Source organism: Micromonospora costi, assembly GCF_003626655.1.
GTDB lineage: Bacteria > Actinomycetota > Actinomycetes > Mycobacteriales > Micromonosporaceae > Micromonospora > Micromonospora costi.
The window spans coordinates 514,270-571,163 of the sequence record NZ_RBAN01000004.1 but is presented as its reverse complement, the minus strand read 5'-3'; the positions used below and the strand labels follow the sequence as shown (position 1 = coordinate 571,163).

Below are 56,894 nucleotides of genomic sequence, written 5' to 3'. Positions count from 1 at the left end.
CAACTATGATCGGACAGGCAGCTCCTCACCCTGAGGCCCTTCGCGCAACCCGTTCAGGAGGGGCGTATGACATCGCGTACCGATCTCATCGAAGATCTCATGGGACGCTTTCCTCACGTGCCGCGCGAGGCGGTGATCAAGGAGGACCTGCTCCGCGGCGGCCTCGCCTTCGACGACTCGGCGCTGACCGACAACGAGAGTGGCGACGTCAAGCCCAAGTCGTACTTCATCTTCTCGTTCGACCACCGGACGCTTCCTGAGCTGGGCGAGGCCGCGCTGCGCCGCCCGCCGGAGGAGATCGTGCTCACCGGCGGCCCGTACGAGCTTCGCCGCACGGTCGTGTCGGTGCGCACCAACCCGGACTCGCCGTACCGGGTGAGGCCCGACGACGAGGGGCGGCTCATGCTCTTCCTCGACGGACGGGCGATCGCCGAGGTGGGCCTGCCCCCGATGCCGGACTACTACCGGCACACGCTGGCCAACGGCAAGTCGGTGATGGAGGTCGCGCCCACCATCCAGTGGGGCTACCTCATCTACCTGACCGCGTTCCGGGTCTGCCAGTACTTCGGCGCCAAGGAGGAGTGCCAGTACTGCGACATCAACCACAACTGGCGCCAGCACAAGGCGGCCGGCCGCCCGTACACCGGTGTCAAGCCGGTGGACGAGGTCCTCGAAGCGCTGGCGATCATCGACAAGTACGACACCGCCCGTACGTCGCAGGCGTACACGCTGACCGGCGGCAGCATCACCTCGAAGGTCGACGGGCTGGCTGAGGCCGACTTCTACGGCCGCTACGCCCAGGCGATCGAGGAGCGGTTCCCGGGGCGGTGGATCGGCAAGGTGGTGGCCCAGGCCCTGCCGCGCGCCGACGTGCAGCGCTTCCACGACTACGGCATCCGGATCTACCACCCGAACTACGAGGTGTGGGACAAGCGGCTGTTCGAGCTCTACTGCCCGGGCAAGGAGCGGTACGTGGGCCGCGAGGAGTGGCACCGGCGCATCCTCGACTCCGCCGAGGTCTTCGGGCCGCGCAACGTCATCCCGAACTTCGTGGCCGGCGTCGAGATGGCCGCGCCGCACGGCTTCGCCAGCGTGGACGAGGCGATCGACTCGACCGCCGAGGGCCTGCAGTACTTCATGTCCCGCGGGATCACCCCGCGGTTCACCACGTGGTGCCCCGAGCCGACCACGCCCCTCGGCCGGGCCAACCCGCAGGGCGCGCCGCTGGAGTACCACATCCGGCTGCTGGAGGTCTACCGGTCGATCATGGAGGCCAACGGCCTGTCCAGCCCGCCCGGGTACGGCCCCGCCGGCGCCGGCCGCGCGGTCTTCTCGGTCAGTTCGTTCATGGACAGCCTGCCCGCCGAGCCCGCCGCGGCGCACAGCTGAGGGGAGGCGGCGCCGCGGACCGCGGCGCCGCCTCGGTCAGCTTCGCAGGAAGGCGAGCAGGTCGTTGTTGACCTGGTCCTGGAGCGTGGACGTGATGCCGTGCGGCGCGCCCGGGTAGTAGATGTCCTTGGCGTTCGCGATCAGCTTGGCGGTCTTCCGCGCCGAGTCCTTCACGGGGACGATCTGGTCGTCCTCGCCGTGCAGCACCAGCGTGGGGACGTCGAACTTGGCCAGATCGTCGCGGAAATCCGTCTCGGAGAAGGCCTTGATGCTCTCGTAGGCGTTCAGCAGGCCGGCCTGCATGCTCCACAGCCAGAACTGGTCGAGGATTCCCTTCGAGACCGTCGCGCCCTGCCGGTTCGCGCCGTAGAACATCTGCGCCAGGTCCTGGTAGAACTGCGACCGGTCCTTCATGAGGTTGGCGCGCATCTCGTCGAAGACGGTGATGGGCAGGCCCTCGGGGTTGTCCGACGACTGCACCATGATCGGCGGCACGGCGGAGATGAGGACGGCCTTGGCGACTCGGCCCGTACCGTGGCGGCCGATGTAGCGCGCGACCTCGCCACCGCCGGTCGAGTGCCCGACCAGCGTGGCGTCGGTGAGGTCCAGCGCCTCGATCACCGCCGCCAGGTCGTCGGCGTAGCCGTTCATGTCGTTGCCGCCCGAGGCCTGGCTCGACCGGCCGTGACCGCGTCGGTCGTGGGCCACGACCCGGTAGCCGTTCTGGACGAGGAAGAGCATCTGGCCGTCCCACGCGTCCGCGCTCAACGGCCAGCCGTGGGAGAAGGTGACGACCGGACCCGCACCCCAGTCCTTGTAATAGATCTTGGTGCCGTCCTTGGCGGTGATGTAGCTCATGCCGCTGTCCTTCCGGTTCGTCACGCGCGGCACGCCGGCCGGGCGGGCCGGTACCGCAGGAACGCCGAGACGTCGCGAGACGGCTCAGGACGCGCGCCCGCAATGTCGGTTTCACCCGATGTTAGAAGGCGGTGCGGAAGCCGTGCGGCCGGACGGGCAAACGCGGGGGAGCAGCCGGTGCCAGGTGGCGCTTGGGTAGCGTGCCGAGCGTGATCGAGCTTGTCGAGCGGCACACCGTCCTCGCGGTCGTGGTCGGCTCCCGGGCGTACGGGCTGCACGGCCCGGGGTCCGACTACGACCGGCGCGGTGTGTACGCGGCGCCGACCCGGGCGTTCTGGCACCTGGACAAGCCACCCACCCACGTCGACGGACCGGCGGCCGAGCAGTTCTCCTGGGAGTTCGAACGCTTCTGCGTGCTCGCCCTGCAGGGCAACCCCACGGTGCTGGAGGTGCTCTGGTCACCGCTGGTCGAGACGATCACCGAGGACGGGGAACGGCTGCGCGCGGCGCGGCACGCGTTCCTGTCGCAACGGCTGGCGCAGACGTACGGCAACTACGCCCGGGACCAGCTCGACCGGGTGGCGGCCCGCCGCGAGCGCACCGGCGAGACGAACCACAAGCAGGCCATGCACATGATCCGGCTGCTGGCCGCCGGCGCCCACGTGCTGCGTACCGGGGAGGTCCTGGTCGACGTTCGGCACCTGCGCGACCGGCTGCTCGCGGTGCGGCGCGGAGAGCTGCCCTGGAACGAGGTCACCGCCTGGACGGCGGACCTGCAAGCCGATCTCGACGATGCCGCCGCCGGCACCGAGCTGCCAGCGGAGCCGGACCGGGCCGCCGTGGACCGGCTGCTCACCGAGGTACGCGAAAGGAACCTGCGGTGACCATCGAGGTGCCGCACTGGGCCGCGGAGGCCGCACGCGCCTTGCCCCGTCCGCTGCTGTTCCACGACCGTCCGGGCAGCTAGCTGGCCCGCGGGGCGTACATGATGACGGCGACGCCGACGAGGCAGATGGCTGCGCCGACGACGTCGTAGCGGTCCGGGCGGAACTTGTCGACGACCATGCCCCACACGAGGGAGCCGACGACGAAGATGCCGCCGTACGCGGCCAGGATCCGGCCGAAGTTGGCGTCGGGCTGGAAGGTGGCGACGAAACCGTAGATCCCCAGCGCGATGACCCCGGCCGCGATCCACAGCAGCCCCCGGTTCTCCCGCCAGCCCTGCCACACCAGCCAGGCCCCGCCGATCTCGGCGAGCGCGGCGATGACGAACAGCAGGATCGAGCGGACAACCGTCATACGCGGGACCCTATCGCCACCGTTGCCGCCTGTTCGCGCTGGTCATCCCGCCCGCAGGAGCAGCTCGCACGCCTGGCGCTCGTTCTGCCCCGGTGGCGGGTTGGTGATCGACTCGGGTTCCTGGAAGTCGGGCTGTCCGGCCGTGGCGGATACCGCGAGTTCAAGGAAGCGGAGTCGATCACCAGCCGGGCGGCCCATGATCCACACTAGATCGCCGATGTCGCGGTAACGGCGGCCCATTGACCCCGCCATATCGCCGATCTGGAGTCGATCTCGCCCGTGAGGGGCGAAGCTCGCCCGGTCATCGCCGCATCCGGGCTGCGGTGGCCCGCCGGGTGAGGGCGTCGAGCACGTCGGCGTGCGCCGCCGGTACCCGCACGTCGAGCGTCAGCGTGTCCAGGTCGGATCGTGCGATGTCGAACGTGAAGAACGCGCAGCAGGACGACTCACGGGAGACCAGGTCCCGGGCCGTCGACTCGGTCTGGTGCGCGCCGTCGAGATGCAGCCGCAGATGCTGTGCGGACAGCCGGTCGACGCCCCGGACCGCGTCGCGGAAGAACTGGTCGAACTCCGCGAGCCGCAGCGGCTGTTCGACCGTCGGCAGGGTGCACGCGTCCGGAACCCAGGAGTCATCCGTCGTGACGTGTCCGTCGCTCATGTCACGACGGTAAGCCCGTACCCGGGTACCGGATGCAAGGGGAGCGGGCGTTGGTTTCGGGGTTCGCGGCGGAGGGGAGTGGTCGGAACCGGATCAGGAACGTCTCTGGAGGCACGGCTCTCCGCCGGCCCGCCCGGCCGGCAGCCGTCCACGTCCTGACCGCGACGGTGCCGAGCCGTCGCGGGATCAGGCGGCCGGTGACGTGTCCGACTCCGGCCGGGGCTCCAGCACCACCACGGCCGTCTCGGACGACCGCAGCGCCGCGAACGCGTCGAGTTGCGTGTCGATCTCACGCCAACGGGCCCACAGCCGCCGCCGCTCGTCACCGGTCGCGGCGCGACCGCGCACCAGCCGCCGCCCGTCGACCAGGTCGACGGTCGCCTCGGGATGCGCCCGCAGGTTGAGCCACCAGGCGGGCTCACCCTCACCCCAGCCGTTCATCGCCAGCGTGAACAGGTTCGGCCCGTCCTCCAGGTACGCCACGATGACGCTGCGCTCCTGGCCGGTGCGCCGTCCCGTGGTGGTCAGCCGCAACGTGCCCCACCGGGTGGCACGTGGCCGCCACACGACCCGGCCGCCGAGAACCCGGTACAGGCCCCGGTGCACCCTCCAGGCCAGATGGATGAACCAACGCGGCGGAAGCTTCGGTTTCTTCGCTCGGTTATCGACGGACATGACGACCTCCCACAGCTATGAGGCCACGACACGGACCGGAGGCCAATCGCAGCTTCGGCCGGACCGTCGGCGCCGAACGGACGTTCATGGGCGGTCATCGGCTGCCCGGTGGCGCTGACACCGCACGGTTCGCGGCCCAGGCCCACCGGGCGCTGCTCCCCGCCGGGAAAGCCGGTGCGCCGGGCGTCCCTGACGCCCGGCGCACCATTGCCAGCCGCGGCCGGCGACCTCCTGATGTGTACGGTCAGCAACCGGTCCAGCGCACCGGTGTGACCTGACCGAAGGAGTTGCGGAACCCGACGATGACGCCGTTGTCGGCGATCGCCCGGGTGCCGACGCTCGTGCGCTCCCCGCTGCCCGGCAGGACCCGGGACGTCGCGCCGGCGGTGACGCGGTCGGCGCCGACGGCCACGCCGCGGGCGTTGACGTCCTCCAGCCAGGGCACGTCGGCCGAGAGCCGGGTGTACGACCCGGTGCGGAGGTTCCACCGGACGTTGGTCGTGCTCGTGCCACCGAGGTCGGCATGGCCCACGGCCCACCGGCCGGCGGCGGCCACGGCCACCGTGATCCGGGCGCCCGGCACGCTCAACGGCTGGACCGTGCCGCCGGGCCGCCGCAGCCACGTGGTCCACTGGTCGAAGGCCCCCGCAGTGCCCACGATGGTGCCGTCGTCGTTGATCCCCTCCGCCACGGCGTCGACGGGGGCGTCGAGCACCTCCACGGTGCCGGGCCGGGCGGCCGGCCACAGCAGCGCCACGCTCTCGCCCGTCTGCGGGTCCTGGCTGGAGCCGACGATGTCACCGGCCTGGTTGATCGCGGTGGCGTGGGCACCGCCGGACGGGGGCAGCGGCAGGGGCTCGACCGTCCCGCCGCGGTACCGCCAGGGCAGCCCGGTCCCGTCGCCGTAGCCGTTGCCGATCACCACGCCGGAGGCGTTGACGTCGGCGACGGTGTCGACGATGGGGGATTCGACAGTGGTGAGCGCGCCCCGGGCCCAGATCAGCAGCAGCGGCTGGTTGCCGGTGTCGGTGACCCGAAGGCCGGAACCGGCGACGAACTGGCCGGTCGGGTCGATCGCGTCCGCCGTGGCGCGGTACGCGTCGACCGGGTAGGGCAGGGTGCTGATCGTGCAGCCCCGTGTGGCGGTGCCGGCCGTGGCCGTGGCCGGTGCCGTGGCGGCGACCGCGGTCGCCAGCAGGCCGGTCACGACGGTGGCCGTGAGGCCGCGTCGAGCGATGCTGTGCATGGTGTGTCTCCCCGTGTAGGCCGGTTGCCCGGCGTGGACGTGCCGGTGACACGCCCCGGGCGAGATCCCGGTTGCGCCCTGTCGGGTTCACGCCAATCGGACCTCCGGCGGACGCGGACATGGTGAGGACGCCGCCGGGCTGCGGCCCGCGTCCGTCCGGGCTGCTGCATAGGGTGGTGGGGTGGTCGACCAGCGCCAGGTGATGGCCTTCCGCGTCCAGGCCCAACAGCTCGACCGTGCCGAGGGCACGCTCGACGACACCGCCGTGCTCGACATCGGTGTGCAGGACACCGGTCCGGACGGCGGCAGGTGGGCCCTGGCCGTGCGTGGCGTCGACGTGGCGGCGTCCTCCGTGCAGGACCTGATCCTGCTGTGGACCGTGCGCGGTGCTCCGCACCTCTACCGCCGCACCGACGTGGGCAAGGTGGCGGCGGCGGTCGAGCCGTTCTCCGACGCGGACGCGGGCAAGCGCATCTACGACGCCGCCAGGCCGTTGAAGGCGGCGGGCATCGCGAACCTCGCCGCCCTCGACGAGGTGGCCGCCCAGATGCGGGCCATCGTGACCACGCCGACGGTCAAGGGGGAGGTGTCCGGCCGCCTGGCCGCGGTGATGCCCGAGCCGTACCTGCGGTTCTGCCGGCCCTGCGACGCCACCCACCTCTACGAGATGCCGTTCCGGCTGGCCGCCGTGCGGGCCGGGCTGGAGTTGCGCCCCGGCACGTCGCCACCGGTCCTGCAACGCATTCCGCGGTTCCGGAAGGCCGCCGCCTCCGGTGAGAGGTTCGACGTCGTCCGCGCGTACCTCCGCCTGCTGGGTCCGGCCACTCCGAAGCACGTGGCCGAGTACCTCGACGCGCCTGTGAAGGAGGTGAAGGCGCACTGGCCTGAGGACGTGATCGAGGTGACGGTCGACGGCGAGACCCGCTCGCTCCTGGCCGCCGACGAACCGGCCCTGCGCTCGGCCGACGCTTCGGCGACCCGGCTGCTCGGCCCGTTCGACCTCCTGCTGCAGGCCAGAGACCGCGCCACCGTGGTGCCGAGCCCGGCCCACGCCAAGGAGTTGTGGCCGGTGCTGGGTCGCCCCGGCGGCGTCCTGGTCGACGGTCGGCTGGTCGGCACCTGGCGTCCCCGCACGTCCGGCAGGAAGCTCACGGTCGCGGTCCAGCCGTGGCAGAGCCTGCCCGTTAGGGCGCGCGCCACCGTCACCGAGCAGGCCGAGCGCCTCGCCGCGTACCGCGGTGTGGCCCTCGCCGGCGTGGACGTCGCCGACGTGTGAGCGGGCGGGCCGGTCCGGGGCCGGTGGTCACCCGCGCCCGGAGCTGCCGGATCAGCCGGTGGTGACCGGCAGTGTGGCGTGGCCGCGCAGCACCAGGCGGTCGCGGCGCTCGCCGGGGCCCGCCAGGCTCAGGCCGGGCAGCATGCTGAGCAGGAGCGGGAACGCGACCTGCGCCTCCAGCCGGGCCAGTGGTGCGCCCAGGCAGTAGTGGGCGCCGCCGCCGAACGAGACCGGCTGGATGTTCGGGCGGTCCGGGTCGAACCGGTGCGGGTCGGGATAGCGTGCCGGGTCCCGGTTGGCGGAGCCGAGCAGCATGGTCAGCTGCGCCCCGGCGTCGAGCCGCAACCCGTCGTCCAGGTCGAGCGGGCTGGCCACGAACCGGCTGGTGAGCTGTACGGGGGAGTCGTACCGGAGGATCTCCTCGACGAACGCGGGCGCGAGGTGCGGGTCGCCGCGTAGCCGGTCGGCCTGCTCGGGCCGCGTCAGCAGGATCTCGATGCCGGTGCCGAGCAGGTTGGTGGTGGTCTCGAAGCCGGCGACCAGGAGCAGCACGAGGTTGGCGAGCATCTCCTCGCCCGTCATCCCGGGGCCGGCGGTGTCGTCGTGCACGGCGACGAGCGCGCTGGTCAGGTCCTCCCGCGGGGCACGCCGGCGCTCGGCGATCAGGTCGGTGAAGTAGCCCTCGAGGTCCCGGCCGGCCACGTCGGCGAGCCGCATCTCCTCCTCGGTGCTGATCGGTTCCAGCACCACGGTCAGGTCGGCCGCCCGTTGCCGGAACCACGCGCGGTCCGACTCGGGGACGCCGAGCAGCGCGCAGATCACGCCGATCGGCAGCGGGTACGCGAACGCGCTCATGAAGTCCGTGCTCGACGGCATCGCCTTGACCAGGTCCTCGGCCTGGCGGGCGATGACGTCGCGCAGCGCGGCGACCCGGCGGGCGGTGAAGGTGGCCGCGGCCGCCCGGCGCAGCCGGGTGTGGTCCGGCGGATTGGTCTGCAGCATCGACAACACGATGGAGGCGACTCCGCGGTTCCGGCGCCAGTCCGGCCAGAAGCCGTCGTAGTCGGCGGCGTCGGCGACGCGCAGGTGCGGATCGCGTAACAGCCGGCTGGTGAGGGCGTGCGTGGTGACGAACCACCGGCCGTCGAGCGCCTGGAAGATCGGTGAGTGTGCCCGGATCACGTCGTAGGCCGGGTACGGGTCGAGGCGTCCCTCCGGCAGGAACAGCGACGCCAGCGCCGTCTGGTGATCCATCCGTCTGCCTCCCCTGTAACCCGGTCTGCTGTCTCGCATCATGCCCGGCGCCGTCCAGACGACGTGGCGGCGCCGGCTGTCGTACGCGAAGCGCCGCCGGCGAGGGAGGTGGGGGAGAGGGGCGCCGCCGGATGATCGTCTTCGACGGTGGTCTCGGCCGCCGTACCGCCAAAGAGGCCTGACCACTCTTCCTTCGGTGCGGTCCGCGCGGGTGTAGTGATCATCGGCCGTCCGGTCGGCGGTGGATCGACCGCCGGGAGGGCGCCCGCTGGTCTTGGCCCGGCATTTCCCCCAAGGCGTTCCTGAGCTGCGGCGATATCGAGATTTCAGGTAACGGTCAGGTCACGGGGTATTCCGCATGCGTTTATCTCTCGATTAGCCTCGCCGTCACGAGGTCAGACCTCATTCCTCATACCTCTTACCCCTGACGAGGTGAGTCGACGAGTGCAGGAAGCCGCTCCCCGCTACACCGGATACCGCTCCTTCGACTACTTGACCCCCCACACCGACTACAAGGTCTTCGACCTCGCGCCGCAGCTCGGCCGGGTGCCCGAACACGACCTCGGCCTGAGCGACGAGCATCGCGCACGGGTGACCCGCCTCCTCGGCGAGCACATCGCCATCTCGCTGCACGAACACCCGAAGATCCTGCCGGCGGACGTCTCGCAGCTGCGCGACTACAACCGCACCGGCCGCAACGCGTTCGGATTCGAGGGAATGGCCCGCTCCGGCCTCACCGCGGTCTTCGACAACTTCATGAACGGCACCGGCTGCGTGACCAGCGAGCACGCCTGGAAGTGGGACGACGTCGTCTACGACATCGGGCTGCGCTTCGCCGACGTCGCCAAGCAGGACCACGTGGTCGTCGCGACCACACTCGACCAGATCGTCGAGGCCAAGCGCAACGGCCAGATCGCCCTGGTGGCGGGCCTGGAAGCGGCCACGATGATCGAGAACGAGCTGGACCGGATCGACATCCTCTACGGCTTCGGCGTACGCCAGATGGGCATCGCGTACAGCCAGGCCAACATGCTCGGATCCGGCCTCTCGGAGTCCCGCGACGGCGGGCTCACGCACTTCGGTCGGCGTGCGGTGGACCGGATGAACAAGCTGGGCATCGCCATCGACATCTCGCACTCCGGCGATCAGACCTCGCTGGATGTGATCGAGGCCAGTCGGGTTCCGGTGTTCATCACCCACGCCGGTGCCCGCACGGTCTGGAACACCCCTCGGATGAAGCCGGACGAGGTGATCCGGGCCTGCGCCGAGCGCGGTGGCGTGATCGGCATCGAAGCCGCTCCACACACCACCCTCTCGGCGGACCACCCGCACCACTCGATCGAGTCGGTGATGGACCACTTCACGTACTGCGTGGACCTGGTCGGCATCGACCACGTGGCGTTCGGCCCGGACACCAACTTCGGTGACCACGTCGGGCTGCACGACAGCTTCACCCAGCACCTGGCGATCGGAAAGGCCCACGGAGTGGTGGACCACCCCCGGGTCCCGTACGTGAGCGGCATGGAGAACCCGGCGGAGTGCTTCAGCAACATCGTCGGCTGGCTCGTCACGCACGGCTACTCCGACGACGAGATCGCCAAGGTCATCGGCGGCAACATCATCCGGGTTCTTCAGGAGGTTTGGTGAGAAAGACGGTCAAGGGTCGGTGGCGGCTCGCCGTCGCGCTCGGCGCGGCGCTCAGCCTGGGCATCTCCGGCTGCAGCCTGAACGAGGGCAACGGATCCTCCAGCGGATCGACGGACTCCTCGGTGCTGCGGATCGGCACCACCACCGACGTGAGCAACTTCAACCCGCTGCAATCGCTGAGCAAGACCGACTCGTGGATCCTCAACGCGATGTACCCGCACCTGCTGCGGATCGACGAGAACGCGAAGAAGGCGCCGGAGCTGGCCAAGGAGTACCGCTACGAGGACGGCGGCAAGACCGCGGTGTTCGTGCTGCGGGACGACTTCAAGTGGACCGACGGCCAACCGGTGGTCGCGGACGACGTGAAGTTCAGCGCCGAAATGATCATGAAGTACAAGCTCGGCAACGTCGCCGCCAAGCTGACGTGGGTCGAGTCCATCGAGGCGCCCGACGCGACGACGGTGAAGTTCAAGCTCTCCCAGCCGTACGCGCCGTTCGCCGAGGGCGTCGGCTTCTGGATGTCGATCGTGCCGAAGCACGTCTTCGAGAAGGCCGGCGACCTGTCCAAGTTCCCGAACGACTCGAACTGGGTCGGTGCGGGTCCGTTCGTGCTGGACAGCATGACCAAGGGCCAGCGCTACGTCATGAAGCGCAACGACAACTACCCCCTCGCGCCGGGTGGCAAGGCCGCGGTCAGCCAGGTCGAGTACCGCGTCTACCCGGACGTGAACACGATGATGCTGGCGCTGCGCAACGGCGACATCGACCTCATGGGCACCCCGGTGCCGGTGTCGGCGGCGAAGACCTTCGAGGGCGACTCGAAGATCAAGATGGTGAAGGTGGGCGCGCTCGGTTTCGCGCACCTGACATACAACATGAAGAACAAGTACCTGGCCGACCAGGACGTCCGGCAGGCGCTGTCGATGGCGGTCGACACCAAGTCGATCATCTCGGCGGTGTTGCAGGGTGACGGCCAGCAGATGGCCGGGCCGATCTCGCCGATCTTCTCCGACTACGACAACACCGAGATCCAGCCGTACCCGTTCGACCCGGCCGGGGCGAAGACGAAGCTGACCGCCGCCGGCTACAAGGACGGCAACGGCGATGGCTTCTTCGACGAGCTGAGCTTCGGTGTGGCGTGCGACCAGTCGAACGCCAACATCACCCGCGTGGTGCAGCTCTTCCGCGAGAGCGCGGCGAAGGCCGGCATCAAGCTGGAGAACGAGTGCGTCGAGCGGAACACGTTCCTGTCCCGCACGAAGAACGGCGAGTACGACATCGACGCGTCCCAGTGGGGTGTCTTCGACAACCCGATGGACCAGCTGCGCAGCACCTACCTGTCCAGCAACCCGGGCGGCATCAACTACAACCTGCTCGAGTCGCCGGAGATGGACCAGCTGATCAACGACGCCGCCGGCACCACCGACGCCGAGGCGTTCAAGGTCAAGATCAAGAACATCGACAAGGTCGTGCACGACCAGGCGTACCTGACCCCGCTGTACGTGGAGAACTTCCAGTTCGCCTACAACGCCAGCAAGTTCACCGGCTTCGTCCCGTCGCCGTCGGACCTGCTCGGCATGGTCACCGCGTACTCGCTGGCCCAGGTCACCCCGGTCAAGTAGCCGAAGCCAGGAGAGGAGGGGTCCCCCGTGGCGCGTTTCGTGCTCAGTCGGGCACTGAAGGCCGTCCTGACCGTGTGGATTGCGATCACTTCGACGTTCTTCCTGCTCCGGCTGCTGCCGGGGGACCCCACGACCCTGATGGTCGAGGGGGACATGACGCCGGAGATGCAGGCGGCGCTGCTCAAGACGTACGGCCTCGACCGTCCCCTGTGGGAGCAGTACGTCTCGTACCTGCGTGAGTTGCTGCACGGCAACCTGGGCATCTCGTTCCGGCAGATCCAACCGGTCGCCGACATCATCGTCGACCGGCTGCCCTGGACGTTGCTGCTCGCCGGCAGCGCGTTCGTCATCACCATCGCCGTCGGCATCCCGATCGGCGTCTCCGCCGCCGTGCACCGGGGCCGGTGGCTCGACCGTACGCTCCAGGCCCTCGGCATCGGCGGGCACGCGCTCTTCGTGCCCAGCGTCGCCATGCTGCTGCTCGTCTTCCTCGGGGCCCGGCTCGGCTGGTTCCCGATCGGCGGCGCCATCGACCCGGACACCCGTGGCGCGGCCGCCTACCTGAGCCTCGTCCACCACCTGGTGCTCCCCGTGCTGTCGCTGGTGCTGGTGCAGCTCGGCCCGTACGCGCTGACGCTGCGGACCAACATGATCGAGGTGCTCGGCGAGGACTACATCCGGGCCGCCCAGGCCCGGGGCCTCTCGGCGCGGCGCCGCGTCTGGAAGCACGGCCTGCGCAACGCCATCCTGCCGGCACTGACCCTGATGGGTCTGCAACTGGGCACCCTGGTCGGCGGCGCCGTTCTCACCGAGACGGTGTTCGCCTACCCCGGAGTCGGCCGGCTCATCTACGAGGCCGTCGGGCAGCAGGACTACCCCGTGCTGCAGGGCGCCTTCATCATGCTCGCCGTCACCGTGGTGATCGCCAACGCGCTGACCGACATGTTCTACGCGGTCCTCAACCCCCGGATCCGCCTGTGAACGCGCCGACCCCCGCGCCTCGCCCCAACCCGTCCGCCGCTACTCCCGAAGGGAGGGTGCCGTGAGCGCCCCCGTGCTGACCGAGCAGGCGGTGCCGCCGGTCGTCCCGGTCGCCACCGGGCGGTCCTGGTACGGCTACCTGCGCCAACCCTCCGCGGCACTGTCCGTGCTGGTGCTGGTCGTGATGGTGGTGATGGCGGTCTTCGCGCCGCTGATCGCCGCCGAGCCCGCCGGCGCCGGACCGGACGTGCTGCAGTCCCCGTCCGGCGCCCACTGGTTCGGCACCGACGACCTCGGGCAGGACATCTTCGCCCAGGTCGTCTGGGGCACCCGCACCAGCCTGGTGATCGGTCTGGCCGCCTCGCTGATCGCGATCGTGCTCGGTACCGCGATCGGCCTGGCCTCGGCCTACTTCCGGCCGATCGACGCCGTCGCCACCGTGATCACCGACGTCATGCTGGCGCTGCCCACCCTGCCGTTGATGATCATGCTGGCCGCGGTGGTCAACCCGAGCGTCTGGACGCTGACCCTGATCATCGGATTCTTCGCCTGGCCCGAGGTCGCCCGGCTCATCCGGTCGCAGGGCCTGGTGGTCAGCGCCATGCCGTACATCGACGGCGCCCGGGTGCTCGGCGCGTCCGGTTGGCGCATCGTCACCCGCGAGATCCTGCCCGCGGTCGTCTCGCTGGTGATCGTCAGCGTGCTGCTCACGGCCTCCCGGGCGGTGATCTCCGAGGCCGGTCTGAGCTTCCTCGGCCTCGGCGACCCGGACGCCTGGTCCTGGGGACGGATCCTGCTCAACGCCCAACGCAGCGGCGTCATCGCCATCGCCTGGTGGCAGACGCTCTTCCCGTCCCTGGCGATCCTGCTGCTCGTCCTCGCGGCGACCGTCGCCGGCATGCGGTTCAACGACACCCGCGACCCCCGCCGCAACGGAGGCTGACCATGCGACTGCCCGAGAGCTTCTACACCAGTGTGCGGACCCGGCTCGCCGAGGCGCTCGACGAGCGTGGCCTGGACGGGTTCCTGGCCACGTCACCGGCCGACGTCGCGTTCCTCAGCGGCTTCTTCTACATCGCCACCGAACGGCCCGTCTACCTCTGGATGCCACGCGACGGCGAGCCGCTGCTGGTCATCCCCCGGCTCGACGAGGAGTACGCCGCCCAGCAGGGCGTCCGGGTGCCGATCGTCAGCTACTTCGAGTACCCGGGGGTCGTCACCGCCGAGCAGACCCTCGCCTCGGCGCTGCCCCGGCCCGGCGGCCGTACCCGCCGGATCGGCTTGAGCGCCGGCGTGTCGGTGGGCACGTACCGCTTGCTGTTGCAGGCCATCGCGGGCGCCACCCTGGAGACCACCGACGCGGTGGCCCGGCTGCGGCTGCGCAAGTTCCCGGAGGAGATTCCGTTCCACGAGGCGGCCGCGCGGATCTGCGACGAGATGCTGGCCGCCGGCCGGTCGCTCATCGAGGACGCGCTGGCCGGCGGGGGACCGCTGCCGCGCGAGGACGAGATCGCACGCCACGTGATCGGGTACGGCACCGACCGGATGTACGCCGAGTACGACCTCGTCGTCTACACCACGAAACTGGCGGGCGGACTGGTCTACGCCGGCCCGAACTCGGCGCTGCCGCACGGGGTGCCGACCCGCCGGCGTGTCCAACCCGGAGACACCCTGATCCTCTCGCTCGGCGCGGCCGTGGCCAGCCGGTTCGTGGAGAGCGAGCGCACCTTCATCATCGGCGAGCCGACGGCCGAGCAGGTGCGGTACTACGAGGCCGACCGCGAGGCGCAGCAGGTCGGCACCGAGGCGCTGATCGCCGGCCGTACCTGCGCCGAGGTCAACCGGATCTGCCTGGACGTGCTCCGGGAGCACGGACTCGCCGACTACATCCGGCACCGGCAGGGGCACGGCATCGGTCTGCAGAACCACGAGGCGCCCTGGGTCGAGGACGGCGACGACACCGTGCTCGCTCCCGGGATGCTGCTCTCCAGCGAGCCCGGCGTGTACGTACCCGGCCACGCCGGCTACCGCATCTCCGACACGGTCCTGGTGGAGGAAGCCGGCCCGCGCCGGCTCACCCGCTACCCGCGCGACCTGGCATCGAACGTCATCGAAGGGGTCCGATGAAAATCAACGGGGCAGAACTCGTCGTCGAGGCCTTCGGCCCGACCGACGCACCGGCGATGATCGTGCATCACGGCGCGCCCGGCCTGGGCTCCCGCAATGAGCCGAAGCGCTCGTTCGGCCCGTTCGCCGACCGGCTGCGCGTCATCGTCTTCGACGCCCGTGGGTCCGGTGAGTCCAGCGACGACGAGCCGTTCACCCACGAGCAGTGGGTGGCCGACGTCGACGCCATCCGGGAGCACTTCGGGTACGAGAAGATCGTCATGGCCGGCGGCTCGTACGGCGGGTTCATCGCCATGGAGTACGCCGTCGCGCACCCCGACCGCGTCTCCGCGCTCGTGCTGCGCGACACCGCGGCCGACACCGCTCACGACCACCTCGCGGTCGACCGGGCCCGCAGCACCGACCGCACGGTGATCCCGGAGTGGGTCATCGAGCGCATCGGCACCGGCCGCTTCGAGAGCAACCAGCAGCTGCGGGAGTACTGGCGGGCCATCCTGCCGCTCTACGACCACCAGCACGACCCGGCCAAGGACGAGGCGAAGCTGGCCGCCACCCGGTTCCACTACCGCACCCACAACGCGGCCTTCGGGCAGAACATGCCCCGCTACGACCTCAAGCCGAAGCTGCCGTCGATCACCTGCCCGACCCTGGTCACCGTGGGCCGGCACGACTGGCGTACGCCGGTGGCCGCCTCGCAGGTCATCGCGGACCTCGTCCCGGACAGCCGGCTGGTGGTCTTCGAGAAGTCCGGGCACTCGCCGCAGCTGGAGGAGCCGGAGCTGTTCCAGCAGGTGGTGCGCGACTTCCTCGCCGAGGCCGGAGTGCTGCGATGACCCTGTTGGAGATCGCCGACCTGCGGGTGGCCTTCCCCGGCCCGACCGGCCCGGTCAACGCGGTCAACGGCGTGTCGCTCGAGGTCGAGGCCGGACGCACCCTGGCGATCCTCGGTGAGTCCGGCTCCGGCAAGAGCGTCACCGCGCAGGCCGTGATGGGCATCCTCGACGCGCCGCCGGCGCGGATCGACGGCGCGGTGCGGCTGCGCGGCCGGGAACTGCTCACCCTGCCCCGCAAGCAGCGTGACCGGATCAGCGGCGAGGAGATCGCCATGGTCTTCCAGGACGCCATGGCCGCGCTCAACCCGGTCTACACCGTCGGGCACCAGATCATGGAGGTGCTGCGGGTCCGCCGCGGAATGTCCAAGGCCGACGCCCGGCGGCGGGCCGTCGAGCTCGTCGACCGGGTGCGGATCCCGGCCGCCAAGGACCGGATCCGCGACTACCCGCACCAGTTCTCCGGCGGCATGCGGCAACGCATCATGATCGCGCTGGCCATCTCCCTGGAACCGGACCTGCTCATCGCCGACGAGCCCACCACGGCTCTGGACGTGACCGTGCAGGCCCAGGTGATGGAGCTGCTCGCGGAGATCCAGCGGGACAGCGGCATGGGCCTGATGCTGATCACCCACGACCTCGGGGTGGTGGCCGAGGTCGCCGACGACGTCGCGGTGATGTACGCCGGCCGGATCGTCGAGCGCGGCACGGTCGGGCAGATCTTCGACGGCCCGGCGCACCCGTACACCGAGGGACTGCTCGCCTCGATGCCACGCGTGGACCGGCGCGACGACGTCCTCTACGCCATCCCAGGCGCCCCACCCAACCCGGCCCAGCTCCCCACCGGCTGCCCGTTCCACCTGCGCTGCCCCCGGGCCACCGACGAGTGCCGGGTGACCCTGCCGCCGCTGGCGGCGCTGCCCGCCGGCCGGGAGAGCGCCTGCCACCACTACGAGGAGGTGCTCGGTGCCCGGCGATGATGTGGTGCTGCGGGTCGAGAACCTGGTCAAGCACTTCCCTCTCAAGGGAAGGATCCCGTTCACCAGCGGCGGTGTGGTCAAGGCCGTCGACGGCGTCTCCTTCGACCTGCGCCGCGGCGAGACCCTCGGCGTGGTCGGCGAATCCGGCTGCGGCAAGAGCACCCTCGCCCGGATGCTGGTCGGGCTGGAACAGCCCACCTCCGGCGCGGTCCGCTTCGGCACCTCTATCGTGCACCAGGCCAGGGGCCGGGACCTGCGAGCCCTGCGCCGGCGCATCCAGATCGTGCTGCAGGACCCGTACACCTCGCTGAACCCGCGACGCACGATCCGGGAGATCCTGCTCCAACCCTTCGAGATCCACCCCGAGGTGCTGGACCGGGGACGGCGGCTGGACCGCGTCCGCGAGCTGCTCGAACTGGTCGGCCTCGACCCCCACCTGCACCTGGACCGGTATCCCCACCAGTTCTCCGGCGGGCAGCGCCAGCGCATCGGCATCGCCCGGGCGCTCGCGCTGCAACCCGACGTGATCGTTTGCGACGAGCCGGTCTCCGCGCTGGACGTCTCGGTCCAGGCCCAGGTCGTCAACCTCCTGGAGCGGCTCCAGGACGAGCTCGGCGTCGCGTACGTCTTCATCGCCCACGACCTGTCCGTGGTGCGGCACATCTCCGACCGGGTCGCCGTGATGTATCTCGGCAAGCTGGTGGAGACCGGTCCCGAGGCGAGCCTGTACGACACGCCCCGGCACCCGTACACCCGGGCTCTGCTGTCGGCCGTGCCGGTGCCCGAGCCGGCCGTACGCGGGGAACGCCAGCGGATCCTGCTGCCCGGCGACCCGCCCAGCCCGGTCGACCCGCCGTCGGGTTGCCGTTTCCGGACCCGCTGCTGGCAGGCGACCGAGACCTGCGCCACGACCGAACCACCGCTGGCTGCCGGGGCGCATCCGGTCGCCTGCCACTACCCGCTGGCCGCGTAGCGACCAGCAACCGTTTTCGAAGGAGAAGGTGTCTTGCTGCAAGAACCCGCCCCCCGGTACCAGGGGCACAGGTCGTACTCGTACCTGGAACCGCACCTCGACTACCGGGTGTTCGCGCTGGCGCAGGAGGTCGGCCGGGTGCCCGAGCACGACCTCGGCCTGACCGACGCCCAGCGGGAGCGGGTGACCCGGCTGCTCGCCGAGCACGTCGCGATCTCCCTGCACGAGCACCCGGTGATCCTGCCCGAGGACGTCCGCGAGCTGCGCGCCTACAACCGCACCGCCCGCCAGCGCACGGGGTACGAGGGCCTCGCGCGTTCCGGCCTGACCGCGGTCTTCGACAACTTCATGGCCGGCGCGTCCTGCGTGACCAGCGAGAACGGCTGGAAGTGGAACGACCTCATCTACGCCCTCGGCATGCGGATGAGTGACCTCTACAAGCAGGACCACATCTTCCTCGCCACATCAGTGGAGGACATCCGCGCCGCGAAGCGGGATGGCCGGCTCGCGCTCGTCGCGGGGCTGGAGTGCTCCACCCCGATCGAGAACGAACTGGACCGCATCGACATCCTCTACGGCTTCGGCGTACGCCAGCTCGGCATCGCCTACAGCCAGGCCAACATGCTCGGTGGTGGCCTCTCCGAGCGCACCGACGGGGGGCTGACGCACTTCGGTCGGCGTGCGGTGGACCGGATGAACAAGCTGGGCATCGCCATCGACATCTCGCACTCCGGCGACCAGACCTCGCTGGATGTGATCGAGGCCAGTCGGGTTCCGGTGTTCATCACCCACGCCGGCGCCCGGTCGGTGTGGAAGACGTCCCGGATGAAGCCGGACGAGGTGATCCGGGCCTGCGCCGAGCGCGGTGGCGTGATCGGGATCGAGGCGGCCCCGCACACCACGCTCTCGGCCGAGCACCCGGAGCACTCGATCGAGTCGGTGATGGACCACTTCACGTACTGCGTGGACCTGGTCGGCATCGACCACGTCACGTTCGGCCCGGACACGATGTTCGGCGACCACGTCGGAGTGCACAACACCTACGCGGGCAACTACGCCCACGATTCCGACGAGCGACCCGAGCACCCGCGCGTGGAGTACGTGTCCGGGGTGGAGAACCCGGGCGAGGCGTTCGGCAACATCGTCGGCTGGCTCGTCACGCACGGCTACTCGGACGACGAGATCGCCAAGGTCATCGGCGGCAACACGCTGCGGGTGCTCGAGCAGGTGTGGTAGCGCCCCACCGGACGATTCACCGGTTGGGGACCGACAAACTACACTCCGTACGCCGCCAACGGCGGCGGCAGGAGCGATGAGGTGGGACTGGATGGCTCGGCGCGAGACTGCGCTGCAGACCGCACGCGGTCGGCTTCAGGAGCTTATCGGTAGTGAGTTCCGATCGGGCGACAAGCTGCCCAACGAGCGGGACCTGGCCGAGCGGCTGAAGGTGAGCCGGGCCACGGTGCGTGAGGTGCTGGGTCAACTGGCCAGCGAGGGAGTGGTGACCCGCACCTGGGGCATCGGCACCTTCGTACACGACGGCGTCGAGCGGGTGCCGGTGTCGATCGGCGACGTCACGGCGCTGCGGGACCGGATCACCGCCTCGGGCCACCGCCCCACCCTTCAGGACGCCGCGGTCAGCCGGGCGAAATGCCCGGCTGACTGCGCGGCGGTCCTGGGGCTGGAGCCGGACTCACCGGTGTGGCGCGTCGACCGCCTCTTCGCCGTGGACGGGGTCGCGGCCGCCTGGATCCGGGACCACCTCCCGCTGCGCTTCGACGGCCGGGAACTCGACCCGTCCGGGCTGGTCAGCATCGACCTCGACATGTTCGAGTTCCTGGCCAGCGCCACCGGCATGCCGGTACGGCGGGCCGAGATCGAACTCGCCGCGGTGCTCGCCGACGAGGAGGCGAACGCCCGGCTCGGGGTGGCGGTCGGGCATCCGCTCGTCACGGCGACGCAGATCGGCTACGGCGCGAACGGCGCGCCACTGTTCCACGGCCACATCACGGTACGCACCGACGTCCTGACCCTGCGCATCAGCCGCGGCGGCGACACCCCGCCGGCCGGCTGACTGCCGACGCCGATCCACCGCACCCCTCGCGGCGGCGTGAACCATCGGCAGGCATCATGTCGGCGTGAGTTCGACCGTCGCCGCTCTGCTCGGCTCCGCGATCACCGCCGTCGCATCGCTGTTCGTGGTCATGCTGCAGAGCCGGCTGAGGCGACGGCAGCGGAAACGGGCCAGCCTCCAGCAGGCGTACATCCTCATGCTCTCCGGTGCCCTTCGCCTCGCGCACAAGGCCGAGGCGCTGCGGCAGGCCCGCTACTGGCGCTCCGGCCTGCGCGAGGTGAGCGACGACCTGCTCGGCGGGCACAAGCCGCTGGATCCCATGGTGCTGCACGACTGGCTGGCCCGGGACCTGACCACGGTGGAGACTGCCTGGTCGCAGATCTGGACCAGCGGCGACCAGGACGGCATCGCCCTGGCGAACGGGCTCATGACCGCGTACAACGGGGTGATGGACGCCGCCATGAGGTCCAGCGGCGCCGAGGCGTTCGACGCCGCCGACGAGATGCTCGTCGCGAGCCGCCGCCTGGCGGAGGCGCGGGGGCAGCTCGCCCTGCACGCCCGCCGCATCGCCAAGCTGGGACCGCGTGACGTGGACCTGTTCACCGAGCGCGAATACGGCGTACCGGCGGCCTGACGACGCCGCGACGCGACACCGGGTCAGCCGCGACGCGACACCGGGTCAGCGTGGTGCGGCGCAGCAGGAACAGCCCGGCTGGCAACCGCACGAGTCGCTCCCGGCGATGGCGCTGCCGGCGCTACCGGAGTTGCCGGCGGTGACCCCGGTGAGCGCCGGGGCGCAGCAGGCGTCGCCTCGCCACGCCTCGCGACCCTCCTTGACGGCCACCGCGGCGATGACGAGCGCCGCGAGGGGATCGGCCCACGCCTAGCCGAACAGGCTGTTGAGGCCGAGACCGACGAGCAGCACCGCCGAGAGGTACGTGCACAGCAGGGTCTGTTTGGAGTCCGCCACCGCCGAGCGTGAGCCCAGCTCCCGGCCGGCCCGCCGTTGCGCGGCGGACAGCACAGGCATGATCAGCAGTGACAGTGCCGCGAGCGCGATGCCGATGCCGGAGTGTTCCGCCTCGGCGCCACCGACGAGCGCCCCTACGGACTCGACGGTGACGTAGGCGGCCAGGGCGAAGAACGACACCGCGATGACCCGGAGCGCGACCTTCTCGCGCGCCTCGGGGTCGGGGCCGGCGAACTGCCAGGCCACCGCGGCGGCCGAGGACACCTCGATGACCGAGTCGAGGCCGAACCCGACCAGTGCCGTGGAGGAGGCGTGGGTACCGGCGGTGATCGCGACCACGGCTTCGATCACGTTGTAGGTGATGGTGGCGACGACGAACAGCCGGATCCGGCGGGCGAGCACCGCCCGGCGGGCCGGGTTCGGGCCGAGCAGCGGTAGCTGGCCCGCCGGTGAGGCCATCAGCAGCAGCCCTTGCTCTCCGCGTCCGGGCAGGCGGCCGGATCGACGGCGAGGACGAGACCGAGCAGGTCGCCGAGGGTGTGGGCGAGGCGGGCGTCGGCGAGCTCGTAGCGGGTCCGTCGGCCCTCCGGCGTGGCGACGACCAGCCCGCAGCCGCGCAGGCAGGCGAGGTGGTTGGACAGGTTCTGCCGGGTGGTGCCGAGCAGGTCGGCGAGGTCGGCCGGGTAGCCCGGGCCTTCCGTGAGCGCCAGCAGCAACCGCGCGCGGATCGGGTCGGACAGGGCGTGGCCGAAGCGGGCGAGGACCTGGCCGTGCGTCAACGTCTCCACCCGCTCATAGTACATCGTATGATGTACTGAGCCCGGCCGCTTCTCCAGACGGCCCCCGTCCGCAGGTGGGACCACGCAGGCGGCGCCAACGCCGGCCCACGGCGGTGAGCTAGGTTTCTGCGGGCACGAGAAACACAGGGGGACCACCATGACCGCAACCGCCGACCGGGCAGCGGCGGCGTACTTCGACGCCATCGAGACGATCTGCGGGGTGACCCCGAAGGGTTGGTACGCCGAGCAGGGCACGGCCCGCGCGGCGGTGACCCACACCGACATCGCCACCCTGAACGTGGCCTACGACATCACGGCGGAACCGGATCTCGCGTCGCTCGACGAGATGGCGACCGCGGTCGGCAGGCAGGCCACGCGCTGGTCGATCATGGTCCGCGGCGAGGCGGGCGAGGAGGTGGCCGCACTCGCGGCCCGGCACGGGCTGCTCGACCGCGGTGATCTGCCGTTGCTGGCCTGCGCCGCGGGTGACATCGCCCTCCGGGCGGCCACGGCGCAGCGGGGGGCGGTACGACAGGTCGGCGCGACCGAGAGCGACCTCTACACCGACACGCTCACCCGGGGCTTCGAGGCGCCCGAGGGCACGTTCGGCTCGTTGATGGGCGGTGGCGTGCTCGACGCCGACCCCATCACCGGCTACCTGGCCGAGGAGGCGGGGAAGCCCGCCGGCACCGGGCTCGGGTTGCGGACCGGCGGCGTGGTCGGCGTGTTCAACATCGCCGTCGTCCCGACCGCACGGGGCCGTGGCCTGGGCCGGGCGATCACCGAAACCGTGCTGCGGGACGGCGTCGCGGCGGGCGCGGACGCCGCCTACCTGCACTCCAGCGACATGGGCCGGCCGCTCTACGAGTCGATGGGCTTCCGTCTCGTGGAGACCTGGACCGTGTTCCGGACCCGCTGACGCACGAGGCGGACGGGACACGTCGACCAACCACACCCGGGAAAGGACCCCATGAGCTTCAGCGAGGACGTACGCGCGGCGTTCCGGCGCGGTGAGACCGACGCCGTGGTGCGCATGAGCGAGGCCGAGATCGTACGGGCGCAGGCGGCCGGCGACGCGGCGGGCGAGGTGGAGGCCCGGTACAGCCTGGCCCGCGTCGCGATCCGCCGCGGTGACCTGTCGGGCGGCGCGGCCCGAGCCCGGGAGGCACTGGAGATCGCGCTGCGCTCCGGGGACCGCGGCCTCGAGGAACGGCCGCGACACGTGCTGGCCGGCGTGGCGCGCATGTCCGGCGACTTCGTGCGCGCCCGCGACCTGTACCGGGAGAGCATCGCTCTCAACGAGGCGCTCGACCAGCCCAAGATGGTCAACTCGGAGTACCACAACCTCGCGTTCTGCGAGCTGGGCCTGGGCAACCTCGACGTGGCCCGGACACTGTTCGCCGACAGCCGCGAGCGGGTGTTCCACAACGGCTGGACGGACTTCGTGCCGTACGTCTGCGTGGCGGACGCCGCGCTCGCCTCAGCCGAGGCCGACCACCCGCGGGCGGCCCGAATGATCGGTGTCGCGGACGCGGCGTTCGCGTCGATCGGCCAGGTGCCGGACCCCGACGACGCGGCCGACCTCGCCAGGGTGCGCGCCGCGGCCGTCGAGGCGCTCGGCCAGGCCGCCTTCGACGAGCAGTACGCCGAAGGCCGCCTCCTCGATCCGCAGGCGGCCTTCGGCGACGACCGCCGCTGACGGGCTCGCGGGGGTGCCGCCCGGTGTCAGGTCAGCGGGTGCCGGCGGCCAGGAACAGGGGGACGGCGACCAGCAGCCGGCCGGTGGCGGCACGGCGGTTCTGCTCGCCGATCCACGCCTCGGCCTGCTCGTCGCTGACGGCGCCGGTCCGGCGGGCGGCGTCGACGTGCCCGGCGAGCAGCGGCTGCACCGTGGCGTCGGTGAACATCGCGGTGTGCACCTCGACCTCGACGTCGCGGAAGCCGCCGTCGCGCAGCAGGTTGCGGTAGGCGCGGGCGATGCGGGGGTGGGGGAGGGTGGCGGCCCGGGCACCCACGATACGGAGGGTCAGGTCGGGCTGGTCCGAGTCGATGATCATGGCGTCCCAGTCCTGCCCGACCAGCACGACGCGCCCGCCGGGTGCGAGGACCCGACGGGCCTCGGCCAGGGCGGCGGGCGGGTCGGGCAGCACGTGGTACACCTTGTCGGCCCGGTAACCCTGGGCCTGCCCGTCCTCCAGCGGCAGGTCGGTGGCGTCGGCGGCGCGTACGTCGATGCCCGGGAACCGGCCGCGCGCGGCGGCCAGCATCGCCGGGTCGAGATCCACGCCGACGGCGTGCGCACCGAGGTCGGCGAGTTCGGCGACCGCGCGACCGGCGCCGCAGCCGACGTCGATCACGGTCGCGCCGGGGCGCAGCCTCAGCAGCTCGTAGCTGCGCGCGCGTAGCGTGGCGGCATCGGGCCGGGCTTCCGCGACGTCGAGCATCCGGATGAGCCGGTCGGAGTCGGTGTAGGCGGTGTGCGTGTCGGACATGCGCCCCAGGGTGCGACTTCAGGTCGACCTGAAGTCAACAACCTGAGATTGGTAGGATGGTCGATGGAGTACTCGATCGGGGAGCTGGCGGCCCGCTTCGGTCTGGCCACGCACGTCCTGCGGCACTGGGAGGACGTGGGACTGCTGTCGCCGGCGCGGCGGGCGGCGGGCCGGCGCGTGTACGGCACGGCGCACGTGACGCGGGTGGCGGAGATCCTGCTGGGCAAGGAGGCGGGGTTCAGCCTGGACGAGTTGCGGGAGCTGTTCGTCGCTCCGGACCGGGCGCGGCGGCGGGACCTGCTGCGTGGCCAGTTGACCCAGGTGCAGGCGCGCATCGCCCGGCTCCAGCTGTCGCAGACGCTGCTGGAGCACGCGCTGCGCTGCCGGCACGAGGACTACCAGTCGTGCCCGCACTTCCAGGCCATGGTGCTCGCGCGACTGGACGGGATCGACACGGCCGAGGCCCTGGACCACCCCTGACCCGGCCCGCGCCGGCGGACTACGCGAGGAAGTCGCGCAACTGTCGTACGGTCTCGTCGGGCGCCTCCTCGGGGATGAAGTGGCCCACCGGCACCGGACCGCCGCGGACGTCGCCGGCCCAGTCCCGCCAGATCGCGAGCGGGTCGTCGTAGAGCTTCGCGACCGCACCGTGCTGACCCCACAGGACGAGCAGGGGGCAGGTGATCCTCCGCCTGCCACGGTCGGCCTCGTCGTGCTGGCGGTCGAGTGTCGCGGCCGCCCGGAACTCCTCGCAGATCGCGTGGACGCTGGCCGGGTCGGTGAACTGCGCGAGGTACGCGGCGCGCACCTCGGCGGGGAACGCGTCCTTCACCGTCGGCCAGGTGTCGAGCATGAAGTCGACCAGCACGGCCGGGGCGGCGCCGATGAACCGCTCCGGCACCGGCTCCGGTGCGGCCAGGAAGGACCAGACCCAGTACTCGAGGGTGAACGCCGCGTCGGCGCGGTTCCACGCGTCGCCGCCGGGGATGACGTCCAGGACGGCCAGTCGTACGACGGCGTCCGGTTCGTCGAGGGCGAGCCGGTAGGCGCAGCGCGCTCCCCGGTCGTGCCCGACGAGCCGGAACCGGTCGTAGCCCAGGCTCCGCATGACCTCGAACTGGTCGCGGGCCGCCGCCCGCTTGCTGTAGGGCGCGTGGTCGGGGGTGCTGGGTGGTGCGCCGCTGTCGCCGTACCCACGCAGGTCGGTGGCGACCACGGTGTACCGCTCGGCCAGGCGGGGTGCCACCCGGTGCCACATGAGATGCGTCTCCGGGATGCCGTGCAGGAGAAGCAGGGGAGGCCCATCGCCGCCACGGCGCCCGTGGATCGTCGTGCCCGTCGTGCTGATGTCGAATTCCTCGAATCCGTCGAACACGAGCAACGCCCTCCGGCGCTCGACAACGCTTCCGGTCCCGGAGGGGTTCGGCGGGCGCTCCGGCCCCGGAGCCCGCGCTCCGCGGGCACAACGGCCGCCTGCCCGCCCCGTGGACTCGACCGTACCAACACTGGAAGCCGACGACGGGTCTTCTCGCGCAGCTCACCACCGCGGTGCGCCGGCGGACGTCGCAGCCAGGGCAGGAAGCCGTAGGTACCGCTACCCACAACGTACGGTTGTGGCTCGCCGTCGGTGCGGTTGTTTGATCCGGCCTGCCGGCCTCGCTTTGATCACCGTGGTCAGCGGTGGGTCGGGCGGGACGGGGGTGCGGGCTGTGGCGAGTGGACGATCGCTGGGCCGGCGGTTCGGATGGTTGTGGGCGGCCTACGCGGTCAGCGCGTACGGCTCCGGGGTGGGTTTCGGCGCGTTGCCGCTGATCGCCGTGCTGGTGCTGGACGCCAGCCCCGCTCAGGTGTCCGCGTTGTCCGCAGTGGGGCCGGCGGTGGGCGCGCTGATCGCGCTGCCGCTCGGGCCGTGGGTGGAGTTCCGCCGGAAGCGGCCGGTGATGATAGCCATGGACCTGACCCGGTTCGCGGTCGTGATGACGATCCCAGTCGCGTATGCCGTGGGCCGGCTCGGTTTCGTCCAGTTGCTGGTCGTCTCGGCCGTGGTCGCCGCGGCGAAGATCGCCTTCAGCGCGGCGAGCGGCGCCTACCTCAGGGGCCTCGTGCGGCCGGACGACCTGCTCGTGGCCAACGCGCGGTTCGAGTCAACCACCTGGAGCTCGATCGCTGTCGGGCCGCCGCTGGGCGGCGCGGCCATCGGCGTGTTCGGACCCGTGACCACCGTGGTCGCCGACGCGCTCAGCTACCTGCTCTCCGCGCTGGGCATCACGGCGATCCGCGACCGCGAGGAGCGCCCGCGGCGCGACGGCAGGAGCCGGATGCGGGCCGGCGAACTGCTCGACGGCTGGCGGCACCTCCTGACCCACCCCGGCCTGCGGGGGCTCTACCTCAACAACCTGCTCGTCAGCGGGCTCATCATGGCGACCGAGCCGCTGCTGGCCGTGCTCCTGCTCCGCCAGTTGGGATTCCCGCCGTGGCAGTACGGCCTCGCCTTCGCCGCCCCCTGCCTCGGCGGGCTCGTCGGCTCCCGCCTCGCCCGCCAGGTCGTGGCGCGGTACGGCCAACACCGGATTCTCCGCACGGTCGGCACCCTGCGCGCGGTCTGGCTGATCGGCCTCGCCTTCGTCCAGCCTGGAGTCGCCGGCCTCGCGACGGTGATCGCGGTCGAGCTCGCGATCATCATCAGCATGAGCCTGTACAACCCGGTGCTCGCCACCTACCGGCTCGAACACACACCCCGGGACCGCATCGCCCGCACCCTGACGGCCTGGTCGATCAGCAGCAGTGCCGCCATCGCCGTCCTCAGCGCGCTCGGCGGGCTGCTCGCGGCCGCCACCAGCCCACGCACGGCGATCATCGTGGCGGGACTGCTGATCCTCGCCAGCCCGCTCCTGCTGCCGCGCCGCGAGGACGCCGTCCGCGCGCCCGACCGCGAGCTGGTGCCCGTTTCGGCCCATCCGCCGGCGGCGGAGGATCCGCGGTAAGCCATCCGATGTGACCCAGGTCACTCCGACTGAACTTTTACCCGCCTTTCACGTCCGGAGCACCCGGACACCTCTCGCGTTCACCTAGGGAGAAAGATGCGGTCAGTTCGTACGTTATCGGCGCTGGCACTACTCGTGCTGGGCGCCTCGGCGGCGGCTCCGGGCGGAACCCCGGCGTCGGCGCAGCCCCGCGCCACGAAACCGGCCACCACACCGGCGGTCGCGTCCCAGCCCCGGACGGTCACTCTCATCACCGGCGACACCGTCCACGTCAGCACCGTCGACGGCCAGACGGCCGTCGACGTCGTACCGGGCAAGGGACGGGAAGGGATCCCGTTCATCACGCACAGCGCCGGCGAGGACGTGCGGGTCATCCCCGCCGACGCCGTCGGCCTGCTCAACCGGGGCAAGCTGGACTCCCGGCTCTTCGACATCTCGACGCTTGTCGACTTCGGCTACGACGACGGCCGGGCCACCCTGCCGCTCATCGTCGACCACGGCGCCACCGCCCCCACCGGCCTCACCGGCGCCCGGACCACCCGCGACCTCTCCGGCCTGAGCGCCGTCGAGGAGAGCCGGGCCGACGCGGTGTCCTTCTGGAACACCGTCACCTCCACGGGCAGCGGCAGCGAGCGGCGGTTGCGGCCCGGGTTCGACAAGATCTGGCTCGACGGGCTGCGCCAGCCCACTCTCGACGTCAGCGTCCCGATGACCGGCGCGCCGCAGGCCTGGCAGGCCGGGTTCGACGGAACGGGAGTGAAGGTCGGTGTCATCGACAGCGGCGTCGACCAGACCCACCCCGACCTCGCCGACCGGGTCGCCGCCGCGGAGAACTTCACCGCCGACCCGGACACCGTCGACCGGGTAGGCCACGGCACGCACGTCGCCTCCACCATCGCCGGCACGGCGGCCGCCTCGCAGGGCCGCTACAAGGGAATGGCACCCGGCGCGACCCTCTACAGCGCCAAGGTGTGCGTCCAGGAGGGCTGCCCCGAGTCGGCGATCCTGGCCGGCATGACCTGGGTGGCCCAGCAGGGCGTCAAGGTCGCCAACATGAGCCTCGGCGGCCTGGACAGCCCGGAGACCGACCCGATCGAGGCGGCGCTGGCCGACCTCACCCACCGCTACGGCGTGCTCTTCGTGGTCGCCGCCGGCAACGACGGACTGGCCGGCGAGTCCACCGTGAACTCGCCCGGCGGCGTCGCCGAGGCGCTCACCGTCGGCGCCGTGACCAAGACCGGTGAGCTGGCCGAGTTCTCCAGCCGCGGCCCGCGCGCGGGCGACGCCGGCATCAAGCCCGAGATCACCGCGCCCGGCGTCGGCATCGTCGCCGCCCGTAGCGCGACGTCCGAGCTGTGGCCGTACGACGAGAACCCGCAGTACGCCAGCCTCAACGGCACCTCGATGGCGACCCCGCACGTCGCCGGCGCGGCGGCGATCCTGGCCGAGCAGCACCCGGACTGGGCGCCCGAGCGGATCAAGTCCACGCTGATGGCAGCCGCGAAGCCGAACGCCGCCATCGGTGTCTACGAGCAGGGCGCGGGCTTCCTCGACGTCGCCCGGGCGACCCGGCAGACCGTCACCGCGAACCCGACCAGCGTCGCCTTCGAGCGGACCGGCACCGCACAGACCCGTACGGTGACGTACGCGAACAGCGGCTCCTCCCCGGTCACCCTGGCGGTGTCCCTCGACGCGAAGGGCGCCGACGGCGCCCCGGCGCCGGCCGGCCTGTTCGGCCTCAGCGCCTCCACGGTGACCGTCCCGGCCGGCGGCACGGCCAGCGTGACCGTCACCGTGCGGGCCGGCACCGACCTGCCCGACCACTACTTCGGCGGTGAGGTGACCGCCACCGGCGACGGCACGCAGGTGCAGACCCCGGTCGCGCTCGACATCGCCCGCCACGAACTGGCCCTCACGCTCGTCGGGCCGGACGGCGGCGCCCCCACGCCCGACCAGGGCTGGCTGACCGTCCTGACCGACCTGGACCGGCAGACCGTCCAGGTGTTCGAGGTCCCCGCCGCCCGGTACCGCGTCCGCGCGGGCCGCTACCTGGTGCAGACCTACCTGCTGACCGGCGACCCGTTCCTCCCGGACATCACGACCATGGTGCGTCCTAGCCTCGACCTGACCCGGGACCAGGCGCTCACCGTGGACACCCGCCTCGCGAAGCCGATCGCGGTCTCGGTGCCGAACCCGAAGGCCACCGAGGTCCACGCGGAGGCCGGCTGGACGATCCGGACCGAGCAGCCGCAGATCTGGGGCAGCAACGACCCGTTCGGGGTCCTCATGGGCCTCCCCTTCGACCACCTGCGGACCGCGCCGCTCGGGACCGCCAAGACGCCCGGCTTCGTCTCCTACGTCAACGGGATGTGGGGTCAGGTGGCCCAGGACGGCAGCCTGCACAACAGCCCGTACGTCTACCGGGTCTACTTCTACGAGCCGGAGCGGATGATGGCCGGGCTGACCCGCAAGCTGCGCGCGGGCGACTTCGCGACGGTCCGCTCCCGGGTCAGCGCGGACGTGGCCGACGTGCCGGTCTCCCGGGCCGCGGTCGCGCACGCGCCCGGCAACTCGCCGGTCTACCGCGACGAGCGCAACGCGCCCCCGACCTTCACGTACGACGTGCCCAGCACCATCACGGAGTACTACAACCAGGACAAGTCGGCGGTGTGGCAGTCCACCTCGGCCCAGCTGCGGCACACGTACTACGAGTCGGCGTGGACCAGCTTCAAGCCCGGGCACACGTACGACGTGAAGTGGGCCAACGCGGTGGTCGGACCGGTCTTCCCGGAGCCGAACTTCGGTCAGCAGTACGCGACTCGCTACTGGGGTGACACCATCGGCGGGCCCGGGCCGCTGCACGGCGACGGTGCCGGACACATGGGCTTCCGGTTCGTCCGCGACGGCAACGTCGACGTGAACCTCTACCGCAACGGGGTCAAGATCGGGGAGGCGAACCAGACGCCCTGGACGTGGGACGTGCCCGCGCAGAAGGGTGACTACCGCCTGACGGCCAGCTTCCACAGCGACCCCGCCTTCACCCTGTCGACCGTGGTCGACGCGGAGTGGACCTTCACGTCCGCCCACGTGGGCGACGGGGAGCTGGTGAAGCTCCCGTTGACGGCGATCCGGTTCACCCCGGACCTCGACATCGACAACCGCGCCCCGGCCGGTCGGCTGTTCCCGATCCCGCTCTCGCTCGACCGCCAGGTCGGTGCCGCGCCGGGTCGCACCAGGACGCTGACCGTCGAGGCGTCCTTCGACGACGGCGGCACCTGGCGGACGCTGCCCGTCCTGCGGACCGGCGAGAAGGGCGTCGCCTGGGTGCACAACCCGGCCGGCAGCGGTTTCGTCTCGCTGCGGGCCAACGCGACGGACAGCAGCGGAAACACGGTCAAGCAGACCATCATCCGCGCCTACCGGTACTGACGGCGCACCCCGGACGCGACGCCCACCGGCGCCGCGTCCGGGGTCTCACCGGTGCCAGAGCAGGCGGTCGCGGATCCGCCGCGCCATCGGCGAGTCCGTCCCGTCGAGCTCGGCGAGGGCCTCGCTCCACGCCCGCCGCGCCAGGACCGGATCGCCGTTGGCCGAGTGGAAATCGCCCACGGAGACCAGGACCTCTGCCGTGTGGTGGGGAGCGCGAGCGTCCCGGAACGTCGCGATCGCCTCCTGCCAGGTCGCCATCGCGTGCGGCAGGTCGTCGATCATCGAGTACGTGTGCGCCAGCCACGCCTGCGTCGTACCCACCCCGTGCAGGTCACCGAGGGACTCGAACTGCCGCCGCGCCTCCACGAACATGCCCAACGCCGCGGCGTGCCGGCCGAGCCAGCCCTGCGCCCGCGCGATGGCCAGCAGGGCGTTGGTGGCGCCGCGCACGTTGCCCTCGGCACGAAACAGCGCCCGCGCGGCCTCGGCGTGCCGGATCGCCTCGTGGTAGCGCCGCTGGTCCAGGCGGATCTCCGCTATGTTGTTCTCCACATGGCCCTGCTCGGTGCGCCGGCCCAGCCGCTCGAACAGCGCCCGGGCCTGCTGCAGGTGCGACAGCCCCCGGTCCAGGTCGGCGAGGAAGTAGCAGGCGCCGGCGAGGCTGCGGTGCAGCAGCGCCCGGGCCGTCACGTCGTCTCCGGCCGCGGCGAGGCCCGCGCCCACCGTGGCCGCCCACTGCCGGAACTGGGCGGTGTCCTGGAAGAAGTTCTGCATCGCCAACGCGATCTGCCACGCCGTGCGGTTCCGGCCACGCTCCCCGGCCCGCGCCACGATGTCGGTCAGCACCCGCTGTTCGGCGGCGAACCAGGCCATCGCCTCGGCCCGCCCGGTGAAGTCCCGGCCCGTGACGCCGTGCGCGGACGGCGCCGGCTCCGGCAGCGGCACCTGCGGCAGCAGCGGCAGATGCGCCGCGTGGGCGCTGCGTTCGTAGTAGTCGTGGACCCGCTCGACGGCGGCGTCGCGATCGGCCGCCGCGTCGTGCTCCTCCCCGAGGTCCACGGCGTAGGCGTGCAGCAGGTCGTGCATCCGCCACCGGCCGTCGCCGGGCTGGACCAGCAGCTGCGCAGCGAGCTCGGCGAGCAGGCCGCGCGCGGCGCGCACGGGCACACCGCCGAGGGCGGCCGCCGCCTCCGTGGCGAACTCCCGGTCCGGGTGCAGGGGCAGCAGCCGGAAGAGCCGGGCCGCCTCGGGGGTCAGGGCCCGGTAGGACCAGGAGAAGATGGCCTCCAGGTCGGCGTACGCGTCCCCGAAGCCCGTGAGCCGACCGTCGGCCTCCGCCAGCTCACCGGCCACCGCCGGGAGGGTGAGCCCGGGCCGGCCGACGCTACGGGTGGCGACCAGCGCCAGGGCCAACGGCAGCCGACCGCACCGCGCGACGATCTCGTCGACCGCGGCCGGGTCGGCGGCCGCCGCCTCGCCGAGACGCCGCGTGAGCAGCTCGCGGGCCTCGCCGTCGGTCAGCAGGTCGAGGTGCAGGGGATGGGCGCCCCCCGGGCCGGTCGTGCCGGTGATCCGCCGACGGCTGGTGGCGATGACGAGGCTGCCGCCGGTGCCGGGCAGCAGGTGCCGGATCTGGTCCCAGTCACGGCAGTTGTCGAGCAGGATCAGCATCCGGCGCTCGGCGAGGATGCTGCGGTAGAGGCCGGCCTGGGCGTGCAGCTCGGCCGGGATGGCGGCCGGCGCGACACCGAGGGACCACAGGAACCCCCGCAGCGCCTCCGCCGGTGTCATCACCGACTCGCCGGAGTCGAAACCGCGCAGGTCCGCGTGCAACTGCCCGTCCGGGTAACGGGCGGCGAGCCGGTGCGCCAGGTGCACCGCGAGGGTGGTCTTGCCGACGCCGGGCATCCCGTCGATGACCAACGCGGTGGGCCGATCGTCCCCGGCCACCAGCTTGTGGGCGGCGGCTATGACATCCCCCCGGCCGGTGAAGTACGGCTGGTCGGGCGGCAGCTGCGCGGGCGGTTGTGCCCGCGACACGTCCAGCGCCGCGCGGCCGACGCCGCGCGGCGACCGGGCGCCGGCGGCCGGGGCGTCGTGGTCGAGCAGGCTGTCCCGGGCCGCCCGCAGCTCGGCCCCCGGCTGGATGCCCAGCTCGTCGGCGAGCCGGTGCTCGATGTCGGCGTAGGCCGCGAGGGCCTCGGCCCGCCGGCCGTCCGCCGCGAGGGCGAGCAGGAGCCGCGCCTGCAACGCCTCGTCCAGTGGCTCGTACTCGGCGGCCAGCCGGATCGCGGGCAGCACCGCGCGGACGGACCCGGTTCGCAGGGCGGCGTCGGCCGCGGCCCGGACCGCCGCGAACCGTTCGCCGTCGACGGCGACGAACTCGGGATGCGCCCGGCCGCCGTGCAGGCCCGAGGCGCACCGGTCACGCCACAGCGCCAGCGCCTCCCGGTACAGCGCGACGGCCGGCTCACCGGAGCTGCCGGCGGCCCGGGCGACCAGACGCCGGAATCGCAGCAGGTCGAGGGATTCCTCGTCGATCCGCAGCCGGTACTCGGCGCCGTCGCGCACCAACACCGAGCCCGCCGCCCGCGTCGGCAGGCCCGGCTCGAAGCGCCGCCGGAGCATCCCGACGTGCCGGTGCACCACGTTGACCGCGCTCGGTGGCGGGTCGGACTCCCACAGCAGGTCGACGAACTCGGCGACGCTGACCGCGCCGCCGCCGCGGGCGAGCAGCAACGCCAGGATCAGCCGCTGCTGACGGGTGCCGAGGTCGATCTCGGACCGGCCGCGCCAGGCCCGCACCGGACCGAGGACGGCGAACGACAGCGGGCCGGTCATCCTGGGCCGATCCGTAGGCCAGGGCGTGTTTCATAAGGGCGGTCGAGCCGAGGCGGAGTCCAGGCGGCGGTCCGGCAAGGCGCGGTTTCGTTCGGATACCGGTGTTGTATCCGGACGAAACCGCAACGCCGCCGGCCGTCGCCTGGGCCCGCCGCAGGCCGGCCGGTTCTTATGAAACACGCCCTAGGTGCCACGGCGCCGAAGCGTTGCAGGACCCGCGCCGTGGAACGGGCCCGCTCCGCGGCACTGTGAACTACGACTCAACGCCGGCTGACCGCCCGGCGGTGCAGACCCTAGGCGGCCTCGAGACCGGTGCGCAGGGCACGCAGCGCGTAGTGCGTCCGGGACTTCACCGTGCCGATGGGCACGCCCAGCCGGCCCGCGACCTCCTCCGCCGACCGTCCGACGAGGTACACCTCGGTCAGCAGACGGCGCTGCGCCGGGCTCAGCCGGCCGAGCGCGCGCCGGATGGCGTGCGACGCCAGCGCGCTGCCGGTCGTGTCCTCACCGCCGGGGATCCAGGTCATGTCGACGAGGTGGACCTCGGCGGGACGGCCCCGCCGCAACCGGACACCGTCGATGACGAGCCGCCGTGCGACGGCCACGAGCCACCGGCGGGCGGCGTCGGGCTCGGCCGGCACGGAGTCGAGGTGCCGCCAGGCCCGCAGCATCGTCTCCTGGAGCAGATCCTCGGCGGTCTGCCGCTGGTGGTGGGTCAGCACGAGCAGGAGGCGCAGCACGGCGCGGGCATGGTCCCCGTGCAACGCCGTCATGCGCTCGGCCCGGCCGGCCGGTGATTCGTCGGGTGCCCGCAACATGGTCGTTCCCCCAACGGACAGGAGCAACGGTGGATGAGGCACGAGCCTAGGGACGATGGATGCGTTTGGACTGACGCGCGAGTGCGGATCGAGTGCCGTCGCCGACCGCTGTCGGCCACGGACCCGGCGTGAGCACGCCCCGCCGGTCGGGGCGCGCCGGGTGACCGGGCGCCGGTGCCGTCAGGCCCGCGGGCAGGGCAGCTCCGCTCGGGGGCGGGCGCCGTCGACCTCCTCGCTGAGTTCCCTGGCGTACGCCAGCAGCAGCTCGTGGGTACGGTAGCGACCCGGCTGGTCCTCGCAGACCAGGTGCGCGCGGCTCAGCTCGGCGATCAGCGTCCGCCCGGTGCGCAGCGGCACACCGGCCAGATCCGCGGCCTCGGCGGTCGAGATGTCCGGGCCCGGATGCGTCGGCAGGAGCCGGAACAGCCGGGCGGCCGGCGCGGAGAGCGCCCGGTAGGACCAGGAGAAGGCGGCCCGCAGGCCCGTGGCCGGGTCGTCCCCGTCGAAGCTGTCCAGGCTGTCCGGCGACCGGGCCAGCTCCGCGGCGATCCGCTCCAGCGGCGTCCGCGGCAGGCTCACCGCGCGGGAGGCCACCACGGCCAGCGCGAGCGGCAGCCGCCCGCAGGCCGCGACGATCGTGTCGATCGCGGCCGGGTCGGCCGGCCCGTGGCCGGCGCCGAGCAGCCGAAGGAACGTGCCCCGGGCCTCGCCGACGCTCGGCAGGCCGACCGGCACCGGATGGGCGCCCGCCGTGGTGAGCAGGGTGCTGAGCCGGGTGCGGCTGGTCACGATGACCAGGCATCCGGGGCTGCCCGGCAGCAGGTGCCGGATCTGCTCGGTGTCGCGGCAGTTGTCGAGCACGATCAGCATCCGCCGGCCGGCGAGCCGGCTGCGGTACAGGCCCGCCTGGGCGTGCAGCTCGGCGGGAATGCCCTCCTGCGGCACGCCGAGTGAGCCGAGGAAGCCGCGCAGCGCCTCGGCGGGACTCATCACCGGCTCCCGCCCGTCGTACCCGCGCAGGTCGACGTACAGCTGCCCGTCCGGGTAGCCGGCGGCGAACCCATGTGCGAGGTGCACGGCGAGGGCGGTCTTGCCGGCCCCCGGCATGCCGTCGATCGCGAGCACCGCCGGCCCGCCCGGACGCGCCACCGCCGTGCGGGCCTCGGCGACGAGGTCGTCCCGACCGTGGAAGAAGGGCACGTCCGGCGGCAGCTGCGCGGGCCGGGGGAGTGGCGCGGGCGCGTCGGCGTGCGCTGGCCGGGTGCGCTGGTGCAGCAACCGGTCGTACGCCTCCCGCAGCTCCTCGCCCGGGTCGACGCCCAGGTCGTCGGCGAGCCGGCGGCGCACCGTCCGGTACGTCTCGACGGCCTCCGCCTGCCGGCCGTCGGCGGCGAGCGCGAGCAGCAACCGGCTCTGCAGCGACTCGTCGAGGGGATGCTGCTCCGCGGCCTGCCGCAACGGCGTCAGCACCGCGGCGAGCCGGCCGCACCGCTCGGCGGCGTCGGCGGCCTCACGGACGGCCTGGGCGCGTTCGGCCTCCACGGCGAGGAACGCGGGATGCAGGCGGGAAGCCGGCTCCAGACCTGCGGCGCACCGACCGCGCCACAGCCGCAGCCCGTCGAGCGAGTGCCGCAGCGCCGACTCCGCGTCGCCGTCGCGCAGGCTCCGGGAGGCCCGCCGGCTCAGCGACCGGAACTTCAGCAGGTCGAGGGACGCCTCGTCGGCGCGCAGCCGGTAGCCCGCCAGCTCCCGCAGGATGTGCCGGCCGGTCGACCGCGTCGGCAGGCCGGGTTCGAGCAGCCGCCGGAGCATCCCCACGTGCCGGTGCACCACGTTGGCGGCGCTGCGCGGAGGGTCCTCGTCCCAGAGCAGGTCGACGAGTTCGGCCAACGAGACCGGCGTACCGGCCCGGGCCAGCAGCAACGCGAGCACCAGGCGCTGCTGGCGGGCGCCCAGGTGCAGTTCGGCGCCCGCGCGGACGACCCGGACCGAGCCGAGTACGGCGAAGCCGATCGCCCCGCCCGCCTCCGCCCGCACAGCGGCAACGGTAGCGGGGTCGTCCGCCACGTCGAGCCGCGGCCGGGACGCCGACGCGTGACCAGGGGCCTCGGCCCGGTCAGTGGTCGACGCGGCGGACGCGTACGTCGGAGTCGGCGTAGTCGGACTGGCGGCGTAGCCAGTCCGCGCGGCGGTTCGCGGCACGGAACGTGAAGTGGCGGCTGACGGGGATCGGGGCGTCACCGGGCTGACGGACGGTGACCATGTAGCGGCGGATGCCCCAGCGGGCCCGGGTGCGTCCACCGTCGCCCGTCACGCCATCCTCCTCACCAGGCCATATAGCCATCCCCTGATATCTACCCCGCGCCACTTCGCCGCACACGCCGTGGCCGGGTCCCGTCGCCGTGCGAAAGCACGTCTGACCAGCGGTTGCGTGCGGCCAGGGATGCCCACCGGTCGCCTCCGGCGTCGTGGACGCGTGGCCCTCCACGGTGCCGGCGGCGGGCACCAAGGATAAGCGCCGGGTGGGAAACCCCGCTGCCTCGACGCGCAACCTAGCCGGTGGGCGCGTCCCGGATGGCCAGCGCGGCCTGGACGAGCGCGGCGTGGGTCAGCGTCTGCGGGTAGTTGCCCAGGTGCGCGCCGGTCGCGGGGTCCATCTCCTCGGCGTAGAGGCCGAGCGGGCTGGCGTGGTCGAGCATGCTTCGGAACAGCTCCACCGCCTCGGCGCGGCGCCCGGTGCGGGCGAGGGCCTGGACGAGCCAGAACGAGCAGGGCAGGAACGCGCCTTCACCGCCGGGGAAGCCGTCGACCCCCGGTGGATAGCGGTAGAGGAGCGGCCCACCGGCCGAGAGCCGGTCGCGGACGGCGTCGACGGTGCCGCGTACCCGGGGCGAGTCGTCGGGATCCATCTCCAGCAGCGGCAGGACGAGCAGGGCCGCGTCGAGGTGCGCGGAGCCGTAGCTGCGGACGTAGCTGCCCATCGTCGCGTCGAAGCCGAGGGTCCGGACCTCGGTGGCCAGGGCGTCCCGTGCCTCCCGCCAGCGCCGGCGCTGGCGGCCGGGCAGGGGATGGGTGTCGGCGATGCGCAGGGCCCGGTCCAGCGCGAGCCAGCCCATGAGCTTCGAATGCACGTGCTGGGCCGGTTCCCGGACCTCCCAGATGCCGGCGTCGGGCTCTCCCCAGCAGCCGGCGACCACGTCCGCGAACCCGCGGACCGCCCGCCAGGTCTCCGAGTGGAGGAGATGCCCCGCCTGCGCGAACGCCCAGGCCGCGTCGATCACCCAGCCGTAGCCGTCGAGCTGGTGCTGATCGGCGGCCCCGTTGCCGACCCGCACGGGAACGCTGCCGAGGTAGCCGGGCCAGCCGGGCAGTTCCCGTTCCCGGGGCACGTACCGTCCGTACAGGGTGAGCAGGGCCGGCAGCCGTGGCCGCTGCAGGCGGCTGGCGTGCAGCAGCCACGCGAGGAAGCCGCGGGCCTCGTCGGGCTTGCCGACGCTGAGGAAGGCGCTGACGCCGATGCTGGCGTCGCGGGGCCAGACGTAGCGGTAGTCCCAGTTGCGCATCCCGCCCGGGTCCTCGGGCAGCGACGTCGTGGGCGCGGCCACCGGGGCCCGCGAGGGCGAGTAGGTGAGCAGCCGCATGGTCAGCAGGCTCCGTACGACATGGTCCCGGAACGGCAGCTCCTCGTCGATGCCGGCGGCCCATACCCGCCACCGCTCCTCGTCCTCGACGAGCAGGTCCCAGGCCGCCTCCGGCTCCACGTGGACGAGCGGTTCGCGATGGGCCACCGCCAGCACGAGGGTGACCGGGCGGCCCGGGCTGACCGTGAGCGGGGCGGGCCGGCCCGGTTCGACGGTCAGGTCCGCCGTGCTGCCGAGCGAGACCGCGAGTGAGCCCCACTGGCACACCAGGGCCCGGCGCCGGCGGTGGACCCGGGGCCGCCGGTGTCGCACGCCCAGTCGAGGGTCGAACTCGACGACGGCCTCGACCGTGGCGTCCTCGGCCGACAGGCGTCGCACGATCAGTGTCGTGGGTAGCAGCCGGCCCCTGACCTCGGCCACCATGGCCTCGGTGAGGGTGAGCCGGCCGTCGCCCACCGCCCAGGTCGTCTCCACGGTGGCAGTGTGCGGCCGGTAGCGCCGTTCGACGACCGGGGCAGGCCGGGCCGGACCGACCCGGAACATTCCGGCGTCCGGCCCCCCGACGAGCCTGCCGAACAGGGGCTCGCCGTCGAAGCGGGGCACGCAGAGCCAGTCGATCCCACCGTCGGCGGCGACCAGGGCGGCGGTGCGCGTGTCACCCAGCAGCCCGTAGTCGCTGATCGGCGCCGGGAGCCGGGCACCCGTACGGTCGGACCCACCGTTCACGGAGATCACCTCCTCACGAGCGGCGCGCGGCGGGTCAACCGGCCCGGAGGAGCACGCCGAGGACCACCCCGTAGACGACGTGGACGACACCCACGACCGCGGGAGTCGGGATGCCGTAGTTGAGGGCGAACAGACCGGGAGGTTCGAGCACCGCCGTGCTGGCCGGGCCCGCCCGCTGCGAGGCCATGCGCGGGTGGACGCCCGGGAGCAGCGGCAGGAGCACCGTGAGGGCGATCGCGACGTGGAGCGCGCCGAGCAGCGCGCCGATCCACCAGGTGGCCCGGTCCAGCAGGGCGAACGTGGCTGCGTAGCCGAGGGCGAAGCCCTGACCGGCGCACAGGTGCATGAAGAACCCGACGATCCGGGCCCGGTCCGGGTCCTCCGTGACGAGGGTCCCGAGCAGCAGAGGGAAGTCGACCCGGGTGAGGCCGGCCAGCTGGGCGGTGATCAGCGCCGCGGTGAGCGCCGTGGTGGCGACCAACCCGAACAGCGCCCATCCGGCCCAGTCCATCTCAGCGGTGCCGGGCCCGGTCCCGGGCCGCCGGGAGGCGGCACCGCGGCGATCTCTCGGTCATCGGTCGTCCTTCGGCTGGGTGACGTGTCGGTCCACGGCCCTGATCGGGACGCCCGCGTCGCACCGACACCGGACGAAGTGGCCGCGCCGGTTCCTCACCCTAGGTCACAGAACCGGCGCGTGCGGCCTGCTCGGCGAGATACAGGCCGACGGCCAGGCGCACGCGAGACCGATGATCACCGCGACGGGGCGCCGCTCAGGACAGCCCCGCCACGAGCGCGGCGACCTCCTCGGCGCAGCCGTAGGACAGCGTGACCCCGGCGCCACCGTGGCCGTAGCAGTGCACCACCGGGCCGTGGTCGACGACCTCGGTCTCCAGCCGCACGACGGGGCGTCCCGGGCGCAGACCCACCCGGCGGTCGAGAACGTCCGCCCCGCGGAGCGCGGGCACGAGCCGGCTGCACCGCTCCAGGATGTCCGCGGTCGTTCCCGGCCGGACGCGCAGATCCTCGTCGCGCTCCTCGGCGGTGCCGCCCAGCAGCACGGTGTCACCCCTGGGTACGACGTAGACCAGGTGTTCGGGGTCGGTCTGGTCGAGGAACCATTCGGTCAGGCCGAACTGGGCGACGACGATCACCTGCCCCCGCACCGGGGTGAGCGTGCCGTCCTGGACCAACTCCCGGGCGCCCAGACCGGTGCAGTTCACCACGACGTCGACGCCCTCGAACGCCTCGGCGAGGTCGCCCAGCCGCCCGGTCCGAAGCGGGACGCCCGCCGATTCCAGCCGCCCGCGCAGCCACGGCAGGTGCACGGCCATGTCCACCACGGGGACGCTCAGCTCGTAACCGTCGACGTAGCCCGCCGGCAGCCGGTCGCCGGCGACCCGACCCAGCTCGGGCACCGCCTCCCGCCACCACGGGTCCGGGGTGTGCTCGCGGAACAGCTCCCGTCCCCGGCGTATCCGCACGCCGGCGGACGGGTCGGAGGTCAGGCCGCGCAGCACCCGGTAGGTGGTCGCCGACCACCGGGTCACGTCCGCCTCGGGGTACGCGCGATAGGGGTACCACAGCGCGGCAGCGACCGACGACGTCGTGCCGTGCCCGACCGCCGCCGCGACGACGTCCGCCTCGTGACCGGCCTGCGCGAGCCGCAGCGCGCTGGTCAAGCCCACCACACCGGCGCCGACGACCCTGACCCTCATGCCTGGTGATCACACCACATCGGAGGGCCGCCGTCGATGTCGTGGCCACCCGGCGTCCGTCCGGTCAGGCGCCGGCCGCCAGCCACTGATCGAAGGTCTGCGTGCCTCGCGGACCGGGCCTGGCCGGCAGCAGGCCGCCGCCGGCCATGGCCCGACCGGTGGCTCCCGGAAGGCGGACCGGCAGGACGACCCGGCGACGTCCACGGGCCCGCAGCAGACGGCGGACCATGTCCGGCATCCGCAGTTGCTGTGGGCCGGCGATCTCCGGCGCCAGGCCGACCGGATCCCTCAGGGCGAGTTCGACCAGGCAGCGGGCGACCTCGTGGGCCGCGATCGGCTGGGTGAGCATCTGCGGCACCAGCGCGACCGGCCGGCGGTTCGCGACCATCTGCGCGGCGAACTCGTGGAACTGCGTCGAGCGGAGCACCGTCGCGGGCACCCCGCCGGTCACGACCAGCGCCTCCTGACGGCGTTTGCCCGCGTAGTAGCCGAACTCCACCCGGTCGACGCCGACGATCGACAGCGCGACGTGGTGGCGCACCCCGAGGCGTCGGCCGGCGGAGAGCAGGTTGCCGGTGGCCGCGCCGAAGAACATCTCCGATTTCTTCCGGCTGGCCGTCGACATGTTGCTGACGTCGATCACGACCGGTACGCCGGCCAGCGCCTCGTCGAGCCCCGAGCCGCGGACCAGGTCCACGCCGGTGGAGCGGGCGAGGACGACGGGCTCGTGGCCGGCGGCCCGTACGGCGTCGACGACCCGTCTTCCGACCCGGCCGGTTCCGCCGGCTACCGCGATCCGCACCCGGACCACCTCCCGAATCCGCGTCCACCCTGACGCCGTCGTGGTGCCGCGCCCGTCCCGGTCGCGACCGGGCAGGCGGGATCAACCGCTGTGCCGCCACTGTTGGTCCTACCCCGCCCAGCCCTCCCGGCAGGCCCGGAACCGGCAAACCTCCCTGAAGGGTGGAGGTCGCGGGAACGCACGCCCGCCGGGGTTTCCCGTCCTACCTGGTGAGCCCGCGAACGTCCGAGCGGGCGCGGGGAGGCACACCATGAGCACCTACGAACGCCGCGTGTGCCCGGTCACGATCGGCCGGCGTACGGCACAAAGGTGAGCCTCACCTGGTTGTATGTGGTAGCGGTTCGTTGGAGGTTGCCATGCGCAGGATCCTGATCGTCGGCGGCGGATACGCCGGCTTCTACACCGCCTGGCGGTTGGAGAAGAAGCTTCGCCGCGACGAGGCCGAGGTCACCCTCGTCGACCCCCGGCCGTACATGACCTACCAGCCGTTCCTACCCGAGGTCGCCGCGGGCTCGGTCGAGGCGCGACACGTCGCCGTCTCGCTGCGCGGCCACCTCCGCCGTACGACCGTCATCGCGGGCAGCGTGACCGAGATCGACCACGCCCACAAGACCGCCACGATCCGGCCCCTGGACGGCCCCGACCGCCCGTTCGAGTACGACGTCGTCGTGGTGACCGCGGGCGCGGTGACCCGCACCTTCCCGATCCCCGGCGTCGCGGAGGGCGCGATCGGGCTCAAGCACGTCGAGGAAGCCGTGGCCATCAGGGACCGGCTGCTCACCGCGTTCGAGCGCGCCTCCGGCCTTCCGCCCGGCCCCGAGCGCACCCGGCTGCTGACCGTGACCGTCGTGGGCGGTGGGTTCACCGGCGTCGAAGGCTTCGCGGAGCTGCTCTCCCTCGCGACGGCGCTGCTCAAGCGGTATCCGGAGCTCACCGCCTCGGAGCTGGCCTTCCACCTCGTCGAGGCGCAGGGCCGTATCCTTCCCGAGGTCACCGACGACGTGGGCCGGTGGGTGGTGCGCCACCTCGAACAGCGCGGCGCCCACATCCACCTGAACACGCAGCTGGTCTCGGCCGAGGACGGGCACGTGGTGCTCTCCACCGGCGAGGAATACGACACCGAGCTGCTGATCTGGACCGCGGGCAACGGCGCCAACCCCGTCGTCGCGAAGCAGACCGACCTGCCCATCGACGACAAGGGCCGGCTGCTGGTACGCGCCGACCTGCGCGTCGGCACCGAGGACGCCCCGATCCCCGACGCCTGGGGCGCGGGCGACAACGCCGCGGTCCCGGACCTCGCCTCCCCCGTCCCGGGCGCGCTCACCGTGCCGAACGCGCAACACGCCGTCCGGCAGGGGAAGCGGCTGGCCGCGAACCTGGTCGCCGACCTCCGCGGGCGCAGGGTCAAGCAGTACGCCCACCACAGCCTCGGTGTGGTCGCGACCCTCGGCCTCGGTCGCGGGGTGTTCCAGTACCGCCGCCTGGTCGTCAAGGGGTTCCCAGCCTGGGTGATGCACCGCGGGTACCACGTGCTTGCCGTGCCGACCTGGGAACGCAAGGTCCGCGTCCTGCTGGTCTGGCTCAGCGCCGTGGTGTTCGGGCGCGACATCGTCTCGTTGCAGTCGGTGCAGCAACCCCGGGCCGCGTTCACGGCCGGCGGCACGCCCCGCCCGGCCACCGGTGCGCCACAGTGGCCGACGGCCGTCACGCCCCTGCGCCGACCGTCGCCCGCGGCGCTCGCCGGCCAGCCCACCGGTCCGGACCGGGTGAACGGCTCGGCGAACCCGTCGCCGACGAATGGGTGAGCCCGGAGCGCGGACGCCGACGGATCTCGCGGCGTACGAGCGCCGGGCCCGCTCGGGGCGGTGTTAGCCGGCGAGGACCTGCCGGAGCAGGAACGTGTTGAGCACGATGACGAGGCCGGCGACCAGCGCCGCGGCAGCCGTGGTGAGCGGGTGGTTGACCAGGTTGCCCATGAGGTCGCGGCGCCGGGTGAACGCCACCACGGGGACCAGCGCGAAGGGGATGCCGAAGCTCAACACGACCTGGGAGAGCACCAGTGCCCGGGTCGGGTCCAGGCCGATGGCGAGAACGGCGACGGCGGGGACGAGGGTGATCAGCCGGCGCAGCAGCAGGGGAATCCGCCGGCGCAGGAAGCCCTGCATGATGATCTCGCCGGCGTAGGTGCCGACGCTGGTCGAGGCGAGGCCGGACACCAGCAGGGCGACCGCGAAGCCGAACGCCGCCGCGGTGCCGATGGTCTGGCCGAGGCCGGCGTGCACCCCTTCCAGGGTGTCGGTGTCCGGCGTGGCCGTGCCGTGGAAGCTGACGGCCGCGATGAGCAGCATGGCGAGATTCACCGTGCCGGCGGCGGCCAGCGCCAGCAGCACGTCCGTGCGCTGGCCGCGGAAGAGGGTCCGGCGTTCGCGGTCGTCGGTGGCCGGGATGCGGTTGCGGGTCAGCGCGGAGTGCACGTAGATGACGTGCGGCATCACGGTGGCGCCCAGGATGCCGGCGGCCAGCAGGATGCTGTCGGTGCCCTGGAGCCGGGGCACGAGGCCGGCCACCGCGGAGCCGGGGTCGGAGCCGGCGGCCAGCAGGTTGGCGGCGAAGGCGAGGACGATGACGCCGAGCAGCACGGCGATGGCGACCTCGAAGGCGCGGAAGCCGCGGGAGCGGAGCGCGAGCACCGCGAACGCGGCGGCGCCGATGATGAGGCCGCCGGGCAGCAGCGGGATGCCGAACAACAGGTACAGCGCGACCGCCCCGCCGATCACCTCGGCCAGGTCGGTGGCCATGGCGACCAGTTCCGCCTGCGCCCACATCAGCCGGTTCAGCGGGCGCGGGAGCCGCTCCCGGCACAGCTCGGGCAGGCTGCGGCCGGTGGCCAGGCCGAGCTTCGCGGTGAGGGTCTGCACCAGCATGGCCATCAGGTTGGCCACCACGACGACCCAGACCAGCAGGTAGCCGTAGCGGGCGCCGGCGGTGGAGTTGGTGGCGAAGTTGCCGGGGTCGACGTACGCGACGGCGGCCACGAAGGCCGGCCCGAGCAGGATCAACCGGCCCCGCACCCGCCCCCGCGCGCGGGCGCGCTGCAGCGGTGACGCGGTGGATACCGCGACGTCGTTGGTGACCACCAGACACCTCCCGGTGCGCGACCGTGGAACGAGCGTCGTTCTCGTTCCCGTGCCGGTGACCCCTTGATGCCAGCCCGTGGCCCGGACGGGCCAGAAATCGGCTCCTCGTGGCGCTCGTGAGGGGACCCGCAGTCACGCGGCCGGACGGACGGCATCGCCGGCCCGGGCCGGCGATGCCGTCGCGCCCCCGTCAGCGGGTCTGGTCCGTCGGCCGGATCAGGATCTCGTTGACGGCCACATGCTCGGGCTGGGTGATCGCGTAGAGCACGGCGCTCGCGATGTCCTCGGGCTGGAGGGTACGCATGGACGCGGCCATCGCCTTCGCGGCGGCCTGCATGGCCGGGTCGGTGTTGTGGCTCGTCAGCTCGGTCGCGACGAATCCGGGTTCGACGACGACGACGCGTACGCCCTGCGCGGTGACCTCCTGCCGCAACGCCTCCGAGAAGGCGTTGATGCCGAACTTCGTGGCCGAGTAGACGCCGCTCACGGCCGATGCCGTGCGCCCCGACGTCGAGGAGACCTGCACCACGGCGCCCTTGCTTTCGAGCAGGTGGGGCAGGGACGCGTGGACCGCGTACATCGATCCGAGCAGATTGGTCTCGACCATGCGCGTCCACTGCGTGAGGTCCGCGTTCAGGATCGGGCCGTTGAGCATGACGCCCGCGTTGTTCACCAGGACGTCGAGGGCCCCGAAACGCTTGACGGTCGCCGAGACCGCGTCCTGCACCGACCGGCGGTCGGTGACGTCCAGATCGAGGGCCAGCATCTCGCCCGGAGCGTCCTGCGTCAGTGCCCGCAGCCGGTCGGCCCGGCGGGCGCCGACGGCGACCCGGTAGCCCGCCTTCGACAGGGCGAGCGCGGTGGCCTGGCCGATGCCGGAGGACGCCCCGGTGACGAGGGCGACGTTCCCCTCCACGGTGTTGCTCATGTGTTCTCCCCAGTTGTGGTGTTCGGGCGCACCCGCCGGCTGCTCGTGCGGCGGCGGCGTCGCCCCCCGGGCCGGAAGATGACCGGCCGGTCATGTTGAGCCTAGCAGCTAACCTGACCGACTGGTCATGTTGGCGGTAGGCTTGGTGCCGGGAGGAGGCGCGGGATGACCGGGACCACAGCCACGTCGGGCCAGCGGGCGGACATGGTGCGCAATCGACGCCTGCTGCTCGAGGCCGCCACCGCGGCGTTCGCCGAGCACGGGGTGGAGGTGCCGATCGGCGAGATCGCCCAGCGCGCAGGCCTCGCCAAGGGCACCGTCTTCCGCCACTTCGCCTCGAAGGAGGACCTCCTCGCGGCGATCATGCTCCAGATGCTCGACCAGCTCATCGGCACCGCGGAGCGCCTCATCGAGGCCGACGACGCGGGCGCCGCACTGCGGGAGTTCATGACCGACGGCGTCGAGGTGCTCGCCGCCGACCGCGCATTCTGCGAGGTGATCGGACGCCCGTCGCTGCAACACTCCGAGGTGCGGGACGCCATCGGCCGCCTCCGCGACGCCGCCGAGGCCCTCACCGCCCGGGCACGCGACCAGGGCGCCGTCCGTGCCGACGTCACGGGCACCGACATCGTGCTGCTGCTCGGCGGCATTCACCAGACCGCAGCGCCCCTGCTCGCCGCGGAGCCGCAGGCGTGGCGGCGCTACCTCGCACTGGCCCTCGACGGGCTCCGCGCCACCGACGCCCCCGACCTGCCGTACCCGCCACCCGGCCGCCTGCGCCTCGGCGACACCGACGAGGTCTGCTGACCCGCGACGCCGCCGTGAGCCGAGGCTGGGCAGCCGACCCGCGCTAGCGACGCCGCCCGGCCTGAGCCCCTGCCGTCGCGTCCACCGGGTGGCCGGCCTCGCGCTCGGCCAGGAACCGGTCGACCGTTCCGGCCCGCCGGGCCTCCTCGGCCAGCGCCTCGCCCACGATCCGGCTCGCGAGGTCCACCGCGAGAGTGCCCACCTCGGCGAGCATTTCCTGGACGATGCCCTGCCGCTCGGCGGCCAGCCGCTCCCGCCCGGCCGAGACCGCCCGGTCCGCCTCCGCCCGCGCCTCGGCCAAGACGTCGTGCCTGATCCGCTCCGCGTCGACCCGGGCCTCGTCACGGATGCGGGCGGCGTCCGCCCGCGCCTCGTTCACCTGCGCGCGGTACTGCTCCCGCAACCGACGCGCCTCGGACCGGGTGGCGTCGGCGCGCGCGATGCCGCCCTCGATCGCCTCGGTCCTCGCCCGGAACGTCTGCTCCATGCGGGGGAAGACGGACCTCATCAGGACGAAGCACAGCAGCGCGAACGCGACCGCGCCGGTGATGAACTCCTGCCAGAGGGGGGTGATCGCGCGCATGCCTCGCTCCCGGGGCTCGTGCTACATCGATGGATCCTACCGTCGATGGCACACCGCCAGAACCAGCCGACCGCGCACGGATGTTCGGCGTCACCGCCGCGGTGGCGGACCGGTCCCACCGTCCGTCGGTTCCCACAGGCGCTCGACCAGCTCCCGCATCGCCTCGGTGAACCGCCGGTCGGACTCGCAGGGCCGGTGTCCCTGGATCGGCGGCGGGACGCTGTCGCCGGGTGGCGCCACCACGTCGACGGGATCCCGTAGCCGGCGGTCCACGGCCGCCGCGGGGTGGCCCACGGTCACCGGCGCGGGGTGGCCCACGGTCACCGGCGCCGCCGACTGGCGGGCGGAGAAGATCCAACCGCCGACCGGGTCGGTGTCGCGCCACAGGTTGAGCCACCGCCAGCCGATCCGGTCGCCGATCTCGTGCAGCACCTCGTCGTCGACGTAGGCGGGGAACAGCCGGGCGTAGAGCCGGCGCAGCGGTGACGCGTGGGTGATCAGGGCGACCCGGCGGGCCACCCGCGGCGGCAACTGGAGGACGGTCGCGGCCGCCAGGACCGAACCGTGACTGTGCCCGGTCAGCAGGACGGCGCTGCCGCGATCGACCAGGTACGTGACCCGCCGGGTCAGCTCGGGCACGGCGCGCTCGGCGTAGCACGGCGGCGCGAACGGGTGGGCGGCCCGGGGCCAGAACGTGCCCAGGTCCCACAGAACGCCGATGTGACGGCGGAACTCGGCGGTGCGGTAGGCGAAGATCCCGCCGACGAGCAGGGCGACGACGACGGCGGCGATCACCCAACTGCCGAACGCGATGCCGAAGGTGATCAGAACGGCCGGCACTCCCGCCAACCGCTCGAACACGTCGCCGGGATACAGCCCCAGCAGACCGACGGTGGTGGTGGCCGTGCCGGCTCCGGCCAGGCAGGCGTAGACCACACCCAGCGGGATCAGCCGCTCGGTGAACCGGGCCCGCGCTACCGCCTTCCGCACCTGCCGCAGCCGCGGGCCCGCTTCCGGCGGCGGATCCGGGTGGTCGTGCGCGACGATCGCCGCCGCGGCGCGGAACCGGGCGCGTCGGGAGATCAGGATCACCAGGCCCGCGACCAGCACCGTGATCAGGACCGTCCGGAAGAAGCCGAAGATCGCCCAGGTGTACGCCCGCGGCGGGCCGCTCGCGATGCCCTCTCCGGTGGGCAGGTCGCGGTCCAGGTAGTCGGCCAGCCGGTAGACCAGCTCCGCCGAGAACGCCACGGCGAGGCTGACGGCCGCCGCCGCGATCGCCAGTGGCCCCAGTCGGCGTAGCGGCACGGCGTCCGACCGTCGGCCCCGGCGCCACAGCAGCGCGGCGCCCAGCGCGACCAGCAGGGCCGTCTGGGCCACGAACAGACCGGTGAGGATCGCGTCGTAGCCCGGCAGCCCGCCCTCCTCGTGCCACCGTGCCGGACCGACCAGGACGTGGGCCGCCACCACGATGGTCAGGGCGAGGGCGCCCGTCCGCAGCGCCCGGGTGATCCGGTCCCAGCGCCGGTCCGTCGGGGCCCGGTCGATCAGCGCCGGAGTGCAGAGCAGCACCGCGCAGGCGCCCAGCACGACCGCGAGGGCGGCCGCCAGCGCGATCGTGACCGCCGAGGCCCCGACGGAGGCCCGCGCGGCGAGCAGGGTGACGTCCAGCGTCGCGAACGCCGCCGCGACGTGGATGGAGCGGAGCCGACCCACCAGCGGCTCGGCGTCCCACCGGCCGACCGTGCCGAGCCGGTGCCCGGAGACCTCCGCTTCCGGTGGGCGGAACGCCTCGAACACCCTGGCGGGACGAGCGCTGGCGCGCCAGATCAGGCCGATGGCCGCGGCCGGGAGCAGGGCGAGCACCGCCAGCCGTAGGCCGGCCGGTCGTCCACCCAACCAGGACAACCAGGTGCGCCCGGCAAGGCAGTGCGGCGCGGACATGCACTTCCACGCGACCAGGTCCAGAGCGGCGCCGGCGACGGCCAGCACGTACAGCGCGGTGAGCGTGAGCGCCAGCAGCCGGCACAGGGATCTGACCAGAGCGTCCGAGCCGGGGTGGGCCGGGCGCATCCAGATCGCCACGTTGGCCAGCATGAACGGCAGCAGAAACACCAGCGCCACGGTCCGGGCCACGGTTCCGGAGGGAAGATCGGCCCAGCGGTACGCCTCCGACGTCGACCGCACCGCGTCGTCGCCGGCCGGAGCCCGGCGCGGCCGGTAGAAACCGCCGCTGGCGTCGCCCGCCACCTGCTCGATCTGCGGCAGGTCCAGCACCTGGCCGGCGCTCGCGCTGGCGGCGCCGTGCACCCGCACCTCCACCACGTCGGCGGGCGCCCCCGGTTCGCCCCACCGTCCTGACGCCTCCGACATCGGCCCCCCGAGCCGTCGTGGGGACCGAGCCCGCGGGATCCGGCCGGGGGCGGCCCCGCCTCCGGCGGCGGTCTACCCCGGTGGGACAGGCCCAACCGTGGAGCGCGCACCCCGGCGGTGTGCGCTCACGGCCGGTACCGCCGCACCGCGGGTGGGCCGCCGCCGGTCCCGTCAGCGGCGGTAGGTGACCTCGAAGTCGAGCTGCCAGTCGGCGCCGTCCTCGGACCTCTCCCAGCGGGCGTCGATGGTGTCGCCGTCCGGGCTCAGCGTCCCGGTGAAGCGCTGGTGGAACCCGGCGGCCTCCCGCCACATCCGCCAGACGCCGTCGGCGAACGTCATGCGGTAGACCCGGTGCACGCCGCGCGCGTCGGCGTACAGCACGCTGAACTCCTCGCCGGCCTCGTCGAGCCCGATCAGCGACGTCACGGGCAACGGGTTGTTCTCCCGCCAGGCCCGCGGCGCGTCGGCCGGCAGCGGCTCCGCGTCGGCGAACTGGCGCAGGAACATGCCGTTCTCGATCCAGGAGAAGTCCGTCCACCCGACGCCGAGCCCGTCGACCTTGGGCTGCACCGTCCACCGGCCGAGGAGCGCGTCGAGTCGTGCCAGTGCGGGATGCCGCTCTGCCATGTCCGTACCTTCCTTCGATGACGGACCACGTCACCGGGACCCGCCCTCCGGCTCGCGCCGCCGGCCCGTGGCTGGGCTGAGCATGTCACGCACCAGGCGCCGCAGCGGCCTCAGCTGTCCGTCCGGCTTCCCGACCCGAGACCCTGGACGGGGCCGCCCCGCCCACCGGGGCGAGGCCGGGCGGCTGTCACAGAACCAAGACATTCCGGCGACGACGTGCGGACGTACGGGGCAGATCATGGCGCTCATGGACCGCGCAGCTTCCGACGCCTCGCTCGCCCAGCCCCCGGCGGCCGGACCGTCGCCGGTGCGACGGCACCCGCCGGCCGGCGGCGCCCCGGGACCCGGCCGCCTGCTCGCGGCAGCCGGCGGATCCCTGCTCGCCCTGGCCCTGACCGGCGGCGTCTTCCTCTGGACGCGCGCCGGGCAGGGAATCGACGCGCTGCTCCTGCCGCGCGCCGAGCGGGGCGGTGGGTACGAGCAGCGGACCGTCCTGCTGAGCCCGGCCCGGACCGTGCTGGCGGTCTTCGGCAGCCCGCTGGTGCTGGTCGTTCTGCTCGGCGCGGTGCTGCTGGTGGGTGTGCTCGGCCGGCGCGCGGCGGCGGGTGCGACGGGCGTCGCCCTGGTCCTCGGCACGGCGGCCGTGGCCGGGGCGGCCAAGGCGGTGCTCCCTCGCGCGGAGTTCCCGATCGAGAGCTCGACCGCCCACAACAGCTTCCCCAGCGGCCACGTCTCGGTGGCGGCGGCCCTGCTGTTGGCGTTCATGCTGGTCCTGCCCAGGTGGGCCCGGTGGTGGCTCGCCCTGCCGGGGGCGGCGGGCGTCTCCGCCGTCGCCGCGGCCACGATGATCGCCGGATGGCACCGGTTCAGCGACGCACTCGGCGGCGTCCTGCTCGCCGTCACGCTGTGCTGCCTGGCCGTGGCCGCGCTGGCCCGCCACGACCGGCCCGACGGGGGAGCGGACGGGCACCCGCCGGGCCGGACGGCGCCGTACGGGCCCGTCGGTGCGGCCGCGGGGACGGTCGGCCTCGTCTGGGCCCTGCTGGTGGTCGTGCCCTCCGCGCCGTTGGAACGCGGGCCCCTCGTGGCGATCGTGACGGCCACCGGGCTGACGGCCCTCGCGGTGGCCGCCGTGGTGTTCCTGCTCGATTCGACCGATTTCGTGGCTTCGGCGGCCCGGCGGAACGCCCCAGCGCCGGCGGGAGCAGGACGACCCGCACCAGCGGGCACCTCTCCGGCCGAAAACGGGCCTCCCACATGGTGAGACGGCGGGGTCAACCCATCCTGCGATACTTGGCGACATGTCCCGCGTCCTGTTGATCGAAGACCACCAGACGGTGCGTGACGGGCTGCAGATGGCGCTGACCCGTCAGGGCCACACCGTGGACGCCGTGGCGACCGGCGAGCAGGGCCTGGACCGGCTGCGGGCGACCCCGTCCGATGTTGTCGTGCTCGACCTCATGCTGCCCGGAATGGACGGGTTCGAGGTGTGCCGTCGCATCCGTACCATGGGCGATCTGCCGATCATCATGCTCACCGCCCGCAACGACGACATGGACGTGGTGGCGGGCCTGGAGGCCGGCGCCGACGACTACGTGGTCAAGCCGGTGCAGGCGCGGGTGCTCGAGGCGCGCATCCGCGCGGTGCTGCGGCGCACCGGCGGGGAGTCGCGGCGCGCCGGCGGCGAACAAACGGGCGTGGAACAGCACGGCGCCCTGACCATCGACCGGGCCGCCCTGGTGGTCAGCAAGGGCGGCGTGCCCGTCGGCCTCGCCCCGACCGAACTGCGCCTGCTGCTGGAGCTGTCCCGTACCCCGGGCCGGGTGCTCTCCCGCCAGCAACTGCTCGAGGCCGTGTGGGAGCACGGCTACCTCGGCGACTCCCGACTCGTGGACGCCTGCGTGCAGCGGCTGCGCGCCAAGATCGAGGACGACTCGTCCGCGCCGGTCTTCGTCCAGACGGTGCGCGGGTTCGGTTACCGGTTCGGGCCCCTGTGAACCCGCCGGGCTGGGCCGGTGGCCGCACGTCCGGCCTGCGGGTCCGACTGCTGCTGGCGTTCGCGCTGCTCGGGGTGACCACCACGGCGGTGGTCGCCAGCGGAAGCTACTTCCAGGCCCGGAGGGTCATCCTTCAGCAGGCGCAGGACGCCGCCGTGGTGTCGCTGACCGACCAGCTCGCGAAGGCCTACCCGCTCCGCCAGCTCCCGCCGACCCAGGACGAACTCGACACGATGGCGCAGCTCCTGTCCGACCGGGACGAGGAGGTGATCGTCTACTACCACGACATGCGCGCGCAGAACGGCCTCGCGCTCGACCCGCTCACCTCCGAACTGCGGCAGTCCGTCCGCGACGGTCGGGTGGCCTGGCAACGCGTCTCGATCGACGGCCAGCCCGTCCTCCTCATCGGGACCCAGCTGATGCTCGACCAGCCCGACGGCACACCCCGACCGTCCGGGTTGGAGGTGTACGCCGTGCGCAGCCTGATCCCCGAACAGCAGAGCATCGAACGCCTCGCCACCCTGGCGTGGGGGACCGGCGGCCTCTCCCTGGTCCTCGCCGTCCTGCTCGCCCTGGTGGCGGCCGGCGGCGTGCTGCGTCCCGTCCGCGAACTGGGCCGTGCCGCGCACCGGCTCGGCGAGGGTGACCTCACGACGCGCCTCGTGGTCCGGGGCACCGACGAGCTGGCCGACGTGGCACGGACCTTCAACAACACGGCCGAGAGGCTGGAGAGACAGGTCGGCGAGCTGCGCCGCATGGAGTCCGACGCGCGGCGCTTCGTGGCCGACGTGTCGCACGAGCTCCGTACGCCGCTGGCCGCGATGACGGCGGTCACCGACGTCCTCGACGAGGAGGCGGACCGGCTGCCCGGGGACGCGGGCCGCGCCGCCCGGCTGGTGAGCCAGGAGACGCACAACCTCACCCGGCTGGTCGAGGACCTCATCGAGGTCAGCAGGTTCGACTCGGGTACCGCGCGGCTCGCCCTCGACGACGTCGACGTGGCCGCCGCGGTCACCGCGACACTCCGGGTGCGCGGCTGGACCGACCGGGTACGGGCCGACCTGCCGCCCGGGGTGATGGCGCGCCTGGACCCGCGGCGGCTGGACGTCATCGTGGCCAACCTCGTCGGCAACGCCCTGCGGCACGGCGCCCCGGCGGTGACGGTGCGACTGGCCGCCGAACCGCACTGGTTCACCGTCGAGGTCCGCGACCACGGCCCCGGCCTGGACCCCGAGGTGCTGCCGCACGTCTTCGACCGGTTCTACAAGGCGGACACGGCGCGCACCCGGTCCGAGGGCAGCGGGCTTGGTCTCGCCATCGCCTGGGAGAACGCCCGCCTGCACCGGTACGCCGGTCAGCGGGGAAGCCTCGTGGCCGGCAACGCGCCGACCGGCGGCGCCGTGTTCACGCTCCGCCTGCCGCGCGCGGCGGAGGCGATGCGGGCGGGAGGCGTACGGTGACGCGCCGGACGGCCACGCGGCCGCTGCTGGCCGGGGTGCTGGTGCTGATCGCCGTGCTCGCGGCCGGTTGCGGAGTCCGACCCAGCGGAGTCATCACCGGCAGCCCCGCCCTCCGCGGTCCGTCCATCGGTGTCGGTCTGTACCTGGTGCGGGACGGAGAGATCACCCTGGTGGTGCGCCCGGCCAAGACGAGACCCTCGCCCGACGAGGTGATCGGGTTGCTGGCGGCCGGTCCCGACGAGTACGAACGCAGCCTGGGGTTCACGAGCGAGGTGCCGGCCGACCTCGCCCCCGCCTCGGTGGGGCCGGTCGCCGACCGGTCCGGCCTCGGGGTGACGCTGTCGGGTCCAGTGGGCACGTTGTCGGCGACCGCGGTCGACCAGATCGTCTGCACCCTCGGCAGCGCCGGAATCGGGGATTCGTCCACCCCCGTCACCCTCCACGGATCCGACGGAGACCGGCAGTCCCAGGTCTGTCCCCGGTTCTGACGCCGACGCCGGCGAATCGCACGGCATCGCCCAGTCCGGTTCGGCGTGTCGAGGAGGGGGCGGGATAGCCTGCCTGCGGTGCCTCGAACCGCGGCCGGAGGAGTCGATGCTGGGATGATGACGGCAGGGCGACCGGTGCCCACGCAGGAGGACGTGCTCGGGTACTTCGACACGCTGTCGAACTGGGGACGGTGGGGCGACGACGACGAGATCGGGACTCTGAACCACATCACCGACGACGTCCGGCTGGCCGCGGCGCGGGCCGTGCGTCACGGCAGGAGCGTGTCGTGCGCGTGGGAGGTCGCCGTACCGGACGAGATGGAGCGGTCGACGACGACGTGCCCGTGCGCCGCCGACATGCCGGGCGCCGAGAACATGCCGCCCGCCTTCCACGCCGACCGGCGCTGGGGCTTCTCGTCCGAGCGGGTGGGCATCACGTTCCACGGCAACACCGTCACCCACGTCGACTCGCCGTGCCACCGGGACGGCACGATGTACAACGGGCGGTCGCACTCGTTGGTCGACCCGGCGACGGGATCGGGGTGGGCGGCCGTCACGGCGGCGGCGAACGGGATCGTCACCCGTGGTGTCCTGCTGGACATCGCGAGAGTCCGCGACGTGCCGTGGTTGGAACCGGGGCAGGCCGTGTTTCCCGATGACCTGGAGGAGGCCGAGCGCCGCCAGGGTGTGCGGGTGCGGTCCGGCGACGCGGTGCTGCTGCGGACCGGCCGCGGCCGCGTCCGTCACGAGGCGGGTGCGGCCAGCGGTGTCACGCAGGCCGGCTGGCACGCGTCCTGCCTGCCCTGGCTGCACGAGCGGGAGGTCGCGCTGATCGGCGCCGACACCCCCCAGGACGTTCAGCCGTCGGGGTACGACGACGTGCTGATGCCGGTTCACGCCGTGAGCCTCGTCGCGATGGGTCTGTGGCTGCTCGACAACTGCGACCTGGAGGCGTGCGCGACGACGGCTGCCGAGCTCGGCCAGTGGGCCTTCCACCTCGCCGTCGCGCCGGTCCGCTTCGCCGGTGCGTCCGGCAGCCCGGTCAACCCGATCGCCACGTTCTGACCCGAGTCGGCTCACAAGCGTGCGTGCCTCCGGCGCCGACGTGGACCGGTCGCCGCCGTGCTCGGGCTGCGCTGCCACCGCGTCGCTCACGCCAGGTCGACCGGGCCGTAGCGGGTCCGGTCGGCGCCGGTGCTCAGCGCCCAGTAGCGGTCGCCGTACGACCAGTGCCACCACTCCGTCGGATAGTTCACCAACCCGGCGGCCAGCAGGGCCGCGCCGAGGACCGTGCGATTGCGGCGCGCCTCCGGGCCGACGCGGGGCGACCACGTGAAGCAGGCGTCGGCGCTCGCCACGGGCGTGGCGTTGACGGCCGTGCCCATGTCCAGTTCCCGGCCGTCGGCCGTGCACAGGGTGAGGTCGACCGTGCCGCCGGTGCTGTGCGGGGCGACCTCGGGCGGCGAGACGTACTTGCTCGCCTCGACCCGGAGCCGTTCGGCCTCCCAGTCCGGGTGGCGCCGGCGCAGCTCGTCCCGGTAGCCCCGGAAGTACTCCGCCTGGAGCGCCAGCGGCCGATACCCCTCGACGACCAGCAACCGCAGCCCGTCCGGCAGGGACCGTTGGGCGGCCAGCAGCCGCTCCACGGTCCCCTCCCGCAGGTGCGCGTACGCCCCGGCGGGGTCGGCCAGGCGGTCGTCGACGCGCAGGTCCGCGATCTCCCGCAGGTCGACCAGGGCCTCGCCGGTGTCGCCCACCGGGACGGCGGCGATGAGCGGGTCGGAGAGCAGGATCATGACGGGACCACCGCGCCGGCGGCCGGCCGCGCCGACCTCGCCGACCGGCCGGACCGGGCCCGATCGTGGTCGGCGAGCGCCCCGGCCACCAGGATGTCGAGCAGGTCGGGGAACGCGATGCCCGCCTTCTGCCAGATCCGGGGGTACTGGGACGCGCTCGTGAACCCCGGGAACGTGTTGACCTCGTTCACGATGGGCTCGGTCCAGCCGGTCGCAGGAAGGAAGAGGTCGACGCGCAGCAGGCCGCGACAGTCGAGGGCGTGGAAGGCGCGTACCGCCCGGTCCTGGAGCAGCGCGGTGGTGGCCGCGTCGAGCGGGGCGGGGATGTGGAAGACGGCACCGCCGTCGTACTTCGCGTCGTAGTCGAAGAACCCGGCCCCGGTCACGCTGATCTCCAGGGGAGGGCCGGCCTCCAACCGGCCGTCGGGATGCTGCAGGACGGCCACGTCGATCTCCCGTCCGTGCGCCGCCTGCTCCACCAGGACCTTCGGATCGTGCTCGCGGGCCCGGCCCAACGCGGCGGGAAGCCCGCTCCAGTCGTCGACCCGGGCGACGCCCAGGCTGGAACCGGCCCGCGCGGGCTTGACGAAGACCGGCAGGCCCAACCGTCGCCGGTCGGCCGGGGAGACCTCGTCGCCGGGACGCAGAACCACGCCCGCACTGACCCGCAGCCCCTCGGCGGCCAGGAGCTTCTTGGTGACGGCCTTGTCCATGCCGGCCGCGCTCGCGAAGACGCCGTTGCCGACGTACGGCACGCCCAGCCACTCCAGCAGCGACGCGACCGTGCCGTCCTCGCCGTACGGGCCGTGCAGGGCCGGGAACACCACCTCCTGGGCGGCGAGGACGCGCAGCGCCGAGGCGAGGGGCTCCGGCCGGCCGTCGACCCGCCACCCGCCGTCCCGCCCGATGAGCACCTCGGTGACCTCGTACCGGTCGCGGTCCAGCGCCGCGAGGATGCTCACCGCCGAGTGGCGGGACACCTCGTGTTCACCGCTCTGCCCGCCGTACAGCACCGCCAGTCGTGTTCTCATGACTTCTCCGTCTCCCCGTGCAGGTAGCTCCGGGCCACCCGGGCCCCGATTCCGGTCAAGATCTCGTGCGGGTTGGTCCCCGCCCACCGCGCCCACTCCGTGACCGTCGGCGCCGCGCTGTCGCAGCGCCGACCGAACACCACGACCGGGTCGCCGATCGTCACGGGCGCGTCGCCAACGTCCACGACGCACTGGTCCATGGCGACGCGGCCGACGACCGGGCAGCGCCGGCCGGCGAGCCACACCGCGGCGCGGCCCTCGGTGGCCCGGGGCAGGCCGTCGGCGTAGCCGAGCGGCAGCAGCGCCAGGGTGGTCGGGCGGCTGGTCACGTGGTCCGGCCCGTAGGACACACCGGTGCCGGCCGGTACCCGCTTCACGTTGACCACCGTGGTGCGCAGCGTCATCGCCGCGCGCAGCCCGACGGCGCCCCCGCCGGTCCCGCCGAACGGGTCCACCCCGTACAGGGCCAGCCCGATGCGGCAGAGGTCGAAGCGGGTCCGCGGTGCGGACAGGGCGGCCGCCGAGTTGGCCAGGTGCACCAGGTCCGGGTCGAGACCGGCGCCGCGGGCGATGCGCAGTGC

General features: G+C 72.7%; 52 protein-coding genes and 1 pseudogene (1 of these 53 running past the window's edge). 26 read left to right on the top strand and 27 right to left on the bottom strand.

Annotation, left to right across the window (positions count from 1 at the left end):
• Positions 1-99: 99 nt before the first annotated feature.
• Positions 100-1,389 (top strand): radical SAM protein, encoded by a 1,290-nt coding sequence (locus D7193_RS24375; protein ID WP_241563366.1) that lies wholly within the window; start codon positions 100-102, stop codon positions 1,387-1,389.
• 36 nt (positions 1,390-1,425) lie between these two features.
• Here the strand turns inward: D7193_RS24375 and D7193_RS24370 are convergent, their stop codons facing one another.
• Positions 1,426-2,247, bottom strand: coding sequence for an alpha/beta fold hydrolase (locus D7193_RS24370; protein ID WP_120781847.1), 822 nt, complete (start codon positions 2,245-2,247; stop codon positions 1,426-1,428).
• Positions 2,248-2,456: 209 nt separating this feature from the next.
• Here D7193_RS24370 and D7193_RS24365 point away from each other — a divergent pair, with 209 nt between their 5' ends.
• Positions 2,457-3,131, top strand: a complete 675-nt coding sequence (locus tag D7193_RS24365; RefSeq protein ID WP_120782198.1) for a nucleotidyltransferase domain-containing protein — start codon at positions 2,457-2,459, stop codon at positions 3,129-3,131.
• A 79-nt stretch (positions 3,132-3,210) separates the two neighbouring features.
• Here the strand turns inward: D7193_RS24365 and D7193_RS24360 are convergent, their stop codons facing one another.
• The 5 genes from D7193_RS24360 to D7193_RS24340 form a co-directional block, all read right to left on the bottom strand.
• Positions 3,211-3,546 carry a YnfA family protein gene (locus D7193_RS24360; protein WP_120781846.1) on the bottom strand — a complete coding sequence of 112 codons (336 nt, stop codon included), beginning with the start codon at positions 3,544-3,546 and terminating at the stop codon, positions 3,211-3,213.
• A gap of 42 nt (positions 3,547-3,588) precedes the next feature.
• On the bottom strand, positions 3,589-3,744 hold the full coding sequence (locus D7193_RS33530) for a hypothetical protein (RefSeq protein WP_158674850.1): 156 nt from the start codon (positions 3,742-3,744) through the stop codon (positions 3,589-3,591).
• A gap of 103 nt (positions 3,745-3,847) precedes the next feature.
• Positions 3,848-4,204, bottom strand: a complete 357-nt coding sequence (locus D7193_RS24350) for a hypothetical protein (RefSeq protein ID WP_120781844.1) — start codon at positions 4,202-4,204, stop codon at positions 3,848-3,850.
• A gap of 186 nt (positions 4,205-4,390) precedes the next feature.
• Entirely contained in the window at positions 4,391-4,879 is a 489-nt protein-coding gene (locus D7193_RS24345) for a nitroreductase/quinone reductase family protein (RefSeq protein WP_120781843.1), read from the bottom strand.
• A gap of 244 nt (positions 4,880-5,123) precedes the next feature.
• On the bottom strand, positions 5,124-6,125 hold the full coding sequence (locus D7193_RS24340; RefSeq protein WP_120781842.1) for a hypothetical protein: 1,002 nt from the start codon (positions 6,123-6,125) through the stop codon (positions 5,124-5,126).
• 181 nt (positions 6,126-6,306) lie between these two features.
• Here D7193_RS24340 and D7193_RS24335 point away from each other — a divergent pair, with 181 nt between their 5' ends.
• Positions 6,307-7,401 carry a winged helix DNA-binding domain-containing protein gene (locus D7193_RS24335; protein WP_206611960.1) on the top strand — a complete coding sequence of 365 codons (1,095 nt, stop codon included), beginning with the start codon at positions 6,307-6,309 and terminating at the stop codon, positions 7,399-7,401.
• A 51-nt stretch (positions 7,402-7,452) separates the two neighbouring features.
• Here D7193_RS24335 and D7193_RS24330 read toward each other — a convergent pair whose 3' ends face one another.
• Positions 7,453-8,655, bottom strand: coding sequence for a cytochrome P450 (locus tag D7193_RS24330; RefSeq protein WP_120781841.1), 1,203 nt, complete (start codon positions 8,653-8,655; stop codon positions 7,453-7,455).
• Positions 8,656-9,087: 432 nt separating this feature from the next.
• Here D7193_RS24330 and D7193_RS24325 point away from each other — a divergent pair, with 432 nt between their 5' ends.
• From D7193_RS24325 to D7193_RS24275, 11 genes are all read left to right on the top strand, one after another.
• The gene (locus D7193_RS24325; RefSeq protein ID WP_241563364.1) at positions 9,088-10,302 is read left to right on the top strand and encodes a dipeptidase; all 1,215 of its coding nucleotides are present in this window, start codon (positions 9,088-9,090) and stop codon (positions 10,300-10,302) included.
• On the top strand, positions 10,299-11,924 hold the full coding sequence (locus tag D7193_RS24320; protein WP_120781839.1) for an ABC transporter substrate-binding protein: 1,626 nt from the start codon (positions 10,299-10,301) through the stop codon (positions 11,922-11,924). The genes D7193_RS24325 and D7193_RS24320 overlap by 4 nt, the downstream gene beginning before the upstream one ends.
• Positions 11,925-11,951: 27 nt before the next feature.
• Complete coding sequence (locus D7193_RS24315; protein WP_120781838.1) at positions 11,952-12,905, top strand: ABC transporter permease; 954 nt, start codon at positions 11,952-11,954, stop codon at positions 12,903-12,905.
• Positions 12,906-12,966: 61 nt separating this feature from the next.
• A complete protein-coding gene (locus D7193_RS24310; protein WP_241563362.1) occupies positions 12,967-13,848 on the top strand; it encodes an ABC transporter permease in 882 nt (293 codons plus the stop codon).
• A 2-nt stretch (positions 13,849-13,850) separates the two neighbouring features.
• Complete coding sequence (locus D7193_RS24305; protein ID WP_120781837.1) at positions 13,851-15,032, top strand: M24 family metallopeptidase; 1,182 nt, start codon at positions 13,851-13,853, stop codon at positions 15,030-15,032.
• Positions 15,029-15,865, top strand: a complete 837-nt coding sequence (locus tag D7193_RS24300; protein ID WP_120781836.1) for an alpha/beta fold hydrolase — start codon at positions 15,029-15,031, stop codon at positions 15,863-15,865. The genes D7193_RS24305 and D7193_RS24300 overlap by 4 nt, the downstream gene beginning before the upstream one ends.
• Positions 15,862-16,842 (top strand): ABC transporter ATP-binding protein, encoded by a 981-nt coding sequence (locus D7193_RS24295; RefSeq protein ID WP_120781835.1) that lies wholly within the window; start codon positions 15,862-15,864, stop codon positions 16,840-16,842. The genes D7193_RS24300 and D7193_RS24295 overlap by 4 nt, the downstream gene beginning before the upstream one ends.
• The gene (locus D7193_RS24290; protein ID WP_120781834.1) at positions 16,829-17,815 is read left to right on the top strand and encodes an ABC transporter ATP-binding protein; all 987 of its coding nucleotides are present in this window, start codon (positions 16,829-16,831) and stop codon (positions 17,813-17,815) included. Before D7193_RS24295 ends, D7193_RS24290 begins: the two co-directional genes overlap by 14 nt.
• 33 nt (positions 17,816-17,848) lie before the next feature.
• The gene (locus D7193_RS24285; protein ID WP_206611959.1) at positions 17,849-19,051 is read left to right on the top strand and encodes a dipeptidase; all 1,203 of its coding nucleotides are present in this window, start codon (positions 17,849-17,851) and stop codon (positions 19,049-19,051) included.
• A 91-nt stretch (positions 19,052-19,142) separates the two neighbouring features.
• Positions 19,143-19,889, top strand: coding sequence for a GntR family transcriptional regulator (locus D7193_RS24280; protein ID WP_158674849.1), 747 nt, complete (start codon positions 19,143-19,145; stop codon positions 19,887-19,889).
• A gap of 64 nt (positions 19,890-19,953) precedes the next feature.
• On the top strand, positions 19,954-20,523 hold the full coding sequence (locus D7193_RS24275; protein WP_120781832.1) for a hypothetical protein: 570 nt from the start codon (positions 19,954-19,956) through the stop codon (positions 20,521-20,523).
• Positions 20,524-20,568: 45 nt separating this feature from the next.
• Here the strand turns inward: D7193_RS24275 and D7193_RS24270 are convergent.
• Together D7193_RS24270 and D7193_RS24265 are read right to left on the bottom strand one after the other, a co-directional pair.
• Positions 20,569-21,318 (bottom strand): annotated as a pseudogene (locus D7193_RS24270) (cation efflux transmembrane domain-containing protein).
• Complete coding sequence (locus D7193_RS24265; protein WP_120781831.1) at positions 21,318-21,662, bottom strand: ArsR/SmtB family transcription factor; 345 nt, start codon at positions 21,660-21,662, stop codon at positions 21,318-21,320. Before D7193_RS24265 ends, D7193_RS24270 begins: the two are co-directional and overlap by 1 nt.
• A 133-nt stretch (positions 21,663-21,795) precedes the next feature.
• Here D7193_RS24265 and D7193_RS24260 point away from each other — a divergent pair, with 133 nt between their 5' ends.
• Together D7193_RS24260 and D7193_RS24255 are read left to right on the top strand one after the other, a co-directional pair.
• Positions 21,796-22,557 carry a GNAT family N-acetyltransferase gene (locus D7193_RS24260; RefSeq protein WP_120781830.1) on the top strand — a complete coding sequence of 254 codons (762 nt, stop codon included), beginning with the start codon at positions 21,796-21,798 and terminating at the stop codon, positions 22,555-22,557.
• A gap of 51 nt (positions 22,558-22,608) precedes the next feature.
• Positions 22,609-23,337 carry a tetratricopeptide repeat protein gene (locus tag D7193_RS24255; protein ID WP_120781829.1) on the top strand — a complete coding sequence of 243 codons (729 nt, stop codon included), beginning with the start codon at positions 22,609-22,611 and terminating at the stop codon, positions 23,335-23,337.
• A 31-nt stretch (positions 23,338-23,368) separates the two neighbouring features.
• Here D7193_RS24255 and D7193_RS24250 read toward each other — a convergent pair whose 3' ends face one another.
• A complete protein-coding gene (locus D7193_RS24250; protein ID WP_120781828.1) occupies positions 23,369-24,130 on the bottom strand; it encodes a methyltransferase domain-containing protein in 762 nt (253 codons plus the stop codon).
• A gap of 63 nt (positions 24,131-24,193) precedes the next feature.
• On the opposite strand from D7193_RS24250, the gene D7193_RS24245 reads away from it, so the two are divergent.
• Positions 24,194-24,610 carry a MerR family transcriptional regulator gene (locus D7193_RS24245; protein WP_120781827.1) on the top strand — a complete coding sequence of 139 codons (417 nt, stop codon included), beginning with the start codon at positions 24,194-24,196 and terminating at the stop codon, positions 24,608-24,610.
• A gap of 19 nt (positions 24,611-24,629) precedes the next feature.
• Here D7193_RS24245 and D7193_RS24240 read toward each other — a convergent pair whose 3' ends face one another.
• A complete protein-coding gene (locus tag D7193_RS24240; protein ID WP_120781826.1) occupies positions 24,630-25,505 on the bottom strand; it encodes an alpha/beta fold hydrolase in 876 nt (291 codons plus the stop codon).
• 334 nt (positions 25,506-25,839) lie between these two features.
• Between D7193_RS24240 and D7193_RS24235 the strand changes: the two genes are divergently transcribed.
• Positions 25,840-27,114: an MFS transporter gene (locus D7193_RS24235; RefSeq protein WP_241563360.1), complete on the top strand. Its 1,275-nt coding sequence runs from the start codon at positions 25,840-25,842 to the stop codon at positions 27,112-27,114.
• A 96-nt stretch (positions 27,115-27,210) separates the two neighbouring features.
• The gene (locus tag D7193_RS24230; RefSeq protein WP_120781824.1) at positions 27,211-30,543 is read left to right on the top strand and encodes a S8 family peptidase; all 3,333 of its coding nucleotides are present in this window, start codon (positions 27,211-27,213) and stop codon (positions 30,541-30,543) included.
• Between the two features lie 45 nt (positions 30,544-30,588).
• On the opposite strand, the gene D7193_RS24225 is transcribed toward D7193_RS24230, so the two are convergent.
• From D7193_RS24225 to D7193_RS24195, 8 genes are all read right to left on the bottom strand, one after another.
• Positions 30,589-33,384 (bottom strand): AfsR/SARP family transcriptional regulator, encoded by a 2,796-nt coding sequence (locus D7193_RS24225; protein WP_120781823.1) that lies wholly within the window; start codon positions 33,382-33,384, stop codon positions 30,589-30,591.
• A gap of 293 nt (positions 33,385-33,677) precedes the next feature.
• A complete protein-coding gene (locus tag D7193_RS24220; protein WP_120781822.1) occupies positions 33,678-34,202 on the bottom strand; it encodes a sigma-70 family RNA polymerase sigma factor in 525 nt (174 codons plus the stop codon).
• A gap of 180 nt (positions 34,203-34,382) precedes the next feature.
• Positions 34,383-36,239, bottom strand: coding sequence for an AfsR/SARP family transcriptional regulator (locus tag D7193_RS24215; RefSeq protein ID WP_158674848.1), 1,857 nt, complete (start codon positions 36,237-36,239; stop codon positions 34,383-34,385).
• 79 nt (positions 36,240-36,318) lie between these two features.
• On the bottom strand, positions 36,319-36,516 hold the full coding sequence (locus tag D7193_RS33525; RefSeq protein WP_158674847.1) for a hypothetical protein: 198 nt from the start codon (positions 36,514-36,516) through the stop codon (positions 36,319-36,321).
• A 238-nt stretch (positions 36,517-36,754) separates the two neighbouring features.
• A complete protein-coding gene (locus D7193_RS24210) occupies positions 36,755-38,569 on the bottom strand; it encodes a glycoside hydrolase family 15 protein (RefSeq protein WP_206611958.1) in 1,815 nt (604 codons plus the stop codon).
• Positions 38,570-38,603: 34 nt separating this feature from the next.
• Entirely contained in the window at positions 38,604-39,080 is a 477-nt protein-coding gene (locus D7193_RS24205) for a hypothetical protein (protein WP_120781819.1), read from the bottom strand.
• A 259-nt stretch (positions 39,081-39,339) separates the two neighbouring features.
• A complete protein-coding gene (locus D7193_RS24200; RefSeq protein WP_120781818.1) occupies positions 39,340-40,284 on the bottom strand; it encodes an FAD-dependent oxidoreductase in 945 nt (314 codons plus the stop codon).
• A 64-nt stretch (positions 40,285-40,348) separates the two neighbouring features.
• The gene (locus D7193_RS24195; protein WP_120782194.1) at positions 40,349-41,086 is read right to left on the bottom strand and encodes an SDR family oxidoreductase; all 738 of its coding nucleotides are present in this window, start codon (positions 41,084-41,086) and stop codon (positions 40,349-40,351) included.
• Positions 41,087-41,442: 356 nt separating this feature from the next.
• Between D7193_RS24195 and D7193_RS24190 the strand changes: the two genes are divergently transcribed.
• Positions 41,443-42,891, top strand: a complete 1,449-nt coding sequence (locus tag D7193_RS24190; protein ID WP_120781817.1) for an NAD(P)/FAD-dependent oxidoreductase — start codon at positions 41,443-41,445, stop codon at positions 42,889-42,891.
• Between the two features lie 63 nt (positions 42,892-42,954).
• Here D7193_RS24190 and D7193_RS24185 read toward each other — a convergent pair whose 3' ends face one another.
• Both D7193_RS24185 and D7193_RS24180 read right to left on the bottom strand, forming a co-directional pair.
• Positions 42,955-44,223, bottom strand: a complete 1,269-nt coding sequence (locus tag D7193_RS24185; protein WP_120781816.1) for an Nramp family divalent metal transporter — start codon at positions 44,221-44,223, stop codon at positions 42,955-42,957.
• A gap of 190 nt (positions 44,224-44,413) precedes the next feature.
• Positions 44,414-45,151 carry an SDR family NAD(P)-dependent oxidoreductase gene (locus D7193_RS24180; protein ID WP_120781815.1) on the bottom strand — a complete coding sequence of 246 codons (738 nt, stop codon included), beginning with the start codon at positions 45,149-45,151 and terminating at the stop codon, positions 44,414-44,416.
• A gap of 165 nt (positions 45,152-45,316) precedes the next feature.
• On the opposite strand from D7193_RS24180, the gene D7193_RS24175 reads away from it, so the two are divergent.
• Positions 45,317-45,958, top strand: coding sequence for a TetR/AcrR family transcriptional regulator (locus tag D7193_RS24175; protein ID WP_120781814.1), 642 nt, complete (start codon positions 45,317-45,319; stop codon positions 45,956-45,958).
• Positions 45,959-46,001: 43 nt separating this feature from the next.
• Here D7193_RS24175 and atpF read toward each other — a convergent pair whose 3' ends face one another.
• From atpF to D7193_RS24160, 3 genes are all read right to left on the bottom strand, one after another.
• Entirely contained in the window at positions 46,002-46,541 is a 540-nt protein-coding gene (atpF, locus tag D7193_RS24170) for a F0F1 ATP synthase subunit B (protein WP_120781813.1), read from the bottom strand.
• Between the two features lie 90 nt (positions 46,542-46,631).
• Complete coding sequence (locus D7193_RS24165; protein WP_120781812.1) at positions 46,632-48,914, bottom strand: hypothetical protein; 2,283 nt, start codon at positions 48,912-48,914, stop codon at positions 46,632-46,634.
• 171 nt (positions 48,915-49,085) lie between these two features.
• A complete protein-coding gene (locus D7193_RS24160) occupies positions 49,086-49,541 on the bottom strand; it encodes a hypothetical protein (protein ID WP_120781811.1) in 456 nt (151 codons plus the stop codon).
• Positions 49,542-49,788: 247 nt separating this feature from the next.
• On the opposite strand from D7193_RS24160, the gene D7193_RS24155 reads away from it, so the two are divergent.
• The 5 genes from D7193_RS24155 to D7193_RS24135 all read left to right on the top strand — a co-directional run bounded on the left by D7193_RS24155 (position 49,789) and on the right by D7193_RS24135 (position 54,551).
• Complete coding sequence (locus D7193_RS24155) at positions 49,789-50,805, top strand: phosphatase PAP2 family protein (RefSeq protein ID WP_158674846.1); 1,017 nt, start codon at positions 49,789-49,791, stop codon at positions 50,803-50,805.
• Positions 50,806-50,842: 37 nt separating this feature from the next.
• Positions 50,843-51,538, top strand: a complete 696-nt coding sequence (locus D7193_RS24150) for a response regulator transcription factor (protein ID WP_120781810.1) — start codon at positions 50,843-50,845, stop codon at positions 51,536-51,538.
• Positions 51,535-52,998, top strand: coding sequence for a sensor histidine kinase (locus D7193_RS24145; protein WP_120781809.1), 1,464 nt, complete (start codon positions 51,535-51,537; stop codon positions 52,996-52,998). The genes D7193_RS24150 and D7193_RS24145 overlap by 4 nt, the downstream gene beginning before the upstream one ends.
• Complete coding sequence (locus tag D7193_RS24140) at positions 52,995-53,486, top strand: hypothetical protein (protein WP_241563358.1); 492 nt, start codon at positions 52,995-52,997, stop codon at positions 53,484-53,486. The genes D7193_RS24145 and D7193_RS24140 overlap by 4 nt, the downstream gene beginning before the upstream one ends.
• A 117-nt stretch (positions 53,487-53,603) precedes the next feature.
• Complete coding sequence (locus D7193_RS24135; protein ID WP_174242716.1) at positions 53,604-54,551, top strand: cyclase family protein; 948 nt, start codon at positions 53,604-53,606, stop codon at positions 54,549-54,551.
• An 86-nt stretch (positions 54,552-54,637) separates the two neighbouring features.
• Here the strand turns inward: D7193_RS24135 and D7193_RS24130 are convergent, their stop codons facing one another.
• The 3 genes in view from D7193_RS24130 to alr are tightly spaced (each overlapping or abutting the next) and all read right to left on the bottom strand, a layout consistent with a single transcriptional unit that may run on beyond the window.
• Positions 54,638-55,282, bottom strand: a complete 645-nt coding sequence (locus D7193_RS24130) for a M15 family metallopeptidase (protein ID WP_120781807.1) — start codon at positions 55,280-55,282, stop codon at positions 54,638-54,640.
• Complete coding sequence (locus tag D7193_RS24125) at positions 55,279-56,313, bottom strand: D-alanine--D-alanine ligase family protein (protein ID WP_120781806.1); 1,035 nt, start codon at positions 56,311-56,313, stop codon at positions 55,279-55,281. Before D7193_RS24125 ends, D7193_RS24130 begins: the two co-directional genes overlap by 4 nt.
• Positions 56,310-56,894, bottom strand: the 3' portion of a protein-coding gene (gene alr, locus D7193_RS24120) for an alanine racemase (RefSeq protein ID WP_120781805.1). Its footprint extends 555 nt past the window's final position; only the last 585 of its 1,140 coding nucleotides appear in the window; its start codon lies off the right edge, out of view; the stop codon is at positions 56,310-56,312. Before alr ends, D7193_RS24125 begins: the two co-directional genes overlap by 4 nt.

Excerpts from the sequence above, each read along its gene's own strand:
- D7193_RS24375 (WP_241563366.1), top strand. The coding sequence starts at position 100 with ATGGGACGCTTTCCTCACGTGCCGCGCGAGGCGGTGATCAAGGAGGAC.
- D7193_RS24370 (WP_120781847.1), bottom strand. The coding sequence starts at position 2,247 with ATGAGCTACATCACCGCCAAGGACGGCACCAAGATCTATTACAAGGAC.
- D7193_RS24360 (WP_120781846.1), bottom strand. The coding sequence starts at position 3,546 with ATGACGGTTGTCCGCTCGATCCTGCTGTTCGTCATCGCCGCGCTCGCC.
- D7193_RS33530 (WP_158674850.1), bottom strand. The coding sequence starts at position 3,744 with ATGGGCCGCCCGGCTGGTGATCGACTCCGCTTCCTTGAACTCGCGGTA.
- D7193_RS24350 (WP_120781844.1), bottom strand. The coding sequence starts at position 4,204 with ATGAGCGACGGACACGTCACGACGGATGACTCCTGGGTTCCGGACGCG.
- D7193_RS24345 (WP_120781843.1), bottom strand. The coding sequence starts at position 4,879 with ATGTCCGTCGATAACCGAGCGAAGAAACCGAAGCTTCCGCCGCGTTGG.
- D7193_RS24340 (WP_120781842.1), bottom strand. The coding sequence starts at position 6,125 with ATGCACAGCATCGCTCGACGCGGCCTCACGGCCACCGTCGTGACCGGC.
- D7193_RS24330 (WP_120781841.1), bottom strand. The coding sequence starts at position 8,655 with ATGGATCACCAGACGGCGCTGGCGTCGCTGTTCCTGCCGGAGGGACGC.
- D7193_RS24305 (WP_120781837.1), top strand. The coding sequence starts at position 13,851 with ATGCGACTGCCCGAGAGCTTCTACACCAGTGTGCGGACCCGGCTCGCC.
- D7193_RS24300 (WP_120781836.1), top strand. The coding sequence starts at position 15,029 with ATGAAAATCAACGGGGCAGAACTCGTCGTCGAGGCCTTCGGCCCGACC.
- D7193_RS24295 (WP_120781835.1), top strand. The coding sequence starts at position 15,862 with ATGACCCTGTTGGAGATCGCCGACCTGCGGGTGGCCTTCCCCGGCCCG.
- D7193_RS24280 (WP_158674849.1), top strand. The coding sequence starts at position 19,143 with ATGGCTCGGCGCGAGACTGCGCTGCAGACCGCACGCGGTCGGCTTCAG.
- D7193_RS24265 (WP_120781831.1), bottom strand. The coding sequence starts at position 21,662 with ATGTACTATGAGCGGGTGGAGACGTTGACGCACGGCCAGGTCCTCGCC.
- D7193_RS24260 (WP_120781830.1), top strand. The coding sequence starts at position 21,796 with ATGACCGCAACCGCCGACCGGGCAGCGGCGGCGTACTTCGACGCCATC.
- D7193_RS24255 (WP_120781829.1), top strand. The coding sequence starts at position 22,609 with ATGAGCTTCAGCGAGGACGTACGCGCGGCGTTCCGGCGCGGTGAGACC.
- D7193_RS24250 (WP_120781828.1), bottom strand. The coding sequence starts at position 24,130 with ATGTCCGACACGCACACCGCCTACACCGACTCCGACCGGCTCATCCGG.
- D7193_RS24245 (WP_120781827.1), top strand. The coding sequence starts at position 24,194 with ATGGAGTACTCGATCGGGGAGCTGGCGGCCCGCTTCGGTCTGGCCACG.
- D7193_RS24230 (WP_120781824.1), top strand. The coding sequence starts at position 27,211 with ATGCGGTCAGTTCGTACGTTATCGGCGCTGGCACTACTCGTGCTGGGC.
- D7193_RS24225 (WP_120781823.1), bottom strand. The coding sequence starts at position 33,384 with ATGACCGGCCCGCTGTCGTTCGCCGTCCTCGGTCCGGTGCGGGCCTGG.
- D7193_RS24220 (WP_120781822.1), bottom strand. The coding sequence starts at position 34,202 with ATGTTGCGGGCACCCGACGAATCACCGGCCGGCCGGGCCGAGCGCATG.
- D7193_RS24205 (WP_120781819.1), bottom strand. The coding sequence starts at position 39,080 with ATGGACTGGGCCGGATGGGCGCTGTTCGGGTTGGTCGCCACCACGGCG.
- D7193_RS24200 (WP_120781818.1), bottom strand. The coding sequence starts at position 40,284 with ATGAGGGTCAGGGTCGTCGGCGCCGGTGTGGTGGGCTTGACCAGCGCG.
- D7193_RS24190 (WP_120781817.1), top strand. The coding sequence starts at position 41,443 with ATGCGCAGGATCCTGATCGTCGGCGGCGGATACGCCGGCTTCTACACC.
- D7193_RS24180 (WP_120781815.1), bottom strand. The coding sequence starts at position 45,151 with ATGAGCAACACCGTGGAGGGGAACGTCGCCCTCGTCACCGGGGCGTCC.
- D7193_RS24175 (WP_120781814.1), top strand. The coding sequence starts at position 45,317 with ATGACCGGGACCACAGCCACGTCGGGCCAGCGGGCGGACATGGTGCGC.
- atpF (WP_120781813.1), bottom strand. The coding sequence starts at position 46,541 with ATGCGCGCGATCACCCCCCTCTGGCAGGAGTTCATCACCGGCGCGGTC.
- D7193_RS24165 (WP_120781812.1), bottom strand. The coding sequence starts at position 48,914 with ATGTCGGAGGCGTCAGGACGGTGGGGCGAACCGGGGGCGCCCGCCGAC.
- D7193_RS24160 (WP_120781811.1), bottom strand. The coding sequence starts at position 49,541 with ATGGCAGAGCGGCATCCCGCACTGGCACGACTCGACGCGCTCCTCGGC.
- D7193_RS24155 (WP_158674846.1), top strand. The coding sequence starts at position 49,789 with ATGGACCGCGCAGCTTCCGACGCCTCGCTCGCCCAGCCCCCGGCGGCC.
- D7193_RS24150 (WP_120781810.1), top strand. The coding sequence starts at position 50,843 with ATGTCCCGCGTCCTGTTGATCGAAGACCACCAGACGGTGCGTGACGGG.
- D7193_RS24135 (WP_174242716.1), top strand. The coding sequence starts at position 53,604 with ATGACGGCAGGGCGACCGGTGCCCACGCAGGAGGACGTGCTCGGGTAC.
- D7193_RS24130 (WP_120781807.1), bottom strand. The coding sequence starts at position 55,282 with ATGATCCTGCTCTCCGACCCGCTCATCGCCGCCGTCCCGGTGGGCGAC.
- D7193_RS24125 (WP_120781806.1), bottom strand. The coding sequence starts at position 56,313 with ATGAGAACACGACTGGCGGTGCTGTACGGCGGGCAGAGCGGTGAACAC.